Source organism: Cupriavidus sp. CuC1, from assembly GCF_044627735.1.
GTDB classification, from domain to species: domain Bacteria; phylum Pseudomonadota; class Gammaproteobacteria; order Burkholderiales; family Burkholderiaceae; genus Cupriavidus; species Cupriavidus ulmosensis.
This window is the reverse complement of the sequence record NZ_JBIUHC010000017.1, coordinates 1-57,671: the sequence shown is the minus strand read 5'-3', so window position 1 is coordinate 57,671 and position 57,671 is coordinate 1. Positions and strand designations below refer to the sequence as shown.

Here is a 57,671-nt window from a genome sequence, read left to right as displayed (position 1 = left end):
GCCAGCAAGCAAGCGCACCGGGCAAGCGCCGGGATGCTGCAGTGCGGCATCCGTGAATCTTTTCCGGACGGATGGCAACGATTTGATAAAATGCAGGAATGGCGACGCTGGAAGCCCCAATCAATCTCACCAATCAGTTCCTGATTGCCATGCCCGGCATGGCAGACCCGACTTTTTCGGGTTCCGTTGTCTACTTGTGCGAGCACAACGACCGCGGCGCGCTGGGCCTGGTGATCAATCGGCCTATCGACATCGATATGGCCACCCTGTTCGACAAGATCGACCTCAAGCTGGAGATCCAGCCGGTGGCGCAGCAGCCTGTCTATTTCGGCGGGCCGGTGCAGACCGAGCGCGGTTTCGTGCTGCATGATCCGGTTGGCATCTATGTCTCGTCGCTGGCCGTGCCCGGCGGACTCGAGATGACCACCTCCAAGGACGTGCTGGAGGCCGTGGCCAACGGCAGCGGCCCGCAGCGCTTCCTGCTCACGCTCGGCTATGCCGGCTGGGGCGCGGGGCAGCTTGAGGAAGAACTCAGCCGCAATGGCTGGCTGACCGTCCAGGCCGATCCCGAAATCATCTTCAGCGTGCCTCCCGAGGAACGCTTTGCCGCCGCCATACGCCTGTTGGGCATCGACTTCACCATGCTCTCGGGCGAGGCTGGGCATGCCTGAGGACGGAGCGACGCCAGCGCCGCGCCAGTTGCCCACCGACGGCACCGTCCTGGCCTTCGATTACGGCGAAAAGAAGATCGGCGTTGCGCTTGGCAACTTTGTCACGCGCGAGGCCCGTGCGCTCGTCATCATCCCCAATATCACCGTGGAAGGCCGCTTCGAGGCGGTGACCGCGCTCATCGATGAATGGGCGCCGGTGCAACTGGTGGTGGGCATGCCCACCAATCCGGACGGCACCCAGCAGCCGTCGATGCGGCTCGCACGCCGCTTTGGCAACCAGTTGAACGGCCGCTTCGGCCTGCCGGTGGCCTGGGTGGACGAAAGCTACACGTCGATCGCCGCCGAGATGGCCGGCGCCCGCAAGGGCGCGCTTGACGCCGAGGCCGCCAGCATCATCCTGCAACAGTACTTCGACCAGCATCCGCTATGACCCAGACTTCCTCTCTCGACGCCGAGGCGCTCTACCGTACGCTGCGTGACCAGGTGCAGGCTGCGCTGCCTGAAGCCGAACGCGCGCAATGGTCGGTCGCCGGCATCTATTCCGGCGGCGCCTGGATTGCCGAGCGGCTCGCTGCCGACCTGCAACTTGCGGCGCATGGGGTCATCAACGTTGCTTTCCACCGCGACGACTATGCCAAGAAGGGCCTGCACAGCCAGGCCCAGCCGACCACGCTGCCGTTTGACGTGCAAGACCGCAAGATCCTGCTGATCGACGATGTGCTGGCCACCGGGCGCACCATCCGCGCCGCCGTCAACGAGCTGTTCGACTATGGCCGCCCGGCCCGCGTGGCGCTGGCCGTGCTGGTCGATCGCGGTGGCCGCGAACTGCCGGCGGCTGCCGACATTGCCGCCGCGCACGTGGAGCTGCCGCCCGGCACCACGCTGGTGCTGTCGTTTGAGGGCACCGGCTCCGACATGCGCTTTGCCTTCGCCAACGAGGCCACCGGCAACTAAGCCTGCCCAGCCCAACTGCCAGCGCGCCCACAAGGGCCCGCCGGCCAGCACGATCCAAACCTGCCCAGACCAGTCAACGCCACCGCCCGGCCCTTTCTACCTGCCATGATCAAGACGTTCCGCAACCCGCAACTGACCAAGAACGGCGAGCTCAAGCACCTGCTTTCGATCGAGGGCTTGTCGCGCGAGATGGTCGCGCACATCCTCGACACTGCCAGCCAGTTTGTCTCGCTGTCCGACTCGGACCGCGAAGTGAAGAAGGTGCCGCTGTTGCGCGGCAAAAGCGTGTTCAACCTGTTCTTCGAGAACTCCACGCGCACCCGCACCACCTTCGAGATTGCCGCCAAGCGGCTGTCGGCGGACGTGCTCAACCTGAACATCAACGCCTCGTCCACCAGCAAGGGCGAGTCGCTGCTCGACACCATCAACAACCTGTCGGCGATGTCGGCCGACATGTTCGTGGTGCGCCACGCCAGCTCCGGCGCGCCCTACCTGATCGCCGAGCACGTCGCGCCCCATGTGCATGTCATCAACGCCGGCGACGGCCGCCACGCGCACCCCACCCAGGGGCTGCTCGACATGTACACGATCCGCCACTACAAGAAGGATTTCACCAATCTCACGGTCGCCATCGTGGGTGACATCCTGCACTCCCGCGTGGCGCGCTCCGACATCCACGCGCTGACCACGCTGGGCGTGCCCGAAGTGCGCGCCATCGGCCCGCGCACGTTGCTGCCCTCGGGGCTCGAGCAGATGGGCGTGCGCGTCTTCCACAATATGGAAGAGGGACTCAAGGGCGTGGACGTGGTGATCATGCTGCGCCTGCAGAACGAGCGCATGAGTGGCGCGCTGTTGCCCTCGGCGCAGGAATACTTCAAGGCTTATGGCCTCACGCCCGAGCGCCTGGCGCTGGCCAAGCCCGATGCCATCGTGATGCACCCGGGCCCGATGAACCGCGGCGTGGAGATCGACTCCGCCGTGGCCGACGGGCCGCAGTCCGTGATCCTCAACCAGGTGACCTTCGGCATTGCGGTACGCATGGCCGTGATGGGCATCGTGGCCGGAAATAGCGACTAACTGGGCCTACATACCAAAACGCCCGAGCCAAAACAGCCAAGCGACACGATTTGACTGCTCCACACCCTTTCGGAGGGAATTCCCACTTCACGGAATGCAACCCGACATCATCTCAAAGAGACATGGGACTTACGCTTTCTCCATGGGCTGACACCGCCAGTCCGACGGCCAAAATGTTGCGTGCAGCATTGATGTCACGGTCATGGGCCGTGCCGCATGCAGGGCACACCCAGGTGCGGACGTTTAATGGCATCTTGGCCACCGTATGCCCGCAATCGCTGCATCGCTTGCTAGACGGATACCAGCGGTCGATGCCAATCAACGTGCGCCCATACCACTGCGCTTTGTATTCCAGCTGCCTGACGAACTCCGACCAGCTTGCATCGCTAATTGACTTCGAAAGGGAGCGGTTTTTCTGCATGTTGCTGATGGCAAGACTTTCGATGGCTATCACTTGGTTCTCGTTTATCAACCGAGTCGAAAGTTTGTGCAGGAAGTCTCCGCGGGCATCTGCAATCTTGGCATGCAGTTTTGCGACTTTCAGCTTCGCCTTGGCGCGGCGAGCTGATCCTTTCTGCTTCTTCGCCAGTCTCCGCTGCAACTTGGAGAGTTTGGATTCATTTCTGCGAAATGTGTTCGGCGCAGCTATTTTCTCGCCATTCGAGAGGATGGCGAAGTGGGTCAGCCCCAAGTCGATTCCGAGCTTTGAGGCGCCCTCAGGTTTGGCCGCAATCAGGTCATCGCACAACAGGGAAATGTGGTATCGGCCAGCTGTGTCCTTCGATGCTGTGACCGTTGTGATCTTGGCACCCTTGGGCAGGGTGCGTGACCAGCGTATTGCAAGCGGCTCCCCCATCTTCGCCAACCTTAGCGCACTGCCATTCCACGTGAAGGCGCTGCTCGTGTATTCCGCCGATTGCTTGTCGCGCTTCGATTTGAACGTCGGGTACTTCGCACGCTTGCCGAAAAAGTTGGCGAACGCGGTTTGCAGATGGCGCAGCGCCTGCTGCACCGGCACGGAGCTAACCTCGTTCAGCCAAGCGAACTCGGGCTGTTTTTTCAGCGCGGTCAATGCAGCGGAGGTTTCGTGATATCCGACTCGCTCCTGCCGCTCAAGCCATGCAGCGGTACGCAGCTCAAGCATGTGGTTGTACGCAAATCGCGCGCACCCAAATGTCCGCGCAAGAATTACTCCCTGTTCGGGTGTGGGGTAGAACCGGAATCGGTATGCGCGCTTAACGTTCACGCCTCACACAATACAATGTATATGTGTGAAATCCAATACCGGAATGCAATGCTTGCGCGTTGCGCTCCTTTCATCCCCGCCTGAAGCTCGGGGTTTCTCGGAGTAACTCTGATGAAGATCCACATCAAGGGCGGCCGCCTGATCGACCCGGCCGCGAACGTCGATGCGCAGCAAGACCTCTACATTGCCGCGGGCAAGATCGTCGGCGTGGGCAGCGCGCCGGCGGACTTCCATGCCAACAAGACCATCGACGCGGCCGGGCTGATCGTCTGCCCCGGCCTGGTTGACCTCTCCGCGCGGCTGCGCGAGCCCGGCTACGAGTACAAGGCCACGCTCGAATCCGAAGTGGCGGCAGCCACCGCCGGCGGCGTGACCAGCCTGGTCTGCCCGCCCGACACCGACCCCGTGCTGGACGAGCCCGGCCTGGTCGAGATGCTCAAGTACCGCGCCCGCACGCTCAACCAGACGCACGTCTACCCGCTGGGCGCGCTGACGCTGGGCTTGAAGGGCGAGACGCTGACCGAGATGTCGCAGCTGACCGAGGCCGGCTGCATCGGCTTCTCGCAGGCCGAAGCGCCGATCCGCAACACCCAGGTGCTGCTGCGCGCCCTGCAGTACGCGCAGACCTTCGGCTTCACGGTCTGGCTGCGCCCGGAAGACCCGTACCTCGGTGGCGGCGTGGCCGCCAGCGGCGCCGTGGCTTCGCGCCTGGGGCTGTCCGGGATGTCGGTGATCGCCGAGACGGTGCGCCTGCATACCATTTTCGAGCTGATGCGCAGCTCCGGCGCGCGCGTGCACCTGTGCCGGCTGTCCTCGGCCGCCGGCATCGAGCTGGTACGCCAGGCCAAGCGCGAAGGACTCAAGGTCACCTGCGACGTCAATATCCACCACGTGTCGTTGACCGATATGGACATCGGCTACTTCAACTCGCAGATGCGCTTCTCGCCGCCGCTGCGCAGCGCGCGCGATCGCGACGCCATCGTGGCGGGTCTGGCCGATGGCACCATTGACGCGCTGTGCTCGGACCACACCCCCGTGGACGACGACGAAAAGCTGCTGCCCTTCGCCGAAGCCTCGCCCGGCGCCACTGGGCTGGAACTGCTGCTGCCGCTGACGCTGCGCTGGGCCGAGGAGCACAAGGTGCCGCTGGGGAAGGCGCTCGCCCGCATCACGGCGGAGCCCGCCCGCGTGCTGGGCCTGGCGGCTGGAACGCTGAGCACCGGCAGCGCGGCCGATATTTGCATCTTCCATCCCGAGCAGGAGTGGAAGGTGGAGCGGCGCGCGCTCAAGAGCCAGGGCAAGAACTCGCCGTGGCTAGGCTACGACATGCGTGGCCGCGTGCGCACCACGCTGGTCGGCGGCCACGTCGTCTACGAACTGCACTGAGCACCATGACTTGCCAAGTGGATACGGGCAAGACGACTCGGACGGGCATGCCGGCGAGGTTTGCATGATCTGGCTACGCAAGACCACTCTCGCCCTGCACCTGCTGCGCGGCCTGATCACTTGCGCCCTGCTGTTTCCGTGGCTGGGTGTCGAGTCGCGCCAATGGCATATCCGGCGCTGGTCTCGCCGGCTGCTGGGGATCTGCGGCGTAACGGTCGAGGTGCAGGGACTGGAGCCCGGGCAGCAGCCCCCGCATGGCGCCATGGTGGTGTCCAACCACATCTCCTGGCTGGACATCTACGTCATCAACTGCTGGCAGCCCGTGCGCTTCGTGGCCAAGTCGGAGATTCGCGACTGGCCTGTGATCGGCTGGCTGTGCGGGCAGACGGGCACCATCTTTATCGAACGGGCGCGCAAGCGGGATGCGCACCGGGTGCTGCATGCCATTACCGATGTGATGCTGCAGGGTGATCTTGTTTGCGTGTTTCCTGAGGGGACCACCACGGACGGCAGCAGCGTGCTGCCGTTCCACGCCAACCTGATGCAGGCGCCGATTTCGGGCGGGCTGCCGGTGCAGCCGGTTGGGTTGACGTATCTGGATGCGGCTACGGGGCAGTCGACCACGGCGCCGGCGTATATCGGGGATCTGACCCTGCTGCAGACGCTCGATGCCGTCCTGCGTGCGCCGCCGATCACGGCGCGGCTGGCGTTTGGGCCTGTGTTACATGCCTCGTCCGCCAGCCGCCGTGAGCTGGCTGAATCGGCGCGGGAGGTGGTGATGCACCTTTGCCGGGGAGAGTATGAGGGGGCGACAACGCTGGCGCGCCAGGCGAATCGCGTGAGCCCGCTACCCGAGTATGGTGTTGGCAGTCCGACACCGGTCGACCCATTGGATGTTCCCGCGTCATCAGGTTCGGCAGCGGTACGCTAGCGGCGGTCCTTTGTGCCAGCACGCTGGCCTGCACAAGCACGAACCCGTTTTTTACGCAGACTTGAGTGTTTGCTTGTCGTGATCAGGGTCGGCAACCGGCGTCGCCTTTTGCGCGTGGCGCTGCACAATACGCTTGCCGAACCGAATTCCGGGCTTTTCGACCCATTGATAGGTCGCCGCAGCGACGAGGACGAGCACCAGGACCAGTAGCAGGACGACCAGCCAGTACTGCTGGGCGCCCCGCAAGGCAAGTTGCCCCAGGGTTCTCGGCGAGAACAGCGCCTGCAGCACCAGTCCTTGCAGCAGATAGGTACCGTAGCTGATATTCCCCAAGCGAATGGCACCGCGCGATGCCAGCAGGCCAAAGAATGTGGTTCCACTGCTGACCAGCAGAAAGAACGCCCCAAGAAGCGCAATCGGGCCCCAGGCGTATGCGGTCTTGCTGCTGGCGAAGAGAGCAATAAGCAGGGAGATGCCGACCAGGGACTTCACACTGTTGTCTCCACAGAGCTGCGGATACCGTCGCACCATGCTTGCGGCAAACATCCCGCAAGCAAACAGAGCGACGAAATACCGCTCCATGTCGGAGAACACCGTGGGCGAGTACACGTAGAGCCAGGCGATGGCGGGAATGAAAGACAGTACAGATCGCCGCAACGCGGCGATCGCCAGGAACGGTAGCGAGATATAGAACAGCCACTCGTAGTAAAGGGTCCACGCTACTCCCGCGAGGATCAGCGATGGGGTACCGTAGCCATTGATGGGTGAGGGCGATTTCGTAAGGCCTGGCAAAATCCAATGAAATACCTGACCGGACAATTCCCCGAACGAGACGGCCAATCGAAACTGTGTTCGATAGGCTACGATCGCGAACATGAACCCCACGGCCACTAGATAAAGTGGCGCGATCCGGAAAAAGCGGTTGCCGTATAGAGCAAGCCAATTGATGCGCGGACCCTCGTCCAGCAGGCGCCCCCAGAACAGAACCGCGGTAATCATGAAGAACAGCGAAACGCCGACTTGTCCAAGGAGAGCGTAGTAGGAGGAAGGCGGCAGCTGCCACACGCCGGTCTGTATGAAGCCGTAGGTAATCGACGCATGGTGCAGCACCACCGCAAGCGCCAGGAATCCGCGCAATCCATCGAGGGAAACATTGCGCGACCCTGCCTGACTTTGCGGGCTATCGAGGAAGCGCCACGGCCAGTCGGGTGTCACGAACACAAGGGCGAGCGCGAATATGGCGAGTGAGGGCCATATTGAAAGGGGGGTCACGTGCAACGGTCCTAAGCTGGTGCAGTTAGCTGGAACAGTCGCGCATGATGCCACAGGCCCATCCGCCAATGGAAGAACGTCGCATCCGGGCTAGGAATGCGGATCGCAGTACTGCGGGCATTCCACCTGGACGAGTGAGCGCTCCGTCGGATCCGTTGCCAGCCGTGCCGCCGTCAGCTTGCCCCCCCAGACACACCCGGTATCCAGCGCCATGAGGTTGGGGCGCATCACCAGCCCAAGTGTCGACCAGTGTCCGCAGACGACGGTAGTGTCCTCGGTACGCCGGCCCGGGACGTCGAACCAGGGCATGTAGCCGGCAGGCGTGTAGCCGGGGCCGTCCTTCGTCTTCAGATCCATCACGCCGTGAGCGTTGCAGAACCGCAGGCGGGTAAGGGCGTTGACGATTACCTTGTGACGCTCGATGCCGCGCAGGTTGGGGACCCAGCGGTCTGCCGCATTGCCGAAGATGCCGCCCAGGAATGCCTTCCAGTGGGGCCCTTGCAACTCGCGCTCCACTTCCCTGGCCAGTTCCATGGTCTGCTCGGCCGTCCACTGCGGGAGCACGCCGGCGTGTACGAGCAGGAAGCCGTTCTCATGGATGGCCATGGGCCGGTGCCTGAGCCATGTGATTAGTTCGTTGCAGTCAGCGGCGTCGAGGATATCGTCCAGGGTGTCGCCGCGCCCCGGCTTGCGCACGCCGGCGGCCACGGCCAGCAAATGGATATCGTGATTGCCAAGCACGGATTCGGCGCGGTCGCCGAGCTGGCGGACGGTCCGCAGCGCGCGTGCCGAAGCCGGGCCGCGGTTGACCAGGTCACCGACGAAGCGCACATGGCTGTCCACCGGCAGGCGCTGGGTGAGGAGTTCTTCGAATGAAGCCGCGCAGCCTTGAAGGTCGCCAATAGCATAATGATAATTATAAGTCACAAATATATGCTGCCTGATTGAATCCGAAAAAATTGGTTCTGAATTTCCGATATTGTGAGGACAATTTGGGCGGGACGTTACAACAGGCTACAAAAATATGGCAGTTCCGGGTAAGGCCTCGTCCCCCGTCGGATAGAATACCGCCACTTCTGCAGGTACTTAAGATCCCGCCGTCCCCACAACGGACCCAGGCGGGCGCTCGGCATTTGTCGGGTTCTCGAAACATATCGATAGGCAGGGAGCACAGCTTTTGTCTCATATTCTCGTTACAGGCGGTGCGGGGTTCATTGGCGCCAACTTCGTTCTGAACTGGCTCGGCAAGGAAGACGCCGACAGGATTGTCAATGTCGACAAGCTGACCTATGCCGGTAACCGCAAGACGCTGGCCTCGCTCGAGGGCGACAGCCGCCATGTCTTCTCGCAGACGGATATCTGCGACCGCGCCGCGCTGGACCAACTGCTGGCGACCCACAAGCCGCGCGCCGTGGTCCACTTTGCCGCGGAGAGCCATGTTGACCGCTCCATCCACGGCCCGGCCGAGTTCATCCAGACCAATATCGTTGGCACGTTCACGCTGCTCGAGGCGGTGCGCGCCTACTGGAGCGCGCTGGATGACGAAGCCAAGGCAGCCTTCCGTTTCCTGCACGTCTCGACTGACGAAGTCTTCGGCTCGCTCGAAGCCGACGATCCGCAGTTCTCCGAGACCACGCCCTACGCCCCCAACAGCCCGTATTCGGCGTCGAAGGCCGCATCGGACCACCTCGTGCGCGCCTATCACCACACCTATGGCTTGCCGGTTCTCACCACGAACTGCTCCAACAACTACGGCCCGTATCACTTCCCCGAGAAGCTGATTCCGCTGATCATCGCCAACGCGCTGGGCGGCAAGCCCTTGCCCGTCTACGGCGATGGCCTGAACGTACGCGACTGGCTGTATGTTGGCGATCACTGCGCCGCCATCCGCGAAGTGCTGGCGCGTGGCCGCCTGGGCGAGACTTACAATGTGGGCGGCTGGAACGAGAAGACCAATCTTGACGTGGTCCATACCCTTTGCGACCTGCTCGACGAGCTGCGTCCCAAGGCAGCGGGCTCCTACCGGGACCAGATCACCTTCGTCAAGGACCGTCCTGGCCACGACCGTCGCTATGCCATCGATGCGCGCAAGCTGGAACGCGAGCTTGGCTGGAAGCCCGCTGAGACGTTCGAGAGCGGCATGCGCAAGACCGTCCAGTGGTATTTGGACAATCAAGCCTGGGTACAGGATGTGATGTCGGGCGAATACCGGAACTGGATGGCAAAGCAATATGCAGCATAAGATGCCTACTGTTCCTACCCTTCTTGTAACAGGAAGCAACGGCCAGGTTGGATTTGAACTGCGCCGCAGCCTGGCGCCGCTGGGCCATGTGGTCGCGCTTGACCGGGCCGGCTGCGATCTGTCGAATGTGGAGGCGCTGCGTCAGGTGGTTCGCCAGTACCGCCCGGATGTGATCGTCAATCCGGCCGCCTACACGGCGGTGGACAAGGCTGAGACCGACGCCGAGACCGCGTTTGCGGTCAACGGCACGGCGGCTGGCGTGCTGGCGGAAGAGGCTAAGGCGCTTGGTAGCCTGTTGGTGCACTACTCGACCGACTACGTCTTCGACGGCAGCAAGGCTGGGGCTTATGTGGAAACCGATCCGGTCAATCCACGCTCGGTCTACGGCGCAAGCAAACTGGCTGGCGAGCAGGCGATCGAGGCGGTTGGTGGCCACTCACTGATCCTGCGCACGTGCTGGGTGGCCGGCGCGCATGGCGGGAACTTCACCAAGACGATGCTCAAGTTAGGTCGCGAGCGCGACAGCCTGCGCGTGATCGCCGATCAATTCGGCGCACCGACCACGGCTGCGCTGATCGCGGATGTGACCGCCCAGATCATTGGGCGCTTCTGGTTCGCTGGCGAACAGAGCGCATTCCCTTCCGGCATTTATCATCTGGCCGCTGCGGGGGAAACAAGCTGGCACGGCTACGCCACTGAAGTGTTGCGTTATGCCGCTGCGCAAGGGATCGAACTGAAGGTGGATCCGGCCAGCGTCGAAGCGATTCCGGCCACAGCCTACCCACTGCCCGCGCCACGTCCGGCGAACTCGCGCCTGGACACAGCCAAGCTTCGCCAAGCCTTCGAGATTCATCTGCCGCACTGGCAGCCGGGCATCCATTATCTGCTTGACCAGATTTTTTCCTGAAGCGGCTCATCATGCGTAAAGGCATCATCCTCGCCGGCGGTTCCGGCACTCGTCTGCATCCCGCCACGCTTGCCATCAGCAAGCAGCTGCTGCCGGTGTACGACAAGCCAATGATCTATTACCCGCTGTCCACACTGATGCTGGGTGGCATGCGCGACGTGCTGATCATCAGCACGCCGCAGGACACCCCCCGTTTCCAGCAACTGCTGGGCGACGGTAGCCAATGGGGCATGAACCTGCAATACGCGGTCCAGCCCAGCCCGGACGGGCTCGCGCAAGCATTCATCATCGGTGATAAGTTCCTGGGGGCCTCGCCCAGCGCGCTGGTGCTGGGCGACAACATCTTCTATGGCCATGACTTCCAGGGCCTGCTAACGCAAGCCGACCAGCAAACCAGCGGCGCGACGGTCTTTGCCTACCATGTGCAAGACCCCGAGCGCTATGGCGTGGTGGACTTTGACAAGATGGGGAAGGCCAGCAGCATCGAAGAGAAGCCCAAGGTGCCGAAGAGCAACTTCGCGGTCACCGGTCTCTATTTTTACGACAACCAGGTCGTGGATATCGCCAAGGCAGTCAAGCCCAGTGCCCGTGGCGAACTGGAAATCACGACGGTCAACCAGGCGTACCTGGAGAGCGGGCAATTGAATGTTCAGATCATGCAGCGCGGCTACGCATGGCTGGATACCGGCACGCACGAGAGTTTGCTCGAGGCTGGCCAGTTTATTGCCACGCTGGAGCATCGCCAAGGGCTCAAGATTGCTTGCCCGGAAGAAATTGCGTGGCGCCATGGCTTCATCAATACCGAACAGTTTGAAAAGCTGGCTCAGCCGCTGGCCAAGAACGGCTACGGACAGTACATGTTGCGCCTGCTGAAGGAAGAGAGAGAAACATGAAAGTTACGGCTACTGCTATTCCTGAAGTGCTCATCATCGAGCCCAAGGTGTTTGGTGACGCGCGCGGATTCTTCTATGAGAGCTTCAATCAAAAGTCCTTTAATGAGGCTACAGGCCTGAACCTGACTTTCGTGCAGGACAATCACAGCCGAAGCAGCAAAGGGGTGTTGCGCGGCTTGCATTATCAAGTGCAGCAGGCGCAAGGCAAACTGGTTCGCGTAGTCCGCGGTGCGGTGTATGACGTGGCGGTGGACATCCGCAGGGAATCTCCCACATTTGGCAAGTGGGTCGGAATCGAACTGACCGAAGACAATCACAAACAATTCTGGGTGCCGGCGGGCTTTGCTCATGGCTTCCTAGTACTCAGTGATAGCGCCGATTTCCTCTATAAAACCACTGATTACTACGCGCCAGAGCACGAACGTTGTATCGCGTGGAATGATCCGCAGATAGGGATCGAGTGGCCTTTGGCCCAATTTTCCATCGAGGCCCCCCAGCTATCCTCAAAGGATCTGCAGGGCAAGGGCTTGAGCGAAGCCTGAGTCGGATTATGTCTCTTAGACGAAATACGCTATGGAACTTGGCGGGAACCGGGTTGCCGTTCTTGCTAGGGGCGCTTACCATCCCATACCTGCTTAAAAAGATTGGTGTCGAAGCGTTTGGAGTCTTGACTCTTGTTTGGGCTCTGGTTGGCTATTTCAGCCTATTTGACTTTGGTTTGGGGCGGGCGCTTACACAGCAAGTGGCGTCCGCGCGCTCAACTGGCCTTCTCTCGGATTTGCCGAGTCTGGTCAAGACTGGCCTGTGGTTCACGGCCGGTACGGGCGTGATCGGTGGGCTTGCTCTTGCTGCATTGTCAAACTTACTGGCGCAGCGTTGGCTAAATGTAAGCGTTGCGCTCCAGCCGAGCACGGTGCAGGCGCTTTTGATTGCCGCACTGGGCATTCCGCTAACCACGGTAACGACCGGGCTGCGAGGGATTCTGGAAGCCTATGAGGACTTCAGAATAGTTAATCTACTGCGCATTGTACTAGGTACCGCGAACTTCGGCTTGCCGGCGCTTAGTGCCATGTTTATCGGTGATTCCCTTGCCTGGATGGTCGCAGGCCTGATTGCGGTGCGAGTGCTTGTATTGTTTGGTCACGCCTGGTCTGTCCACAGGAAACTGCCTGCCGGATGGATATCGGCCGGTTTCAGCCCGCAGAAAATGAGAGGGCTCCTTTCCTTTGGCGCCTGGATGACCGTGTCGAATATCATTGGTCCGCTGATGGTTACGGCCGACCGATTCGTCATTTCAGCGGTTCTAGGCGCGAGTTTTGTCGCGTATTACACGGTTCCCTCTGAGATGCTGACTCGTGTATTGATTTTGCCCGGAGCGGTGACTGCCGCATTGTTTCCCCGGTTGGCCTCGATTCTGACCAGTGATCCTGACGGCGCAAATGCTCTGTATCGAAGGTGTATAGCGCTGGTTTCATCGGTGATGGCGCCGCTATGTCTTCTGATCGCTGCATGCTCGTATTGGGGATTGACACTTTGGTTAGGAAGAGATTTTGCTGATCACTCGTGGAGCATTGTGGTTGTCATGGCGGTTGGAATATTGCTGAATGGGGTCGCCTTTGTCCCATTCGCAGCCATACAGGCTGCTGGCCACGCACATATGACGGCAAAAATCCATGCCGTTGAATTGATGATCTATCTCCCACTGCTAGTGTTTAGCTTGCACCAGATCGGTCTGCTCGGAGCGGCTATGGTCTGGACTGCCCGGGTCGGCGCTGATCTCATCGCGCTCCTTATTTTTGCACGGCGGTACGGTTTTGACGCTGCATACACAGTTCCGAATGCAGGAACTTCACGCGCTAGATGACTGATATGCCTTCCCCCAGTCCGGATCAGCCTCCGCGGATAGCATCCCCAATGGGGGGCTCCGATGGTGAGCTGGTTGGAGGGGCAATTTTTAATCGCATCTTCCTTGTTGTTCCTGGTGCCCTGTTAATCACAGATCTCGCCTTGCTCGGTTCCGGGCAGTGGAGCGATATCCTGGGTTTTTCCGTGCGAAAGCTGCTGCTCCTGATATTGGCGGGATATTCAACGCTCTTGTGGGTGCGATCGTCCTCTCCGCTGCCGCACACATTTAGCGGTGTGGCGGCGCTTGCCCTCTTTGTTACGGGCTGGAGTGTGATGATTCCTTTGCTCCACAACACGCCGCTATCGAGTGCGTTGGCTGATAGCCAGTTATTTCTTGGACTCCTGTTCGCGCCTGCGCTGGCCCTGGCCATCGCCCGGGCCAACTGTTGGTCAGGTGCTTTGCGTCTGATTGAGCGCCTTATTTGGATACTTGCGCTGCTTCATATCGCAATTTTTTGGTATGAGAAATTCTCCGGTGATGGGGCGACAGGGCTCGTCACGGCTATGCGTTCAGTCCTCGAACCTGGTCGATCCGAAGATGAGACCAGCGTGTTCATTGGACCTATTGCCGAAGGGTTTCGGGTTTTTTGGGGTAGTTCGGTTTTCCTACTGCTGGGTCTCTATCTTTCGATACGCAATTTTGCTAGACGTCGGTTTCTGATTGGTATCTTGATTATTATTCTTATTTCATATGCGATTCAACTTACTCTAACGCGAGCAATGCTGCTGTCCGTCCCGATTTTTCTTGTTTTGTCGTGGCTGTTCGATCGTTCATTGAATCTTCTGCGCTTGGGGCCGGTGCTTTATTTGCTTGTTGGAGTCGTGTTGCTGATGCTGACATTGCCCGTTGTGTTGATGGCCGACCCGCATTTGTTGACCGCCATCGGTTTGGGGCGCGAAATCAGCGATGATCTCCGATATCAGCAGGTGATGGCGCTTGGCAATGCCATCATGGCAAATCCTTGGTTTGGCAGCGGTCTTGGAGCTCACGTCGATCTAATCCGGTCGGAGGGAGCGCCGTGGAGCTACGAATTAAGCATGCTTGCGCTATACATGAAGACGGGATTTTTTGGGGTGCTTCTATTGTTATGGGTTTTTATAGTATTCGTGCATTCGGTAGCCATTGAGATCCCCAGCTATGAATCGTTGTCTGAGTCTGCCCGGCGGGCAATACCGCGGATTGCAGCTCTGCTCTTTTGCATCATTTTTTGCAGCAATACAAATCCCTATCTGTTCAGCATGCTCGGCTGGGGGCTACTAATGTTTGTTTATATTGAGTTTTTTGTAACTATGCAAAAGCAGCCTTTCGTGGGAGCACCGGTATGATTTTGAGCGTATGGGCCGTTGTGGTGTGCTATAGCCCTGGTCGAGCGGAGCTAACGCGGCTGCTTGACGCGCTGAATGGTCAGGTAGCCAACACATTGGTTATGAATAATGGCGGTATCTCCCCTGAATTGTTGGCTGAACTGAGCGGGCTGCCGAATGTTCAGGTCGTTGACATGGGGGGGAATCTCGGCATAGCAGCGCCTCTCAATCGGGCTTTCGAGATGATGGGAGAAAGGGGCGTGGAGTTTGGCGTAACATTTGATCAGGATAGCCAGCCGTCGATAAATCATGTCAGCGCACTTGTGCGGGCTTGGCACGGCTTGGCATCCGCGCCGTCCTCGCACGCATCCGTCGGTGCTATTGGCCCTAGTTTTTACGATTTGCGTGGTGGTCGATTCGACTATCCGTTCTTTCGGGCCAAGGGGCTGCATGTCGAGCGGGTGTTCGAGGATTCAGGAGAGCGGCTTCCATGTGCCGATGCGCTAATTACCTCCGGAATGCTGGTGCCGGTGAAGATGTGGCAGAAATTTCACTTTATCGACGAATTATTTATTGATTATGTCGATACGGAATGGTGTTTCCGCACACGGAAGGCCGGTTATCAGCATTTTGGCTGCTTTGAAGTGAAAATGCAGCATGAACTGTCCGATGGACAGCCGATTGTGTTTGCAGGCATGACTTTATTGCGCTACAGCGCGTTGCGTCGCTATTATTACTTCCGGAATGGTGCCTACCTGGCTACGCGCAATTATGTACCTCTGGTATTTCGCATCCGTCTGGTAATTGGCATGATCGTGCGTGCAATCACCAGTCCGTTTATCGATGCGCATCCGTTGCGCTCGCTGAGTTACATCGCTCGCGGTTTGCGAGATGCCGCCCTCGGGAATTTTGGTAGGATAGATTCGTGAGTTCGACGGCAGATGTTCTTGCGCCACTAGGCAATCCGAAGCGTTCGGGGGAGGAGGGCGTTCAGGTAGCTGTTCTTATGGCTACCTACAATGGGCGCTCGTGGATCGAGGAACAGGTGTGCAGCATACTCAATCAGCGCGGGGTTGTGGTTATGCTGGTTGTTTCCGACGATCTTTCGACAGATGGCACATGGGAGTGGCTGCAAGAATTGGCTGCGCAAGATCAGCGAGTCCGTTTGCTGCCGCATGTCGGACGGTTCGGCGGTGCTGCAAAGAACTTCTTTCGACTTATACGTGACGTAGATTTCTCTTGCTATGACTACATAGCCCTGGCGGACCAGGACGATGTCTGGCATGACGACAAGCTCAAAGTAGCGCATGAATCTATTGTGGAGGGACGGTATGCGGCTTATTCGGGGAATGTGACTGCATTCTGGCCGGATGGGCGGCAGTTGTTGATAAATAAAGCGCAGCCACAGCGGAAGTATGATTTTCTGTTTGAGGCGGCAGGCCCGGGATGCAGTTATGTGCTGAGGGTTTCGGCGGCATTAGGTTTTAAGGAATTTCTACAAAAGAATTGGCTGGCCGTGAACGAAGTTGCTCTGCATGACTGGTTGATCTATGCGTGGTTCAGGGCCAATCGTATGGGCTGGTATATTGACGAGAGGCCCAAGATTCAATACCGCCAGCACGGCGGAAATCAGGTCGGAGCGAACCAAGGACTTCGGGCGATGCGCGGACGTCTGAAAATGATACGATCTGGCTGGTATCGGGTAGAGATCAGTAGGATAGCTAGTTTGTTGGCAGCGCAGTTGTCGGAGTTGCCGGCAAGTATTCCAGCGCGCGGGGAGGTGCCTCGTCTATTTTTGTTAAGGCATATTACTGAGGTGAGGCGGCGAGTACGCGACCGTTTGGTTTTCTTGTTTGCAATCATGCTTGGTTTTTACTGATCTCACTCAGCAAAATTATGAGAAGCATTCTATTGACTGGTGCTACCGGCTTTGTGGGAGGGGCTTTACTACGACGAATTGCGAAGGATGAAATCGCAATCACGGTGGCTGCCAGACGTGAGTTCGACGGATTTCCCAGTCGGGCAAGAGTCAGCAGGATCTCGGATATAGGCCGCGATACTGATTGGGGTGCGGCTCTTCGCGGCCAGGACGTGGTGGTGCACTGCGCTGCCCGCGTGCATGTCATGAAGGATCGTTCGGCCGATCCGCTGGCTGCCTTCCGAGCCGTGAATGTGGTGGGTACTTTGAATCTGGCTCGTCAGGCCGCGATTGCCGGCGTGAGGCGATTCATATTTTTGAGTTCGATAAAAGTCAATGGAGAGATTACCACCCTGGGCCATCCGTTTACGGCCGATGATTTGCCGATGCCCCAAGACCCTTATGGGATTAGCAAGCACGAAGCGGAGCAAGGATTGCGGGATATCGCTGCCGAAACGGGCCTTGAAGTGGTGATTATCCGACCACCATTGGTTTATGGTCCCGGTGTACAGGCTAATTTTGCGGCGCTCTTACGCGCGGTGGCGCATGGCATACCACTGCCGTTGGGCGCCATAAATAACCGACGCAGTCTGGTTGCACTGGACAATCTGGTTGATTTAATTGTGACTAGCATCGCGCACCCAGCAGCCGCCAATCATACGTTTCTTGTATCCGACGGTGAAGACCTGTCGACGACGCAATTGCTGCAACGTATGGGGCAGGCTTTGGGCAGGTCGGCGCGTCTAATTCCGGTTCCCTCCAAACTGATCGAATTGGGGGCGACTCTTGTCGGCAAGCCAACCCTTGCTCATCGCTTGTGTGGATCTCTGCAAGTGGATATAGCAAAGACAAGGCAGATCCTAGGATGGCAGCCGCCGCTGTCGGTGGATGACGGGTTGAAGAAGGCAGCGGAGGGATATCGACGTGAAGCGTCTGTTTGATTTGATTCTGGCCCTGTGCGCGGCGGTGATCTTGCTGCTGCCGGTAGCGCTGGTGGCCCTTGCCGTGCGCTTGACTTCGAAAGGGCCGGCCCTGTACTGGTCCGACAGGGTAGGGCGCGGGAACAAGATCTTCAAGATGCCGAAGTTCCGCAGTATGCGTGTGGGCACGCCTGCCGTGGCAACGCATCTGCTGTCGGATCCCAAGGTCTATCTGACCCCGATCGGATCGTTCTTGCGCAAGAGCAGCCTGGATGAGTTGCCACAACTGTGGAGCATCCTGGCAGGCGACATGAGTTTCGTGGGTCCGCGCCCGGCGCTGTTCAATCAGGACGACCTCATTACGTTGCGTACCCAATACGGCGTGCATGATCTGGTGCCTGGCTTGACCGGATGGGCCCAGGTGAATGGCCGGGATGAGTTGCCTATTCCAGACAAGGTCAAGTTGGATGTGGAGTACCTGCAGCGGCAATCTCTCTGGTTTGACGTGCGCATTCTCTGGATGACCTTCGTCAAAGTGCTGCACCGCGATGGAGTCTCTCACTGATGAAAAGATTGCTGATTGTGGGTGGCGGTGGGCATGGCCGTTCAGTGGCGGAGGCTTTGCTTGCCGCTGACCAATACAGGCTGGCGGGATTCGTGGATGACGCGTTCCCGGTGGTGCCCCATATCTGGGAGTGGCCTGTGCTCGGCGCCACGCCGGATCTGGCCAAGTGTCGCGATCATGCTGAGGTGGCGATTGTTGCCATTGGGAACAATCGGGTCCGGGAGAACTTGCATCGGGCGCTTCGCGCCGCGGGATTCGATCTGGCGACCGTGGTGCATCCCAAGGCCATCGTATCCGCGCGAGCAGTCATTGGCGCGGGAGTTGCTGTTATGGCTGGAGCCATCGTCGGGACGGAGGCACGGCTGGGGGAGGGGGTAATCGTTAATTGCGGAGCCGTAGTGGATCACCATTGCCGGGTAGACGATTTTGGTCATTTGGGCGCGAATGCGGGGATGGCGGGTGGTTCTGTGCTGGGACGGGGAGCCTGGATGCAGGCGGGATCTGTTCTCGGCTATGGCGTGGAAGTGGCTGCAGAGGCCGTACTGCAACCCGGCCAAGCCGTGAGCAAAAAATAAAATAGTGAAGGCCTTCGAGATGCTATTTCAAAAATCTGTAGCTCCCTTGCTGGCTCTACCGCGTCCGGCCAAGCGTCTGGTGGTTGTTGCACTGGATCTGGTGCTGGCCGTGGTTTCCGTTTGGGTCGCGTTTTATCTGCGCATAGACCAGACTGGCCTGCCACAGCAGCAGCAGCAGTTTGTCTACCTGCTCGCGCCGTTGCTGGCGTTTCCCATATTCGTTCGCCTTGGTCTATATCGGGCCATTTTCCGGTATACGGGCATGGCTGCCCTGGCGAGCACGGCCAAGGCCGTGGGAATCTATGGGGCTCTTTTTTTTGTTGCCCTGCTCCTGTTCAAGTGGGATGGCGTGCCGCGCAGCCTGGGACTGATCCAACCGATGCTGTTCCTGTTGATGGTCGGCGCCAGCCGGGCGATGGCCCGTTTCTGGCTGGCAGGGTGGTCCCGCAAGTCGCGCTATTCCGAGGGTCGTCTATTGATCTATGGGGCCGGGGAAGCGGGGGTACAAACGGCGTCAGCCCTGGGCGTGGCGCACGAGTTTGTGCTGCTGGGCTTTATCGATGACGACACCGCCAAGGTGGGGCGCAGCATCAATGGCGTGGATATTATGGGGTCAGACGAGGTGGCCGATGCTGTCGATCGAATGGGGGTAACCGACATCTTGCTGGCGATTCCCTCCTTGGACCGCGCGCACCGCAATGCCATCATTGCTCGCCTGAGGGACTTGCCGGTTCACGTGCGCACGCTTCCAGGCATGGTCGACCTGGCCTCCGGACGAGTGACGGTACATGATTTCCAGGAACTGGATGTGGAGGATCTTCTCGGGCGCGCACCTGTGCCTCCGGACGCCGCCTTGCTTGCGCGGAACCTCGCAGGAAAAATAGTGTTGGTTACCGGTGCCGGCGGCAGTATCGGCAGCGAGTTGTGCCGCCAGATCATCCTGGAGCGGCCGCAGCAGCTTGTGCTTGTGGAGCACAGCGAATTCGGGCTCTACACCATTCATCGAGAACTGGAAAGCCTCTGTACCGAGCATGCGCTACGGGTGCAGATTGTTCCGCTGCTGGCAAGCGTCGGAAATTTCGGGCGCCTGAAGGAAATCTGCCATCTCTATCGGCCTGCTACGGTCTATCACGCGGCGGCCTACAAGCATGTGCCCCTGGTGGAGAGCAATCCGTCCGAGGGGGTCCTGAACAATGTATTCGGAACACTCAACATGGCGCGCGCCGCTATGGAGAGCGGGGTTGCGCATTTCGTTCTGGTCTCAACCGATAAGGCTGTGCGACCTACTAATGTCATGGGGGCGACGAAACGGATGGCAGAGCTTGTACTGCAGGCACTGGCCGCCAGCGAAAACGTTCGATTCCTCATGCCGGACGGTACCCAGAGCCAGGAAATCAGGAATGGCACGGTGTTTGCCATGGTGCGTTTTGGTAACGTGCTGGGTAGCAGCGGAAGCGTGGTGCCGCTATTCCGCAAACAATTGCGTGAGGGCGGCCCCGTTACTGTGACGCATGAAGAGGTGACGCGTTACTTCATGACTATCCCTGAGGCTGCCCAACTGGTCCTGCAGGCAGGCGCGATGGCCCACGGCGGCGATGTGTTTGTGCTGGACATGGGCTCGCCCGTGAAGATCATGGATCTGGCGCGGCGCATGGTGAAATTGTCCGGGCTGACGGTACGGGATGAAGACAATCCAAGCGGCGACATCGAGATCAAGGTAACCGGCATGCGCCCTGGAGAAAAACTATATGAGGAATTGCTGATTGGCGACAATCCAGAGGGTACTGCCCACGAGCGGATCATGAAGGCGAGGGAGGATTTCGTGGCCTGGTCCCAGCTGGCACCAGTGCTTGTCGCAATGCGACATGCTGCCGTTGAGAACGATGAGGTAACAATAAAGGCCATCCTGAGACAATTGGTGCATGGATATAATCCGCAGCCTGCCTGCGCCGAGGGAAATGTGGTCGAGGCTTGAGTGCCGCCTGCCGATGCGTACCGCGTCGCTCGGTGTTTCGGAGTTAATATGCGAAGAAAAGTAATAGTAGTTTTGTTGGCTGCGTTGGCAGGTGCGGGTATTGGGGCTGCGCTGGGCTATGGCCCGTTGCTGCGCTACAAGTCCGAGGGCGTACTCAGTGTCGAGATGGGCACCGCGGAGTACAGGCGAATATCCGAGTTGGCGAACGACTCCAGTACCGCACGGCGGTTCGCAAAGCTCGTGCCGCCTAAAGGTCTGGACGCGGGTGAGATTGATCGTCTTGTCAGGGAGGTGGCGCAAGGTGATTGGCAGAAGCCAGTGCCAAGGATTAGCAAGGCCGATGCAAGGGAGCTCCCAGACCTTCTGCTCCAGCTGGAACAAGAGCGTGAGAAGGCGGAGCGTGACAGGGCCCAGGATGACCCGGACCGCAGACCACCGGCAAACGTGTATCTGGGCGTTCGCCTGACGGCCATCGCCCCCACGCCAGTCGAAGCCGCCAATGTGGCCACTTGGCTAGGCGCCTATTTCAAGGACATGGCCACCTTATCCGCGGTTCGCCAGCAGGTATCGGCGTGGACCGCGGAAAACAGGCAATTTTCTGACCGTGCCTCGGAACGCCGGCTCAAGTATCAGTTTGATATTGAGCAGGCACAAGTCCGCGCGACGGCGCTGAAGAAGGTCATTGCCGCCTATCCAGATTCCGCGCGACGCGAAGCGTCACAAGTTGTTGATGTACGCAAGGACAATGAAAAATTCATGTCGCCAATGGCGCAGCTGGTTGCCGCTGAATCGGAGGTGATCACCATTCGGGAGAAGATTCAAAAGCTTGATCGGGAACTTCAGCAGCAGAGCTTCATGAAGGCGTTGACCGTTGAAGCGGCAAGCGCGCTGGCGCAAGTGCATAGCGGAAGCGATAGCGTGGTTAGGATCTCCGCTGTGATCTCGGAATTTAACAAGAAGATCAAGACGGATGCCGAGCGGGAAAAACTGTCGACGCTAACCGCGGACATCTCCGTCATCACGGCGCGGTTCCTGTCGCAGCCTCAATTTGTAGCCGAGCCTTCCGTGCCGGATCGGCCCGAGCGTCCGCGCCCCTTGATGGCGATAGTGCTGATGGCAGTTCTTGCAGCACTACTAAGTGCTATGTTCCTATGGCGCGATACGCTGTTGAAAGCGCTGCTGATACAAGGCAAGAATAAGGCCTAAGTGCCTGGGTCGTCTCGGAGATGTCGCCTCCCGCCTGGTTTATCGCAGCGCTCAACCAGGCGGCAGTGCGGCAACGTGAAAGGCGCGGCGCGCGGCAGACGTTAGCCAGCCTTTCGAGCGAAATCGCAGGTGACTCAAGTCGATGGAGGCTGCCCCATCAGGCCCTGCCACTGCTCCACAATCCGCTCTTGCGAAAACCGGAGCGCTTTCTGCCGCGCACCGTCGCCCAGCCGCGTGGTGTCGTTCCGATCGCGTATGAGGCCCAGTAGCGCCCGGGCAAGTGCCTCGCTGTCGTCTACCGGCACCAGCAGCGCATCATGATCCGGTGCAAGCAGTTCGCGCGGACCTGTCTCGCAATTCGTGGAAACAATGGGAAGACCGAACGCCATGGCTTCGACCAGCACCAGGCCGAAGCCTTCATAGCGTGAGCTAAGGCAGAATATCGACGCTTGCTCGTAGGCGAGCGTCACATCGGAATATGCCCCCGGAAGCCGGACCGAGGCGCCCAGGCCCAGTTGCTCACGCAAGGCTTCCAGCGCCGCACGCTCCTCGCCTTCGCCCACGATCATCAGCTCCCATTCCGGCGCCTGCGCGGCGACCAGCGACCAGGCGCGCAGCAGCGTATCGAAGCCCTTGGCCGGCACCAGGCGCCCCACCGCGAGCACGGTCGTACCTGTCCGCGGGGCGGCATGCGCGGGCATCGGGAAGGGTAGCGGGTTGGGGATGCAGACGACCGGGCAGCGCGGGCGCAGCGCTTCGATCCATCGCTTGCGGTCGCGCTCGGTCAGTACCACGATTTGTTCCGCAAAGCGCGCGGCAAGCCGGCGCGCAAACCGGCGGGCGGGCTTGCCGAGGTCTTCGTCGAAGTGACAGTGCTCCCACGCGGTATGCCGTACATTCAGCCCGAGCGTTGCGGGCTGGGTGAACAGGGTAAGCATGGTATCCACCTCAATCAACTCGCGAATCGCAAGGCGCTTGATGAGGCGACGGATGCCAAGCACGGTCGAGAGGTAGGCGCGCTTGAACGAAGGCCGCTCTGCATGCACCGTGACGTGGGTGACGGCAGGATGCAGTGCGAAGACGCTGTGCTCGTCCCAGAGGCTGATGACGTAGACCGGATATCCCTTTTCTGCCAGCGCATTGGCGATGACAGCCGTCATGCGTTCCGCTCCCGCGAACGCGTTCAACGTGCCGGTAAGGAAACCGATGGCGGGTAATCGATTCATGTCGCCACGGCCCGCATTGGCTGGTTGCTGCGCACCCAGAGGCAGATGCCGAAGACGACAGCCACGGCGTTGGACAGCGCATAGCCGACGAGAGCCCCCCATACGCCGTATCTCGGGACCGCCAACATGTCGAAGGTAACCGTCACGGCCAGCACCAGTGCCCACTTCAACGCTATCCATACCGGACGGCGATGATAAACCTGCAGCAAGGTCAGCCCCACGTCGATGAACAGCAAGGTGGAGGCAAGCGCCGCGAACTCCAGCAGGCTGGCGGACGAGGCGAACGCGTTGCCATAGAGCAGATGGATGATCCAGGGCGCGCCGAGGGCGATCACGGCGCCGCCACACAAGCCGATCAGGCCCATGCCCATCGCAATGCGCGCAACGTTGCGCCGCGCCGCGGCAGGTTCGGTCTTGCCATAGACATAGAGTGGCGCGATGCCGGCGGCGAGAATGGTGGCCAGCATCGTGTAGTTGTCCACGATTTGCATGGTGGCAGCATAGGCGCCGAAGTCGGCCAAGGTGACCGAAGGCTGCAGGATTAGCTGATCCGCGCGGCGCGCGCCCATCATCAGCATAAAACTCATCCAGAACAAGGCGCCACCGGCGAAAAGCTCTTTGATGAGCGGCGCCTCCAGTCGAATGCGGTGGAACTTCACCCGCAGGAAATAGTAGGACCCCAGCAGCAAGGCGGCGATGCTCGCCTCAAGCATGAAGGCGCCGGCAAAATAGGGCGCCGCGTGCAGTCCCGCACCGAAGAGAAGTGCAACCAACCCTGCTTTCGCGGATAGCGTGATCAGGTTGAAGAGCGTACTGGGACGATTGTTGGTGTGGGCTTGCATCCAGGCTACAACCACGCCGGAAGGTTCCTTGAGCAGGATTGCGACGCCGAGAATCAATGCAGTGATCCATGTCTCCGCCGGCGGCCGCGTGATCAGCAGGAATGCGCACATGAGCAGATAGCCCAGCAGGCCGCCAGCGGTGCGCAGCGCGAAGGCGTGCGCCAGCAGTCGGTGCTGTCCTTGGGGCGAGGGCGTTGCCACCAGGCGCGGCACCACCACTTCGCCGCCGCAGATCAAGGCTACCGATGCCGCGATCAACACCACCGCCTGCGCATACTGGAAATGCGCAAAACCTTCTGGCCCGAGCGCGCGAGCCAGCATGGCGACGATGCCGATCCCCGCGGCCACTTGCATGCCGCGTTCGACAAGCATCCACAGCAGATTGCTGGCGACCCGGCGCCGCATCAGACCGGCTCCGCGCTGGCCACAGTGGCCGGCGCCAGCAATCTCGCATAGCACGCCAGCCATCGCCCGGCCACTGACTGCAGGCCGAAGCGCGAGACGATACGCTGGCGGCGCGCAGCTTGCTGCGCCGGGGTGCCTGGCCCTGCTTCCAGGGCGCGGCGCATCGCTGACGCAAGAGCCTGCACGTTGCCGCGTGGCACGATCTCGCCGCACTCACCCAGCAGATCCGCCACCCCCGCGGCGTCGGTCGAAACTACGGGGCAGGCGCATGCCAGTGCTTCGCCCAGCGCGAGCGGCATGCCTTCGATGTCGGAGGAGAGCACGAACAAATCGGCTGCATTGAGCAAGGCGGTGATGTCCCGCCTGACCCCGGGCAGCATGACGCGTCCTTCCAGCCCGTGCCGGCGGATGGCTTGCGCAAGGGCGTCCCGCTCGCTGCCGTTCCCGGCAATCATTAGCCGGGTGCGGGAATCCGCATCGAGGGATGCAAATGCCTCGATCAGCAGCGCTTGCGATTTTTCCGGCGCCAGCCTTCCTACGTTGAGGATCAGACGGTCGTCCTGGCCAAGGCCCAAGTCCTTGCGGCAGGTTTCCCCGGCCACGGCATCCGGGCAGAATTGCGCCGTGTCGATGCCGTTCGGCATCACGACGATCCTTGCTGCGGAAACTGCACGGGCGTGAATCATGGCCTCGCGGCCCTGCGCGCTCACATGCGTATTGAGGCGGCTCCAGCGATCGGTCAGCCTGTAGGCGAGCATCAGCAGCCGGCCACCTTCGCGAACACTGTGCGCTGTGCAGAGGATTGGTGGCGCCGGGAACAGCGCCCCATAGACGCGGGCAAACAAATTGGCATGCACCATGTGGGCGTGAATGATATCCGGGCGCCACTCGCGCGAAAATGAACGGAAGCGCAACAGCGCGCTCGCCATCGAATAGGGCGTCTTGCGCATGTCGAGCATCACCGTGGCGATCGAAGGCGGCAGATGGACTTCGTGGCCAGGCCTCAGGCAGACGACGGCCACTGCATGCCCGAGTTCGGCGAATTGCCGCGCCAGTGCAGCGACCTGTTGTTCTGCGCCGCCGACCTTCAACCCCGTGGTGACCAAGAGGATGCGCATCGGCTTCGTGGATGGGGAAGGGTGAATTTGCTCGCTCACCGCGCCCCATACCCCGTCAACAACGTCCGCAACGTCTTCACCCCGATCAGCAAATCCAGCGCGAACGAACAATGCTTGACGTAATACAAGTCGTAGCTGAGCTTGGTCACGGTTTCTTCATGCGTGCCCACGTAGCCCTGCTGGACCTGCGCCCATCCCGACAAGCCGGGGCGCACTAGGTGCCGGTACGGGTAATACGGAATCGTATGGGCGAATTCGTCCACCATCGGCACCTGCTCGGGTCGCGGGCCGATCAGGCTCATATCGCCCACCAGCACGTTCCACAACTGCGGAATCTCGTCGAGCCTGTATTTGCGGATGACGCGGCCCACGCGGGTCACGCGCGGATCGCGGCGGGCGGCGAACTGCGCCGGCGCGCCGGCGTCGAACGCCATGCTGCGGAACTTGAACATCGTGAAGGGCTTGCCGAACAGGCCAACCCGCCCCTGGCGGAACAAGGCGGGGCCGGTGGATTCGAGGCGGATCGCTGCCGCCACGGCCAAGCCCACCGGCAGCGCGAGGGGGGCCATGCAGAGTACCGCGGCGAGGTCGATCAGGCGTTTGGCGAAGCTGTAGAAATAGTGTGCGGCGTAGTCGTCGAGGAAGTTCTCGTCGATGTGCGCGAGGCCGACGCGCCCGGTCAGCATCTCGCCGATCCGCTCGACCGAATACATGCGCACGTGGCTGAGCTTGAACTGGGCGAGCACGCGGGTGCGCTCGGGGTCGGCGGTGGCGTTGCGGTCCAGCATCAGGCCGTCGCAATGCACGGCTTCGTCCAGCGAGCTGATGGCCTGGAAGCGGGTGGGGCTGGCCGGCGCGGCGCCAGGCATGGCGAGGATCTGTTCGAGCTGCGCCAGCGTGGCGGCGTCGGTATAGCCGAACACGGGCACGTAGTTGCGCACGAAGCGCCGGTAGCCGAACCAGATCCAGCCCAGCGTGGTGAGGTAGCTGAGGAGCAGCGCGCCGCGTGAATATTCGAGGTGGAAGGCGGCGAAGACGAAGAGCAGCGCGGCAAAGGGCAGGGTGGCGGCCAGGCCGACCAGGCTGTTGCCTTCCATGGCGGGCAGGTGCAGGGAGCGGTGCAGCAGCACGAAGGCGAACAGATAGGGCAGCACCGACCACAGCAGGGTACGGGTGAAGACGTAAGTCACCAGGTCGGCGTGATGGGCGAACTCGGCCAGCACGATATTGAGACCGAAGAGCAGCAGACCCAGCAGCGCCCAGGCCAGCATGCGGCTGGCGCGGCGGATGGTTTCCGAGCCCTGGGGGCGGGTTAGCTGCGCCGGGCGCGCGACGCCATGGCTCTTGTTCATTGTCCGCCTGCTCCAGTGCCGGCAGCCGCGCGGGCGGCGCCAGGCTTGCCCGCCAGCGCTTGCTGGTAGACCGTCCAGGTGGCTTCGGCCATTGGCGCCAGGCCAAACTCCCTGGCCCAGCGTGTCCGGGCATTGCGTCCCAGGGATTCGCGCAGGGCGGGATCGCCTGCCAGCCGTGCAAGCGCGGCCGCCCAGGCAGGTTCGTCATCGCCGGCGACCAGCAGGCCGCTGGCGCCGCCATCCAGTTGCTCGCGGATGCCGGGGAGGTCGCTGGCGACGACCGGCAGGCCGGCGCGCATGGCCTCGAGCACAGAGAGCGGGAAGCCTTCATGGTCGGATGCCAGCGCGAAGGCCTGGGCCGAAGCCAGCAGGGCGGGGACGTCGGTGACCGGGCCGGCAAATTGCACGTGCCCAGGTGCCAGGGCGTCGGCCAGTGCCTGCAGGGCAGCCATTTGCGGACCCTCGCCTGCCAGTACCATCTCGCAATCGGGCAGGGCGGCGCGGGCAAAGGCGCGGATCAGCAGGTCGGCGCGCTTGGGAGCGGCCAGGCGCGCCACCATGACAATGCGCCGCAGCGGCGCGCCGGGCGTGGCCAGCGCGCCGCTGTCGGCGATGCCGTTGCGGATCACGCTGACCCGCGCGGCGGGGATCGGCAGCGACGCGGCCAGCGCGCGTTCGCCCTGCGCCACGCAGATCAGGCGGGTGGTGAACGGTGCCAGCAGCCACTCCATCACGCGCGAGACCAGGCGCTGGCGGGCCGGGGCGGCGGCCTTGAAGGCGAAGCCATGCACCGTATAGACAACCGGCACACCCAGCAGCCAGCCGGCCATCCGGCCCAGCGCGCCGGCCTTCGCGCTGTGCGCATGGATCAGGTCGGGTTCCGCGGCGCGCAGCGCCTTCAGCAGTTGCCTGAACGCGGCCAGCGCGCGCAACGGCGATAGGGCATTGTCCAACAGCGGCAGGCGTACGGTGCGGGCGCCGGCGGCCCGCGCGGTGGCCAGCAGGGGGCCGTCGCCTCCGGCCAGCAGGATGGGTTCGATCCTGTCGCGCAGGGCGTGCAGCAAATCGGCGACGTGCGTCTGCGCTCCGCCGATCTCGGAGTTCGTGATCAGGTAGGCGATGCGCGGGCGGTGCGGGTGGTGGCTGGGCAGGGGCGAAGGCACTGGGCAGATCGCAAGGGCGGGCTGGAGGAACAGAGCCGGGGCCGATCGGCAGGGCCGACGATCCGGCAAAACGTTCAAACCGGCACCTGGGCAGAAAAATGGGCAAAAAAACCAAAAAAAGCACTTAACCTTGGCTGGGCGGCTCTGGCCGCCGAACGCAGGCGGGAGGCGCGAACCCGACATCCGGGTCTGCCGGGCCCATCCGGCGCAATTTTCGGCAGCTTCGGCAGGCCGCGGCGGCGGCGTTCGTGCCGCCATGCGGGCTGGCTCGCTGCGCCATTTTCGAGCATAGCCGAACGATTATAACTGGCGTGCCTCTCGCAATCCGGCAAAATACCACCTTTGACGCATTTGCCCGCTGCGCCGGCTTCGGCCGGAACTGGCGGCCGGCAATGTCAACCGGTTCAACCGTCAACATTCAGGATGACCCATGCAAGCTGATTCTTCCATTTTCAAGGCCTACGATATCCGTGGCATCGTCGACAAGACCCTGACGCGTGACGTGGCGCGCGCGATCGGCCTGTCCTTCGGCTCCGCCGCCGCCGAGCAGGGCGAGCGCGCCGTGGTGGTAGGCCGCGACGGGCGCCTTTCCGGGCCGGACCTGCTGGGTGGCCTGGTCGAAGGCCTGCGCGCCGCGGGCATGGATGTGATCGATCTCGGCATGGTCGCCACGCCGATGGTCTATTTCGGCACCAATGTGGAGCTGGCGGGGCGTCGCGCCACCTCCGGCATCATGGTGACCGGCAGTCACAATCCACCCGACTACAACGGCTTCAAGATGGTGCTGGCCGGCAAGGCGATCTACGGCGAGCAGATCCAGTCGCTGCGCCAGCGCATCGACGCCGGCAAGTTCGCGAGCGGCGCCGGGGGCTACCAGCAGGTCGACGTCCGCAAGCAGTACCTGGACCGTATCGTCGGCGACATCAAGCTGGCGCGCCCGATGAAGATCGCGCTCGATGCCGGCAATGGCGTGGCGGGCGCCTTCGTCGGCGACCTGTTCCGCGCCCTCGGCTGCGAGGTCACGGAGCTGTTCTGCGAGGTGGACGGCAACTTCCCCAACCACCATCCCGATCCAGCCCATGTGGAAAACCTGCAGGACCTGATGCAGTGCCTGCGCGACACTGACTGCGAGCTGGGCCTGGCCTTCGACGGCGATGGCGACCGCCTGGGCGTGGTGACCAAGGACGGCGAGGTGATCTTCCCCGACCGCCAGCTGATGCTGTTTGCCGAGGAGATCCTGTCGCGCAATCCTGGCCAGCAGATCATCTACGACGTCAAGTGCACCGGCAAGCTGGCGCCGTGGATTCGCCAGCACGGCGGCGAGCCACTGATGTGGAAGACCGGCCATTCGCTGGTCAAGGCCAAGCTCAAGGAAACCGGCGCGCCGCTGGCCGGCGAGATGAGCGGCCACGTGTTTTTCAAGGATCGCTGGTACGGGTTCGACGATGGCCTGTACACCGGCGCGCGCCTGCTGGAGATCCTGTCGAAGCATGCCGATCCGAGCGCGGTGCTGAACGCCTTGCCCAATTCCAACTGCACACCCGAGTTGCAGCTGAAATGCGCCGAGGGCGAAGCCTTCACGCTGCTGGACAAGATCCGCGCCAATGCGAAGTTCGACGGCGCGCGCGAGGTCATCACCATCGACGGCGTGCGTGTCGAGTACGCCGACGGTTTTGGCCTGGCGCGCCCGTCCAACACCACGCCGGTGGTGGTGATGCGTTTCGAGGCCGACAACGACGCCGCGCTGGCGCGCATCCAGGCGGAATTCAAACGCGTGATCCTGGCGGAAAAGCCGGACGCGCAACTGCCGTTCTAAGCGGATGCCGTTGACCGCGCCCCTGGCGGGAAAATCGGACAAATCCTCGACGCGGCATGCGCTTTCCGCGCGGCCGCGCATCCTGGTGGTCAAGGTCTCGTCGCTGGGCGACGTGGTGCATAACATGCCGCTGGTGCACGACCTGCGCGCGCGCTGGCCGGATTGCGAGATCGACTGGGTGGTCGAGGAAGGCTACGTCGATCTCGTGCGCCTGCTGCCTGAAGTGCGGCGGGTGATTCCCTTCGCCTTGCGGCGCTGGCGCAAGCGCTTCTACCAGGCTGCTACCTGGCGGGAGATCGGCGCGTTAAGGCAGGCCCTGCGCGAGGAGGCCTACGACGCCGTGATCGAGACGCAGGGCTTGCTCAAGACCGCCGTGGTGGCCCGCGTGGCTGACCGCCGCGCCGGTGCGCCGGTGATCGGGCTGGCCAATGCCACCCAGGGCTCCGGCTATGAGCCGGCTGCGCGGCTCTTCTATACCGAGCGGGTGGCCGTGCCGCGCCAGACTCATTCGGTGCGGCGTTCGCGCCTGCTGGGCGCGGCGCTCACGGGGCTTGCGCCGCCGGAGCCGCCGCAGTTCTTTGGCCCCGGCGCGCACACGCTGTATGTCGACGATTCGCTTTGGGCGAGCCTGCCAACGCGCTACGCGGTGTGTTTCCATGCCACGGCGGGCGCGAAGAAGAAGTGGCCGCTGGCCAGCTGGCATGATCTCGGCCGCCGCCTGGCGGAGGAAGGCGTGACCATGCTGCTGCCGTGGGGCAACGAAGGGGAGCGGCGCGCGGCTGAAGAGATCGCCGCCGGCGTGCCGCAGGCGCGGGTGCTGCCGCGCTTCACGGTCATGCAGGGCTTCGGCCTGATCAACCGCGCGGAAGTGGTGATCGGCGTCGATACGGGCCTGGTCCATATCGCCGCGGCGCTGTGCCGGCCCACGGTGGAGATCTATACGGCCACCTGGCGCTGGAAGACCGAGGGCTACTGGTCCGATGGCATCGCCAATGTCGGCGACGACGGCGTGGTGCCGCCGGTCGACGAAGTCTACGCCGCCGCGCGGCGCGTGCGCGGGTTGGAGCTCTGATGCTGCGCGCCTTGTATAACCTGCTCTGGCTGCTGGCGCTGCCCATTGCGCTGTTGCGCTTGGTGTGGCGAGCGCGCAAGGAGCCCGGCTATGTCCAGCATATCGGCGAGCGTCTCGGCGCCTACGGCAAGCTGCCGTCCGCGGGGCCATGGCTGTGGGTCCACGCCGTGTCGGTCGGCGAGACCCGCGCCGCCCAGCCGCTGATCGACGCGCTGCTCGCACACTATCCGGCACATCGCATCTTGCTCACGCATATGACGCCCACCGGGCGCCAGACGGGTGCTCAGCTGTACGGTGCCGAGCCGCGCTTGATGCAATCCTATCTGCCCTATGACCTGCCATGGCTGGTGCAACGCTTCCTGCGTTATTTCCGCCCAACCGCGGGCATGCTGATGGAGACCGAGGTGTGGCCCAACCTCGTGCGCGGTGCCCGCGTGGCGGGCGTGCCGCTGCTGCTGGTCAACGCCAGGCTGTCGCCGCGCAGCTTCCGCCGCACCGCGCGCTTTGGCCAGGCCGCGACGGCGATGTATCGCGACTTCACCGCGGTGCTGGCGCAGACCCAGGGCGATGCAGAACGCTTTCGCGCGCTGGGATTGCCCGCGGTGCAGGTGACCGGCAACCTCAAGTTCGATATGCAGCCGTCCGAGGACGGCCTGCGGCGTGGCCGCGTGCTGCGCCAGGGATTCGGCGCGCGCGCCGTGTTCGCCGCCACCAGCACGCGCGAAGGCGAGGAATCGCTGTTGCTGGAGGCGTTCGCGCGCTGGCAGGCGCTGAGCGCCGGCGTGCCCGGCGCCGTGCCGCGCCCGGCCTTGCTTCTGGTGCCGCGCCATCCGCAGCGTTTCGACGAAGTGGCAGCCCTGGTTACGCGTGCAGGCTTCACGGTGCAGCGCCGTAGCGCACTAGGCGATTCCGCCGGGTGGGAGCAGCCGGGCTTGCCGGAGCCGGTTACGGCGGATGTGCTGCTAGGCGATTCGATGGGCGAGATGGCGATGTACTTCGCTGCCTCGGATATTGCTTTTATCGGGGGCAGCCTGCTGCCACTGGGCGGCCAGAATCTAATCGAGGCATGCGCTGCCGGTACGCCCGTTTTGATTGGGCCGCACACGTTCAATTTTGCGCAGGCGACCGAGGATGCCATCGCTGCCGGTGCATGTCTGCGCGTGGACGATGCCGATAGCGTGATGAGCAGCGCTGGCACGTTGCTAGCTGATCCAGTGCGCCTTGCGTCAATGCAGGAGCAAGCACTGGCGTTTGCTAGCCTGCACCGGGGCGCCACCGCCCGCACGCTTGCTGCTCTGCATACTCTACCAGGCGGCGCTGGCCGAACTGGCGCTGCGCACCGGCTATGAGGTGCGGCTCAAGGCTGCAGTGGTGGCCTGTCAGTAGGACTGGGCTGCTTACCCTTGACGAGCGCGAGTACACTCGCCTACGATACGCACCGTTGCTGAGCGTTCCGGCTGTCAGTGGCAGTTCGCTCATTAAGGTGACACGCCGGCGTGTCCGCACGCGCTGGCATCTATTTCTTGGCATCGGCCGGCTTGAGCGCCGGTTCCGCTCCCATCTTTCCCGCCGGATACAGCGTGAAGAAGCTCCGCGCTACCCCCGGATCCCGGCAGTGAATCAGTCATCCCGCTCGGCGCGCGGCGTACGAGCTGAGGCTAGAGGCGGCAGTGGCGTCGTGTCAGTAGGTCAAACAAACCTGAGAGTGCACCCTGAACCGGTCTTGATCGATTCGGCCGGCGATACGGTGGGGGATCTTCTGCAATTCGCCCCGGATCTATAGCGTCAAGCGGGGGGCGTTTCGGGATCGGGTCAGCGGGCTGATAGACGCGATGACAGCTACCAATAGCTAGTAGTAGGGCAGTTTTGTACTGTGTTATTCTTGTCACAGATTGTGCTGGGATATGCTTGGTGGCGCCAGTGCCAATGATTCCTGTATGGAGCAAGAATGACCTCGGTTTCTGTGATCGATCAACCATGGCCGCAGCTACAGTTGGAAACTGTAGGCGCTTGCCCATACTGTGGCGGTACCCAGCGTGAGCGTGCCTACGAGGACGTTCAGGACTGGGCTTTTTATTGCGCTCCCGGGAAATGGACCTACTGGAATTGCAACGACTGCCAGGCGCTATACCTTGACCCAAGACCGGACAAACAGAGCATTGGCAACGCCTATACAAGATACTACACGCATGCTTTAGCCCCGCTTCGTCGGCTGGCAGAAGCATTGAAAAATCTGGTCAGGAACGAGTGTTATGTGCACTGGTTCGGCATGCGCCTAAGCCCTCGTCTTCATTTGCCCCGGCGGGCGGGCGCGCTGACCAACATGCTCAAGGGGAAGTTTGTCATTCCTTTTGGGGTGCCTGAGCTTGCGCAAATGCCACCAGGCAGTCTGCTGGACATCGGATGTGGTAGCGGCGGATTTCTGCTGTTGGCCAAACAAGCGGGCTGGCAGACGCTTGGCATTGATCTTGATAGCAAAGCATGCGAAGCCGCGCAGAGCAAAGGTCTACGGGTCGTCAACGCAAGCATCGAAGATGTCGCCAAGCTGGATGAAAAATTCGACTGCCTGTTCTGTTCCCACATCCTTGAGCACACTTATGATCCGAATGGTGCGCTATGCTCCATGAGATCAGTGCTTAAGCCGGGTGGCACACTGCTGCTATCCTTGCCAAATTCGCAAAGCACATTCCGTAAATTCTTCGGCAAAGACTGGCGCGGCCTGGAAGCGCCACGCCATATTGCCATTCCTTCTGCCGAGAGCCTGAAGGCTCAACTTGAGCAGCTAGGATTCCACGTGAGCGCAGTTCTACAGCCGACGACGTTCAATAGTGCTGAGTCGTTCAGGATCCGCAGGCGGTCCGATGTCCTGCTAGAAGAGGACATTCAGAAGGCACATGAGTTGAGCACGCAACTGTCGCCTATGGACTATCGAGAGGCGGATTTCGTCAACTTTGTCTGCAAGCTGCCCCTTCTTCCGCGGGCCGGAGAATGATCGCTTTTCGCCGACTGTCTCCGACCTAGCATTCATCGTATCGGAGGGGCGGACGCCCTCCGGGATATGCGACTGCGGGATCAGGCCGCAGGTGGCCAGGACGCTGTCGCGCCGGCCGTCGCCGTCCGCGCGCACGATCGGCGCTGCATAGTCCGGTCAGGTCTCAGTCTTTCAGTCCGCCAGCGGCGGCTCCACGCGGTAAACATCGCGCAGCAACTGGCGCTGCACCGGTGCGTAGTTATTGCACATCCGCTTCTCCTGGGAACGGGGTCAGAGGCAATTCCCGGCGCGCCTTGGTTACCACGCGCCGACGCTTGTCCTGCCCATATTGCCATGTTGCCGAGGCGAAAACCCTATCAATGCCGGCGCCGACCAAGTGTGTCAGGAAGACCGGCTCGGCGTCGTCCCGCAGGTTGGTCCACGGGCAGAAACACGTCCAGACGCGGGCATTTTGCTCAATCAGGTCGGTGCGTAAGACCCAGCGACGGCATCGCCCGGCGAGAAACGCATCCTGGATGAACGGAGGTGTACTGGCAGCTTGGGTGTACGGTCTGCTCTCTCATCCAAGGCGACAAATCCCAGTTCGCGGTACAGCGCTGCCGCTCGCGTATTGCTGCGCAGCACGTCAAGGAAAAGTGTCTGTCCCGCCCTCGCGGGCAACAACCGCGCGCGCATCGTGTGGGCAAAGAGGGCCCGGAAAACCCCCTGGCCACGCATATCGCTACGGGTAGCGCAATGCGCCAGCAGCGTCTGCCGGCGCTTCGGAGCCGGGATTTCCCGTTCCAGGACCAGGCCACGGCAAATGATCCCGCCGCTTCGCCAGGCGCCGAAGGCGCGCAGGAAATCCAGCGCAATGCGTGGATCGTCGAGCAGGTTGGCCCGGCCGTCCTGGATCGCCAGCACCGCGACCGGCTCGTTGCCGAGCGCTGCCACGCGGTGGCGGCGCCAGGAGAACCGTCCGCCATCGGATGCGATCGCCTGCCGCAGGAAGGCCTCGCGTTCCGCCTGCGTGCCGCCAAGCAGATAGGCAAACTCAAGCTCGCCCGAGGCCAGCACCAGCGGTGCCAGCGCCGCGGCATCGCGCGCCGTGGCCTGGCGGAACACCAGCTTCGCTTGCCGATGCATCGCCGCCGGAGACGATTCGCGCGTCACGCCAATCTGGCTCATCGACGCGACAGGCGGGCGACGACGTCGACGGCGGTGCGAATCTGCTCGGGCGTGTGCGTCGAGCAGATAAAGAAGCGCAGCCGGGCGGCCTTTTCCTCCACCGCCGGATAAAAGATCGGCTGGGTGTTAATGCCCTCGTCGAACAGCGCGTTCGCCCATTGCGCCGCCTTCAGCGAACTCCCCGTGATGACCGGGATCACCGAATACCCCGCACTGGTGCCGGTGTTCAGCCCGGCCTTGCGCGCCAGTTCCAGGAAGAGATGGCCGCGCTCGCGCAGCGTGGCGATCCGCTCCGGCTCCGCCAGCATGCGTTCCAGCGCGGTCAGCGACGCCGCCGCCAGCATCGGCGCAATGCCCACGCTGTACAGGAAGCCGGGCGCCAGGTGCCGCAGGATATCCGTCAGCGCCTGCTCGCCGGCAATAAAGCCGCCGCACCCGGCCAGCGTCTTGCTGAAGGTGCCCATCCAGATGTCCACGTCGCGTCCCGCCACGCCGTAGTGCTCGCGGATGCCCTTGCCCTGGGCGCCGAGCACGCCCAGCGAGTGCGCTTCGTCCACCATCAGGAACGCCGCGTGGCGGCGTTTGATGTCGATGAACCGCTCCAACTCCGGCAGGTCGCCGTCCATGCTGTAGAGGCCTTCGATGGCGATCAGCACGCGCCGGTACTGGCGGCGCACGCGTGTCAGCATTTCATCCAGCGCCTGCCAGTCGTTGTGCGGAAAGCTCAGGCGCTTGGCGCCGCTCAGCTGTGCGCCCTGCACGATACTGTTGTGCGCGAGCGCGTCATGCACGATCAGGTCGTTCGGCCCGAACAGCGAGCCGATGACCGTGACATTGGTGGCATGGCCGCTGACGAACGCCACGCAGTCGTCCACCTCGTACAGGTCGGCCAGCGCATGCTCCAGCTCGCGCTGCACGGGACGCTCGCCGGCCACCATGCGGCTGGCGGAAGCCGAGGTGCCGTAGCGGTCGATGGCGGCCTTGGCGCTGGCCGACACCTGCGCATCGCCGGCGAGCCCAAGGTAGTTGTAGTTGGCGAAGTTGATATAGCTCTTGCCGCCGATCTGCGTGGTGGCGCCGGCCACGCCTTCGTGCACCCGGAAGAAGGGCGATGCGATGCGCAGCTGCTCGCTCATCTGGCGGCCGATCGCCACCTGCTGGTAGGCCGGCAGCGTATCGAAGCGGCACAGCTGCGCCAGTTCGGACGGCGCGGCCGGCCGCGCCATGGCAGCCGGTGCGGCCTCGATCTCGTTGGTCACCCGTTCAAGCTGGCGCTGCAGCGCCTTGGCGGCGAGCTGTTGCCTCAGGTGGTCGCCCAATCCCATTACGTCTTCCTTGTTCAGTCAGGTGGCCGGTCCGGTCCACTCCCACGCATCGGGTTGCGCGAGCAGTGCGGAGCACAGGCGATAGTTCATTTCATGGCTGGGGCGCAAGGCCGTCACCCGGGCCAGCAGCGGCGCGCCCAGCAAGGCCAGGTCGCCGATCAGGTCCAGCGCGCGGTGGCGCACGAATTCCTCGGGCAGGCGCATGCCGCCGAGCACACTACCACCGACGATGGTCGCCGTGCACGATGGCCGCGCGCCGCGCAGGATGGGCTTGCCGCGCAGGTAGCCGAACGCGATCGTCGGGATCGCCCATTTCAGGCGGCCATACGAGCGCGACGGCGCGATCTCGCTGGCGAAGCGTTCCGGGTTGATCTCGCCCTGCCAAGACAGCACGCCAAAACCCTTGAGGTCGTTGGTGACCTGCAGTTCATAGCGCGCGGCCGGCTCGATCACCAGCTCGCGCATCTCGCCGTCGGCCACCGTCAGGCGGCGCAGCACGCGCAGGAAGCGTTTGGGTTCCGGCAGCGCGGTGCGGCCGCAGGCTTGTATCGCCTGGATCCAGGGTAGGGCGCTACCGTCGAGGATCGGGACTTCTTCCGCGTCGAGTTCCACCGTGGCGTGGTCGATCTCGCAGGCCAGCAGCGCGGCCAGGAGATGTTCCACGGTGCGTACGCGCAGGCCGTTGCCGGCCTGCAGCGCGGTGCACAGCGGCTGCGCCAGGCGCAGACCGGGCGCGGCGGGCAGCTCGGCCAGGATCTGGCCGTCGCGCACGCGCCGGAACACGATGCCGTGGCCGGTGCCGGCGGGCCGGATCCGCACGTTGACGCGCCGGCCGGTGTGCAGGCCGTGGCCCGCGATCACCAGATCGCGCGCCAGCGTGCCCTGGCTTGCCTGCCAGCCGGTCACGCCAGTCATGGCAGCGCCGGCGCGGCGGCGGCGCCGGGTTCGACCTTGTCGGCCAGCACGCGGATGTCGTTGGCATCCATATCCAGCGCGTGGCGTGCCACCAGCGCCTCGATCTGCTGCTGTGCCTCGGACGGCGCATCTTCCGCGCCGCCCATATCGCTCGCACCGCCCGTGCGGATCGAATCGACGATCTTCTGCGCCAGCGAGCGCACCGTGGCGCCATCCGCCAGCAGCATCACCGACAGCTTGACCTTGAAGGACTCCTCCACGGCCATGCCAAGTTCCATCCCCATCAGCGAGTCCATGCCGAGATCGACCACCGAGCGGTCGATGTCGACTTTCTTGGCCGACAGATGCAGGATGCGCGCGATCTGCGCCTGCATGGTCTCGATGACCAGCTGCAGCGCTTGCTGCGGCGGCAGCGCGCGTACCTCGCCATCCAGGCTGGCGCCGGTGGAGCGCTGCGCGTCCTGGCCGTCGCTGCCCTGCATTTCCACATAGCGCAGCGAGCGTGCGGCGGGCATGACCCGCGCTACCGCCTGCCAGTCGAGCCACAGCACGGCCTCGCCGGCGCGGTCCGCCAGCAGCGCATGTTCCAGCGCCGCCATGGCTTCGACGGAGGTGATGGAACGCCCGCCGATGCGCACCTGCAGCGCCTCGCGCGTCTGCGCGTTGCGCGCCAGGAAGCCCACATCCTCCAGCGGCCCCCAGGCCATGAAGCAGCCCACCAGCCCGCTGGCGCGGCGCTGGTAGACCAGCGACTCCAGGAAGGCATTGGCGGCCACGTAGCTGGACTGGCCCGGGCTGCCGAGGAAGGTCGTGGCCGACGAATACACCACGAAGAAGTCCAGCGCGCACCCGCTGGTGGCGCGATGCAGGTTCCAAGCGCCGGCCACCTTCGGCGCCAGCACACTGCCAAAGCGCTCGTCATCCAGGTTGGCGATGAGGCCGTCGGCGATGGTCATGGCCGAATGCACCACGCCCTTGAGCGGCATGCCGGCACGTTCGATCCGCGCCACCAGCGCCTTGACGGCGGCTTTGTCCGTCAGGTCGCACGAAGCCACCGTGACGGTGACGCCGAGGGTCTCATGCCATTGCCGCGCCTGCGCGGCGAGGTCCTCGGACAAGGCGCCGCCGCGGCTGGCCAGCACCACGTGCCGGGCGCCCTTGTCCACCAGCCAGCGCGCCGTGGCAAAGCCCAGGCCGCCCGTGCCGCCCACCACCAGGTAGGCCGCACGCGGGTCCAGCGCGAGCTGCGTGGGCTTGGGCGTCTGCGGCGCCGGGGCGCCGGCCGGGAACGTGATCACGATCTTGCCGATCTGGCGCGCCTGCTGCATGTAGCGGAAGGCCTCTTCCACCCGATGCGCCGGGAACGTGCGGTACGGCAGCGGGTCGAGTACGCCGCTGGCCAGCAGTTCCATGATCTCGGCGAACAGGCGCGTCGTCAGGCCCGGCTGCGCATGCATCAGCTGGTCCGCATCGATGCCGAAGTAGCTGATGTTGTTGCGGAAAGGGCGCAGGCCGATGCGGCTGTTTTCGTAGAAGTCGCGCTTGCCCAGCTCCAGGAAGCGGCCGAACGGGCGCAGCACATCGATGCTGCGCACCATCGCCTCGCCGGCCAGCGAGTTGAGCACGATGTCCACACCCTGGCCGCCGGTGCAACGCAGGATGTCGTCGGCGAACGCCAGGCTGCGCGAATCGAACACATGGTCGGCGCCCAGCAGCCGCACGAATTCGCGCTTCTCGTTGGTGCTCGCCGTGGCGAACACTTCCGCGCCGAGATGGCGGGCCAGCTGGATGGCCGCGATGCCCACGCCGCCTGCCGCGCCGTGCACCAGTACGCGCTCGCCCTTGCGCAGGCGAGCCAGTTCGCACAGCGCATAGAAGGCGGTGAAGAAGGTGGTGGGAATCGTCGCGGCTTCCTCGAAGCTCAGCCGCTCGGGCTTTAGCGCCACCGCGCCGGCGCGAGTGCGCACGCGGCTGGCGAAGCAGGCCGGCGCGAAGCCCAGCACGGCATCGCCCGGCTGGAAGCCTTGCACGTTCTTGCCGACACGCGTGATGCGGCCCGACAGCTCCATGCCGATGGTCGGCCCGGCAAAGCCGTTCTCCACGGCCTCGTCGGACAGCAGGCCCATGGAGTACATCACGTCGCGGAAATTCAGGCCGGTGGCGGCGGGTTCGATCTCCACCTCGTCCGCATCCAGCTCGCAGTCCGCCAGGGCGAACCACTGCAGGTGGCGCAGCGAGCCCGGAGACTCGAAGGCGAGCACACTGTGCTGGTCCTGCTGCCCGGTACCGGCGCCCTGCTCACGCAGCTCGACGGTGGTGGCCGGCAGCATGCGCGGCACAAAGCGGCCGGTGCGCGTGAGCAGCACTTCTTCCTCGCGCTCGTCCGACAGCAGCTCGCGCACCAGCATCGGAGCGGGCCGCTCGCAAGCGGGATCGATATCGATGAGGTGGGTGGCCAGTTCGGCGTACTCGTTCATCAGCACCCGGCCCAGGCCCCACAGCGTGGCCTGCTCAGGACGGAACGCGCACGGCTGCGCCCCGGGCGCGGCCAGCGGCGCGCCGCCACGGCTCACCACCCACAGCCGTACCGGGGCGGCCGCACCGGCCAGCCCGCGTACCAGCTGCGCCAGCGCGATAGAGGTGCTGGCCTGCGCGCGCATCATCTCGTCGCCATCGGTCCCGGCATCCAGGCCGTCGATGTCGGCGGCAAGGAACACCACGTGGCGCGGCACAGTGCCCGCCGCGCCGAGCGACGGATGGGCAAGCAGCGCCTGCACCGAATCCAGCACCGCGACTTGCGCGCCGGCCGCATGGGTTTGCAGTGCGTCGGCCACGGCGGCCATCAGCCGGCCGTGCGCGGCAGGATTCAGCACCAGCCATTGGGCCGCAGCCGCATCCGGGGCGGACGCAGCGACAGGGTCCGCGCTGCGGCGCGCGACCAGGAACGAGGGCGTGCCTTCTAGTTCGAGATCGGCTTCCGTGTGCCGGACCGGCGTTTCGAAACCGTGCTTCTGCAGCAGCGCGGCAATGGTGCCGGCACTCAGCAATTCGTCGCGGCCCAACGTCCACCAGTCGGGCGACAGGCCGAACACGATGTCGGAAAAACGGCTCGACTGGCTTTCCGCCACGATCAGCAGCGCGCCCGGCGTCATCCATGCGCGCGCGGCTTCGATCAGCCGCTCCGGATAGGCTCCCGCGCGCAGCTGGTTGTTGATGATCAGAACATCGTACTGGCCGGGGCGGCCGGGCTCGGCCGCCAGCGACGGCGTTTCGCCCAGTTCGATCTGCACGGTGCGGATCAGCGGATGCTCGGTGGCATCGAACGCGCCCAGCTGCTCCGCACTGCCGGCAATGGCGTAGTCGCAGCGCGATTGCAGGTGCGAGCCAAAGGGTTGGAACAGGTTGGTGCCGGGCGCGATCACTTCGAGCACGCGCAAGGGGCGCGGAGCGTCCCACGCCTCGACCGCGGCGTCCAGGCAAGCGCTGGCCAGCGCGTTGACGTGCGTCCAGGTCGGCGAGGCCTCGTAGAGGTGGTCCACCAGGCTGCTGCGGCCGTTCGGCAGCACGGCCTGCGGGCTGAGCCTGCCGTCCAGCACGGCGGGCAGCGCCGCGCCGCAATGCGCCAGCAGCGTGAGTTCGGCCACGTGGCCCGGCGATGTGGAAAGCAGGCTACGCCAGAGTTCGTCGATGGCCGGCAAAGTGTCGTCGCCGCGTACCAGCTGGCCGTCGCGCCGGGCCAGCACGCGATCTTCCAGCAACATACCGATCAGCCGCTCCAGCAGCGCCGGGTTGGCGCTGGCGGGCAACCGCGGTTGGCCGAGCACATCCAGCGCCTCGACCGCGCGCAGGGCATAGGCCGCCGCCAGCACGTCGAGCAGCGGCATGACTTCGGTCAGGTGGGTGCGGCGGTGGGCCGCGTCTTCCTGCGCCAGCAGCATGGTGGCGGCCGACGCGATCAGCGTGGCCGGCGCGGGCAGGGCGGCCGCGCTGATGTCGGCGGCATAGGGCCGGGCCTCGGTGACGAAGGCAAAGCGGCTTGGCGCGGCCTGGCGCCGGGCCTGCAGGTCGACCCGCCGGAAGCGGCAGGCGCCCACGCACATGATCACCTGGCCGGCCTGGTCCAGGTAGGTGAACGAAGCCACCAGCGAATGCGGGCTGCGCCGCTCGATGCGCGCGACCACGCGGCGCACGGCGTCGCCGCGGCCGTAGTAGTCGATGCGGCCCATCTGCACCGGCACGTAGGCGGCTGCGCCGGCGGCTACCTCTTCTTCGTCCGCCGCTGCGCCCATCAGGGCCAGCAGCGGGTGGAAGCCACCGTCGATCGCCGCCGGATGCATCGCGTACGGCGCCAGCGCGTCCTGCAGCACGGCAGGCGGCGCCAGCTCCGCGATGGCGGTGTCGCCGGCAACGCGCACGGATTTCACCCACTTGAAGGCCGGCCCGAACTGCAGCCCGATCTCGGCGGCCTCGCCGTACAGGCGCTCGCCGTCGATATCGGCGGCGGCCTCCAGGGCCGCCAGTTCCGCTGCGCCGATGGTCTCGACGGGCGCCGCGGCCGGGCCACCGGGCAGCAGCCGGCCGGCCACGCCGATCGTCCACGGATCCGAGCTCATGCGCGGGCGCATCTCGATGACGAAGCCGTTGGTGCGCGGGTCCACGGTAAAGCGGAACAACCGGCCCTGTTGCGGTTGGAATACCACCGGCGAACGGATTTCCAGGTTCTCCACCGCGCAGGACTCGGTACCAAAATGCAGGCGTGCAGCGGCCAGCGCCATTTCAGCGTAGCCCGCGCCGGGGAAGATCACCGCGCCGTCCACCACGTGGTCGGCCAGCAGCGGCAGCTTGACCGGGTCGACCTGGTTTTCCCAGGCCACGGCGCTGTCTTTCAGGCGATAGCCCAGCAGCGGGTGCTCGCGGTGCCGGTTGACCAGGTCATAGCCCTCGCTGGTGGGGGCCAGCCAGTGGCGGCTGCGCTGCCACGGATAGGTCGGCAGCACCAGCTCCGGATCGGCCGGCGGGTAGGCTACGTCCGCGTCGAGGCTGGCGCCTTGCGCCAGTGCTGCGCAGAACGCCTGCTGCAGTTGCGCGGCGCTGTCGTGATGACGCTTGAGCGTGGGCAGGGCGCAGCCGCTGGCCTTGGCATGCTCCAGCGTCTGCGCGACATAGCTGCGCAGGATCGAGTGCGGGCCGATTTCAAGGAACACGCGCACGCCGGCGTCCACCAGGTGGCGCGCGGCCGCTTCGAATTGAACCGGTTCCCGGATATTGCGCCACCAATATTGCGCGTCGAGCGCAGTGCCGGGCAGTTGTGCACCCGTGACGGTCGAGATGAACGGTGTGTGCGCATCCTGCGGCTGCAGGTCGGCCAGCCTCGTCAGCACCAAATCGCGGATCGGATCCATGCGCTTGCTATGGAACGCGTAGTCAAGATTTAGCGCCTGGAAGAACTTCCCACTCTCGGCCAACTGCTCCAGTACGGTGGCGATGGCCTGGGGGGAGCCGGCCAGGGTGACGGCTTCGGGGCTGTTGACGCCCGCCACCTCAAGATCTGCGCCAAGTCCGAGACGGTCGATGAGTTGCTGCGCAGCCTCCACGCTAACGCCGGCGGCGGCCATCTTGCCGGTACCGGCCGTCGTGGCCTGCGCGCGGCTGCGCTCCTTGATCACATGCACCGCCTGCGCCAGCGTCAGCGCACCCGCCGCCCAGGCCGCAGCCACTTCGCCTACGCTATGGCCGAAGCATGCATCGTAGCGCAGGCCGCGTGCCTGCAGCGAGCGCACCACGCCAACCTGCAGCGCGAACAACAGCGGCTGCGCGTTCTCGGTGCCCTCGAGCCAGGCGGCGGTGGCGCCATCGCGCATCACCGCTGCCAGCGACGCGCTGCCATCCGCCTGCCACAGCGCATCGATCTCCTCGATTGTTTCGGTGAACACGGCATCTTCCACCAGCAAGCGCTGACCCATGCCCGCCCATTGCGACCCATTACCGGAGAAGACCAGCGCCAGCTTGTTATCCGCGCCCAACGGTGCTTCCCCGATGGTGACGCCTGGGGCGCTCTCCCCGCGTGCCAGCAAGTCAAGCGATGCCACGCCGTCTTCCGGGCTGGCCGGCTGGGTCACCGCGCGGTGGTGCAGCCACTGGCGCTTGCGCGCGGCCGCGCTGGCCAGCGCCTCCCACGACGCGCCAGCCTGCAAGCGCGCGTGATACTGGCTCGCCAGTGCGCGCACGGCATCGGGGCTGCGCGCACTCAGTACCAGGGCCGAGGGCGCCGCAGCCGGCGCCGCCTTGGTCACGGCGCCGCTCCGGGCATCCGCCTCGCCAAGCAGCACGTGGGCGTTGGTGCCGCCGAAGCCGAAGGAGTTCACGCCCAGCAGCAGCGGCTTGCCGCCCGTGTCGAGCGGCTGGTACCGATCGACCACGCGCAAGCCGCCCGCGGCAAAGTCGATATTCGGGTTGGGATTCTTGAAGTGGACCGTCGCCGGCACAGCCTTGTGCTTCAGGCACAGCACTGCCTTCAGCAGCCCCGCCATGCCGGAGGCCGTCTCCAGGTGGCCCACGTTGGTCTTTGCCGAGCCGATCAGCAGCGGCTGGCCGGGCGCGCGGCCCTTGCCCAGCACGTCCGTCAGGGCGCGCGCCTCGATCGGGTCGCCCACCGCGGTACCGGTGCCGTGCGCCTCCACATAGGCGATATCCAGCGGATCCACGCCAGCGCGGGCGTAGACATCAGTGAGCAGTGCGGCCTGCGTGGCCGCGCCCGGCACGTTGATGCCGCCTTGCGAATGCCCGTCCGAGTTCACGCCGGACGAGACGATGACCGCATGGATGGTATCGCCGTCGGCCAGTGCCTTGTCGAGTGGCTTGAGCAGCACCAGGGCACCGCCCTCGGAGCGCACATAGCCATCGCCGGCGGCATCGAACGCCCGGCAACGCCCGGTAGGCGACAACATCGACGCCTTGGCGAAACTGACGAAGGGGAACGGGTGCAGCAGCAGGTTGACGCCGCCGGCCAGCGCCGTATCGGCCTCGCCCGCATGAATGGCATTGCAGGCCTGGTGCAGGGCGACCAGCGACGACGAGCACGCCGTATCGATCGACATGCTGGGGCCGCGCAGGTCGAACAAGTATGAAATCCGGTTTGACGCGATGCTCAGCGTATTGCCGGTCGCCGAGTAAGCGTCGGCCACGCCCAGGTCATCCACCCCGCGATCGCCGTAATCCTGGCTGGCAACGCCGATAAAGACGGCGCAATTGCTGCCCGCCATCTCTGCAGGCAACTGGCCGGCGTTCTCGAAGGCTTCCCAGGCAAGCTCCAGCAGCAGGCGCTGCTGCGGGTCCATCTGCCGGGCCTCGCGTGGCGAAACGCCAAAGAAATCGGCATCGAAGCCCGCGATGTCGTCAAGTACGCCGGCAGAGAATGTATAGCTCTTGCCCGGCTCGCGCTTGGCCGGGTGCAGATAGAACTCGGTGCCAAAGCGATCGGCGGGGACTTCCGTGACCGCGTCGGTTTCATTGACCAGCAGGTTCCAGAAGTCTTCCGGATTGCGAACACCCCCGGGAAACCTGCACGACATTCCCACAATTGCGATTGCTTTTTTCATCTTCTTCTGACTCGGCCCTGCTAAATCTTGATTTCTCTGAACTTCAGCTTCTGTGTTCTTCATGTAGGCACACCGGCCTGCACTGGCTGCCCGATCGTGTGAAGCAATTCCCGTCCCAACCCTGACACATCCAACGTCTTGCGTAGCGATTCCGCCTCACCGTAGTTGCGCCAGATAAAGTAGTCGCTACGGTTTTGCATGGCCCCCAAACTCCCATAGACCTTCGGCAGGGCGGGCACATGGTCGCCGTAGAAACACAAGATGGCCTTGCGTTGACGGTTAGCCAGGTAATCTGTCAGCCGACCGATCATGACGTCGGCATTGGCCAGGTGGCGCAAATAGGCGGTCAGGTCATCCCACGGCGCGCCATCGCCCAGCGAATGATAGCGGGCGCCTTCGCCAGGCTCCACCCGCTCAAGGTGCAGCGGCCCGTGGTTCTCCATCGTCATTGCCATGACAAACGCCGGCTCATCGCCGGCGGCTTCCAGTTCCGCAATGATAGCGTCCGCCACCGCGGCGTCCGCCACATAAGGTCCGGCGCGCTGGGCGCCGTCGAAATGCCGGATATCCAGGAATCGCTCGAAATGCATCAGCGGGAATACGCGGTCGCGGCCAAAGAAATCGGCGAAATAAGGGTGAATCGCAGACGTGCGGTAGGCCGCGCGCCGGAACCAGCCGGCCAGCGAGGCGCACGGGCGGCGGATAAACGTATAAGGATAGAAGCGCGCATAGCCCAGTTCCGCCTCGGGCACGCCCGACAGCATGGCGAACTCCGTGCGCATCGTATTGGCGCCCCAAGCTGGCACCCGCAACTCGCCGTACTGGCAGGCAACTTGGCAAGCGGCGTCAAAGTTGGCGAGGATGGCCGGGCTCACTGCCGTTCCCAGGCGGCGGGCGTCGAAGAACGACTCGCTCTGAATCACGATCACGTCTGGCCGCACTGCCGGCGCCGCGGTCCGGGAGAACGGCCCCGCCGTCAAGGCCGCCCGCAGCTCGCGTGCGGTGCGGGGCCGCAAGCCGTTGAGCAGATAAGCCACGAACACCGTAATAAAACCATGGTGGAGCTGGTCCTCGCCCGGCGCCAGCGTGAGCGGCAGGCGGGCGGCGAGCGCAACGGCGATGGTCAGGGCACCCAGGCCGAAAGCCGCCAGCGTCCCGTACGGCACGGCCTCGAGCCGCGCGGAGGCCAGGAATGCCCCCGCAAACAGCGCAGCCCCGACTGCAATGGCCAGTATCTGCACAACACTAAGGAAAGGCAGGTACAGGCGTGGGTGACGGAACAACTGGCCAAAAAGGCTCAGGTCAGTGAAAACGAAGGGCTCGCGCAATGAAGCATATTTAGCATTGTTGACAATTGCCATCAATGCCGCCAGCGAGAACGCCATCAGCCCGGCAAATGCCGGGCGAGCGGAGATCGCTAGCGTCAGCGTGAACGTCACGACCGAAGCCATCGCATGAATGGCCAGCGCCGCAGCAGGGCGCCGCCACGGCGCACGCGGGCGGGGGAGGGCGATCGCGTCCGGCAGGAAGGAAGCGGCAAGCGCGGCAAGAAACCAGGGCAACATCGTCATGCCGGGCTAGTGCTCCTCCCGGGGCAAATAAGACAGGCGATCCAGGATCGCATCGGCAAGCCGCGCCGGCAGCAGCGGTAGCAAGCCCATGCCAAAGGCGAGCAGGCCGGGAAAAGCAATTTCCGCCTTGTTCGCCGCCAGCCGCGCACAGATATAGCGCGCCGCCTTCTCCGCAGACCACAGGAACAGCTTGTCGCCCGGGAAGACATCGCTCATCGCGGTCTTGACGAAGCCCGGGAACACGAGCGACAGATTGACGCCATCGCGTGCCAGCAGGGGGCGAACCGACTCGCCATAAGCCTTGATCGCAGACTTGCTCGCGCAATAGGCCGGAGAGATCGCCATGCCGCGGATCGCTGCAAGGGAACTGATCAGGGCCACTTGGCCGCGGCGGCGTGTACGCATGCGGTCGATTATCGGTAAGACGGTGTGGATGGCACCGTAAAAGTTTGTGTCAAAGACCTCGCGGGTGCGGGCCAGGTCTTCCCAGTCTCGGGATGAGGAGAGGGTGCTGGCTACGCCGGCGTTGGCGATTAGGAGGTCGATGGGGTGCTGGTCGTCGAAGGCTTGGAGCCAATGCGCCATGGCAGTGGCATCGCGCACGTCGAGTTCGGCGGTCAACACCGTGGCCCCCGCCGCGCGGCATTGCTCGGCGCCGGCGGCAAGGCGGCTCGCATTGCGGCCTACCAGGCCAAGCGTAATGCCCGGGCCGGCATAGGTACGCGCCATGGCGAGGCCGATGCCTGCGCTGGCACCAGTGATGACGATATGGCGCGACATTGCTCTAGTCATGCGCGATAGCCTCCAGCCGCTTCACCACGCCAGCGGTCGCCATTGCGATGCCGGTGCGGGTGTAGAAGTCGCCGTTGATCTGCGTGTGGTGCAGCAGGTAATCCAGGAATGCCTGGTACAAGCTCATGTCCGGGCCTTCGGCCTCCAGCCAGAAATTGTCCAGTTCGCCCTGCCAGGTCATGCCTGCCATGTCATAGATGGCCGTGCCGAGGGTCATTAGCGGCCGGCGATGGTGCAAGGCAGACAGCCCCACCGTGCTATTGACCACCACCACGCCGCGGGCATGGTCGAGCAGCGTGGGGAGGTGGCCCGCATCGATGAAATCAAAGCGGTCCGCCATGTCCAGCGACCGTGCGAGTTCGCGGGAGAACTTTCTATAGTCGATTAGCCCGGTGTCCAGCGGGTGGTTCTTGATTACCAACCTGGCATCCGCTGGTGCATGGGAGGCGAACGAAGTCATGACCCGTTCAATGGCTTGCCTCACGCCCTCAAATGGCGAGTGCACCTGGATTTGCGAGTCCGAGTTGAGTTGCAGCGGGAAGACGTAGTACGGCTGCTTCGAAGCCAGAAGGCGCTCGATCACCTTGTCAGCTTCGACCTTATGCCGGCGCTGCAGCAGCAGGCGGCTGGCCAGCCCCGCATACTCGCTGAAGCCATTGTGCGGACGGTGGCTGCGGTAGTGCGGAAAATGTCTTGCGTGCACCACATTGGCCGCCCGATAGCGGATATCGTGAAATGCGCGCTCATATAGGTTGTAGCCCGTGCTCTGGCCGGGAAGGCTGGGAGGAGTCACGCTGCGATGCCTACGATACCAATCCGGATCGCGCGAGAGCAAGGAGCGCCCGTTGACCCCATGTCGCTCAAGTGTGAGCCAATGCGGTCGAACGTAACCCTCTTCAAAGACATGGACGCGTAAGCCGAGTAGATTTGCTGGTTGATATACAGCCTGGTGAATCTCGCGACAATCCCCAAAAAGTAGGATATCGGTAAAGTTGCCAGATTTGAGAGTGTTGAAATACCACTCCGGCAGCGCCTGCAGAGTGTCGGCGAAATTGTACACGCCCTCGATGCCGGCATATGCCAGGTCACCACCGCAGAAGTTTACCCGTTGCACACCATGGCCGCGCGCATGCAGGGTCGCCAAAAGTTGGCGAAAGAAGGGGGATGCCGTGCCTTGCAGGGCGAGAAACGAGCGTCGCATCAATGGCGTGGGGCAGCAGGGTAGGTTGGCGAGTTACTGAGAAACAGCGCAACCGGATCAGTCAAATGTGACGAGATCCATGCGTCAATGTCCAAAGGAGGCGATTCCGCGACGAGGGGCGAAGGATACCGTAGGAAAAAGGCATTTGTAAGAAAATGCTTACTGGAGTGTTGCAAACCGTATGCACTTGAAGCCCTCGATGGCTTCGTGACAAAGCAATCGCTATAATCAGCAGCCTTAAACCGTCGGCACCTAGTCAGTCAATCGGTGCTATCACGCTGTGTTGATCGAACACAGGGTAAAAACGCCCTCACTTCTCCGGATTGCCCGGCATTGAGGGTCTCTCTCGGGCCTGGAATGCGCAAGTTAGCGATGCAGTGCCGGCCCGCATTGCTTTGGAAGATACGTTGGATACGGTACTAAAGAACGACACGGCGCAGCAGGCGACCGGAAGCACGAGCGGACTCTGGGAGCGCTTGAGGCGCGTAAACCGGCTCTTCCTCGGCACTGTGGTGGTACCGACCATCGTAGCGACGCTCTATTTTGGTGTGATCGCCTCGGATGTCTACGTGTCTGAGGCGCGCTTCGTGGTGCGCAGCTCGCAGCGACAGAACCAGACAAGCGCACTTGGCGCGTTGCTACAAGGCAGCGGATTGACGCGCGCGCAGGACGACACCTATGCGGTCATTGACTACATACAGTCGAGGGACGCCTTGGCTGAGCTCAATCGAGGCAACTACATTCTCGAAGCCTACGGCAGCCACGGGGATTTCCTGAGCCGCTTTGCCAAAGCACTCGACGATAGCTTTGAGGCCTTGTGGAAGTACTACACCAAGCACGTGATAACAGTCGACTTCGATTCCACATCGGCCATCACCTCGGTTCAGATCCGTGCGTTTGCGGCAACGGATGCGCACAAGATCAATGAATCGCTGCTGGAAATGAGCGAGCGTCTGATCAACCGGATGAACGAACGCGCTGCGGCGGACACGGTTCGTTTTGCTCGGAGTGAGGTGGATGCGGCGACGACAAAGGCGAAAGATGCGGCCGCGGCGCTGGCCGCCTACCGCAAGTCCTATGCCGTGTTCGATCCCGATAGGCAGTCGGCTTTACAGCTCCAGCAGGTAACGTTGCTGCAGACGCAACTCTTTAATGCACAAGCGCAACTGGCCCAGCTCCAGGCGATAGCGCCCCTGAATCCGCAGATATCCACGCTGAAGACAAATATCGCGGAGCTGGAAAAGCAAGTCCAGGCGGCGACGGGCGGTGTAACCGGCGGCAAAGGATCCTTGTCGGACAAGGCGGCGATCTACACGCGCCTGCAATTGGATGCTCAGTTTGCCGATAAGCAGCTCGCTTCTGCGATGACCGCGTTGGAAGGCGCGCGCGCCGAGGCTCAACGCAAGCAGCTCTACCTTGAGCGTCTGGTTCAACCAAATGAGCCGGATGCGGCGGTCGAGCCGCACCGGCTGCGCTCGATCCTTGCTACTTTGTTGTTGGGGATGATTACCTGGGGGGTGCTGACAATCCTGATTGCTGGGGTTAAAGAGCACAGGGACTGAGTGATTCCTTCCATGGAAATGCATACCCCATTCCGTAGAGCCCTGCAGATTCAGCTGAGGGTTATCGGTGCGCTGCTTATGCGGGAGATTCTTACCCGCTACGGTCGACATAACATCGGCTTCATGTGGCTGTTTGTCGAGCCTATGACATTTACCTTAGGAATTACGGCACTTTGGTCGATGGTTAAGGTAACGCACGGCACGTCTCTTCCGATTACCGAATTTGCTCTAACCGGTTACTCTACTGTATTGCTTTGGCGCAATGCGGTCAATCGCTGTAACTTGGCGATTGCCCCAAATCTAGGCTTGCTATTCCATCGCAATGTACGGGTTATTGATCTCTTTGCTGCCCGATTGCTATTGGAGTTTACCGGCGCGACCATCTCCTTTATTGTTCTGTCCTTAGTTTTTATCGCCATTGGTTGGGCCATTCCCCCCAAAGATATTATTAAGATATTTGAGGCGTGGGGGCTGCTCATGTGGTATGCCGTTGGTTTGGGTTTGATTGTCGGCTCATTGTCAGAGCGGTCTGAGACGGTTGATCGCGTATGGCATACCATAACCTATCTTATATTTCCCCTATCCGGTGCTGCCTTTATGGTGGACTGGCTGCCGAAATCAGCGCAAACACTGGTATTGCTATTGCCGATGGTGCATGGTGTGGAGATGCTAAGAGAGGGCTATTTTGGCGGTACCTTTCGTTTTCACTATAACGTTGCATATTTTGCAACGATTAATCTTGTGCTCTTGTTTGTCGGCTTGGCGCTTGCCCGGGAAGCTGGAAGGAGGGTGGAGCCAGAATGATAGTCTTGAGGAATGTTAATAAAGTCTATTTCACAAGAAATGGCCCGCGCACGGTGCTCAAAGATGTCAATCTTACGATCAATAGGGGAGAGAAGGTTGGCATCTTGGGGCGGAACGGTGCGGGCAAGTCCACACTGATCCGTCTGATCAGTGGCGCAGAGCTGCCAACTGAAGGAAATGTTCATAGGGGTATGAGTATTTCCTGGCCTCTGGCCTTTAGTGGTGCCTTTCAGGGAAGTCTAACCGGTCTCGATAATCTACGCTTTGTGTGTAGAGTCTACGGTGTGCCGATTGAGCCCGCGATCCCGTTCGTAGAGGAGTTTTCCGAACTTGGGGTTTATTTGAAAGAGCCCGTAAAAAAATATTCCTCTGGGATGCGCGCGCGTTTGGCATTTGCGATATCTATGGCGGTTGATTTTGATTGCTTTTTGATCGATGAAATAGTAGCTGTTGGTGACAGTCGGTTTCATGAAAAATGCCATCAAGAGTTATTTGAGAAAAGAAAGGATCGGTCAATGATTATCGTCTCTCATGATCCGGGGTATATCAGAGCGCATTGTGATAAGGCTGCGGTATTGATTGCGGGAAAATTCCAATTGTTCGATGACGTTGAGCAAGCCTACGCACATTATCAATCGCACTAGTAAGTCCATGACTACAGACAATGCTCGAACTGCGATTAAAAATGTGCGGGAAAAACTCCTGCCGCTGACTCCTTTTGTTGGATTTCTTGAGCGACTCTTGATGCTTTTGCCCAGGAGACTCTTGCACGCGGATCTACATCCGGTGGGGGATGTTCATGCGGTCAAAGGCAAACAGGGATACTTCGAGGCTATTGGCCCAAATCCGTGCTTTGAATTGCGCACTGAAGAAAGTGTTGACGACGGATGGTACTACCTCGAGGCTGCCCTAACAAGGCACAGTGGCAATCGAAACGCAAAGATTTATCTCGATACTGGACGTGGATACAGCGAGTCCGACGTGATCTTTGTGCCGTCGAATCTGCGCGGTTCGATTCGGGAAGTTTTGCAGTTGCCTAAAGGAGTGAAAGGCTTACGTTGGGTCCCCATGAATGCGCAGGGACTTTTCTTTCAAAGTGATCTGCTCATTCATAAAATATCTGCCTTTGAAGGCTATTGTAGACGGGCATGGCGCGTGTATGAAGATTTGGGGCGCCTCAAGGCGAAGCCTTCCGATGTCAGCGAAAGAGCCTCTTGGTGGAGTTTGCCGTTTAACATAGATGCGGCATACAAGTGGAGCGCTGGGTTGCGTCTCAAAAAATCGTCGGCAATGAATTATTGCACATTCATCGAAAAGAACGATACTCTCAGTCATGCGGATTTCGATGTAATTCGAAGGCATATTGGCGTATTGGCGCAGTGCCCTCTGATTTCCATCTTGATGCCCATATTTAATCCTCCCGTTGAGTTTTTTCGGGCGGCACTCGAATCCGTTCTCGCTCAATTGTATGAGAACTGGGAGTTGTGTCTGGCCGACGATGCGTCTACCAATCCGGAGATAAGGGCAATCATAGAGGAGTTCAAAAAGAAGACTCCTCGGATTAAAGTAGTTTACCGCCCTGTTAATGGTCATATATCGAGTGCATCAAATAGTGCCCTGGGAATCGCTACTGGTGACTTCGTTGCACTAATGGATCACGATGATCTTATTCCACGCCACGCGTTGTACCATGTGGTAATAGAGATCAATCGATATCCAAATGTGGACCTCATATATTCCGACGAGGATAAAATTGATGAGGTGGGGCAGCGTCTAGATCCATATTTCAAGCCAGACTGGAATCCGGATCTTTTCTATTCCCAAAATATGTTCAGCCATCTCGGTGTCTATCGTACCGTCTTGGTGCGCGAGGTGGGTGGGTTTCGTGTAGGTTATGAGGGCTCGCAAGATTACGATCTCGCCTTGCGTTGCTCAAAAAAAACAAGTCCGGACCGTATTCGACATATTCCGCGAGTCCTATACCACTGGCGTATTCATACTGGTTCAACGGCACTGGCAACAAGTGAGAAAAGTTATGCACAGAGTGCGGGGGTTCTCGCACTAAGAGGTCATTTTGTCGATGCGGAGGTGGACGTGTGTGACGGGCTTTATTCTGGCTCGTACCGCGTCAGGTATCCGCTTCCGCAGGATACTCCACTGGTAAGTTTGATTATTCCTACAAGGGATCAGGTTTTTGTTCTAAAGAAGTGCATAGATGGCATCCTTCATCGGACAGATTATCAGAATTTTGAGATATTGGTGGTGGATAATCAATCTGAAGAGAGGGAAACCAGGATCTTCCTTCGGAAGTTAAGGGAAGACAGGCGGGTGCGTATTCTGAATTATGGTGGCGAATTTAATTATTCGGCAATTAATAATTACGCCGCAAAACAGGCGAAGGGGAGTGTCCTATGCTTGATGAACAACGATGTCGAGGTCATCGATTCGGCATGGCTCTCCGAAATGGTAAGTCATGCAATTCGTGACGATATCGGGGCTGTCGGCGCTAAGCTCTTGTATCCGGACAATCGAGTTCAACATGCGGGCGTTATTATTGGACTTGGTGGCGTTGCAAATCATGCTCATACACTGCTGTCAAAAGACTCCCAGGGCTACTTTGGCCGCGCCAGTGTTATTCAGAATTTTTCGGCCGTAACGGCAGCTTGTTTGGTCGTGCAGAAGGAGAAATTCTTCAAAGCTAACATGCTTGATGACGAAAACCTGACGGTCGCATTCAATGATGTGGACCTTTGCTTGAAGTTGCAAAGTATAGGATATCGGAATCTGTATACTCCGTTTGCGCTTCTATATCACCATGAGTCATTGAGTCGTGGCAGTGAAGATACTCCGGAAAAGCGCATGAGATTTGCATCCGAGGAGAGTTTCATGATTAAAAAATGGAGTATCGATGGTTTTATTGATCGCTACTACAACCCAAATCTGACAAATGCACTGGTTGATTTTTCATTAGGAACTCATAAGGTGCGTTCCATGCATCATGGGTATCCACTGAAAGTGGATTGAATATTGGCGCAGGTACTATTTGAATATCAAAAGCTACGGGATCCCTCTCTACGTGTAGCACAGTAACTATGTTGCGACTGCCGAGAATGGCGTGATCAGCGGAGGTTCATTAGGTTGCCTCGCGATATTGTTTTGTTTTTGGCCGCTATGCGAAGACGGCTTGCGGTGCTGGGTGGAGGCCATTCGCGCTGAATTCCGCGGCAACAATGGCCAAGGTCTGCGATGCCCTTCGCGTCGTACTGAAGCGCACGCGGTTCGGGTTTTTGCTCGCAAACTTATGCGAGTTCGGGTTTTGATGAAAAATATCTTAGAAGCAAGGAATAGGAAAAGATATGTCTTCAACTAAAGATAATGCAACCGTCACTCTAGCTGAGTTGCTGTATTATCATGACGAGCGCTTTATTCAGGGCGCCTATCAGGCAATTCTGGGCCGCGCTCCGGATATGGAAGGCATGCACTATTACTTGGCACGAATTCGATCCGGCATTGGCAAAATCGAAATACTTTCTCAACTATACAATAGCGAAGAAGGTAGGGCGCGCAAGCCGAAAATTCCCGGGCTGAGGAAGGCATTCGTGCGTCATAATCGATTGAGAACTCCCATTATTGGTTCTCTTTACCGATTCGCAGGATTTGACCAAATTGGCGAGAGTGATCGGCGGAGCTTGCGCGCAGCCAACAATAAACTTGACGTGATCGAAGCGCAGAGCAGGCAGCGGTTCTTGAACATCGATATTGCCCTCGGCGATATTCATCGAGAAATGCGTGCGTTGAGTGAAAGGCTAAGCGCGGAACCCTTGAACTCGCCGAATAATACTGCATCGAATCGGGGCGATGTGGCGACGGCGACCCGCGTCACTGAGATAGCTCTCGATAATACCCATGGTGAAGGGCAGGTATTGGGTGCGGAAAATAATAATAGAAGCTCAACTGTTCCCGCCGGTCAAGTTGATCTCATTCGCTATGCCGGAAAGAGGGTCGCTTCTTTTCAGATGGAGAGTTATTATGTGTCGCCAGAGGATGGCAAGGAATATGATCTTCGCTACGAGCGAATAAGACATGCGGAATACCTGAAGCTGATCTCGGATTCCGGTCTGTTTGATCGAGTGTTTTATACTTCAAGTTACTCGATTGATCCGATATTCCACGATGAACCGGTGCTGCATTATGTGTTGATTGGTGAATCCAAGGGCTTGCAGCCCAATCCGGATTTTTGGCCTGGCGCATATCTGCAAATTAACATGGACGTCGCTGCGGCTGGATTGGATCCCTTTAAGCATTTCCTGCAGGTTGGTCGATGGGAGGGCCGTCGGAGCCGACCATTGCCTCCAATTGAGGGTGGAATTAACACGACGCCGTTGCCAATTGTCAGGGGGCGTGGATTTCCTAATCCAAAGAAGATTGCAGTGTGCCTGCATATTTATTATGTCGATCTTTGGAAGCAGTTGCGGGAAACCATTGCGCGGCTTGAGGAGGATTTCGACTTATTCGTAAGTCTTGTCGATCGCGGGAGTCCACTAGATTCGGTCAGGGGTGAGATTTTGTCGGCCTATCCTAATGCTCGGGTTTTTGTGTTTCCGAATCACGGTCGAGATATCTTTCCGTTCGTCTATATGGCGACGGCAGGATTGTTTGATCCTTATGACGCGATATGTAAAATTCATACGAAGAAGAGTCCTCATCGAGAGGATGGTGATTTTTGGCGAACCCATCTCATAAATGGGATCGTGCCTGAGTGCGATGCTGGTGACTTGCTGAATGGCTTTTTGGCGAATGAGAAGCTGGGTATTTGGGTTGCCGATGGGCAAATTTACGAGGGTGATAAATGGTGGGGGGCAAACAATAAGGGTCGTGTTGCGGAGTTACTGCATCGAATCGAAATACGGCACCCACTAGATAGGTTGACTTTCCCGGCTGGTTCGATTTATTGGCTGAAGCGTCCTATTATTAATCTCATTCGAGGTATGCAGTTGACTGAGGTGGACTTCGAAGCTGAGGACAGTCAGGTTGACGGTACTAGCGCACATGCGTTCGAGCGAATCTTGGGGTATCTGGCTGAGGCGGCAAATGTTGATCTTGTTCAGACTTCGGAGGTCCAGAGTAGAAATCTCAAACGTCGTGGGGAATCTGGTGCTGCTAAATTGAAGCCGTTTGTTTCGTGCTTTTATCTGCCTCAATTTCATTCCATACCAGAAAATGATGCGTGGTGGGGTGAGGGTTATACGGAATGGATTGGGGCTGCAAAGGCAAAGCCTCAGTTTGGGGGGCATTATCAACCGGTGGTTCCCGTTGGCACTGGTTTTTATGATCTGCGAGACCCAGAGGTCATTGGGCGACAGTATAAGCTAGCGAAATCGCATGGTATATCTGCGTTTTGCATGTATTATTATTCGTTTGATCATGGGCGCAGATTGTTGGAAGCTCCTCTTGAGAATCTTCTCGTTCGTAAGGATATTGATGCCTGCTTCTATCTTTGTTGGGCGAACGAGTCTTGGACTCGAAATTGGGATGGCCTGAGTGGTGAGGTACTGATGCCGCAGTCATATCTTCCGGGTTGCGAAGATGAGATTGCAAGTGATAGCGCTAGATTCTTCTCGGATCCTCGATACTATCGCCTGAATGGGGTGGAGCCGAGATTCGTCATATATCGTCCGGAAGATATTCCGAACGTAGGTGATTTTGTTGAACGGTTGCGCAGTGCGTGGCGAAAGCTGGGTTTCCCGCGCGTGAATTTGGGTGCGGTATTGTTTCACTTAAATGACGATCCCGATGAGGATCTTGTGTCGACGTTTGACTTCTTCATTGAAATGCCACCGCACGGACTGGTTGGGTCAGGAGATTATATTGTTGGCGGTGATAATCCTGATGTAAGTTTTCCGGTGGACGCGAACTTCAAGGGCTTGGTTTATTCTTATAATAAGGTTATCGAAAATAGCATAGCGCGAGAATTTCCCGCTAATTTGGGCGGGAAGGTGATTCGTGGCGTAATGCCATCGTGGGATAACACTGCCCGACGCGGAAATCGTGCCCATATTAGTTTTGGCGCCAATCCGGCGAGATTTGGGTCCTGGGTGGATGGTCTTCTGGAAAAAGGTCTCGCATCCGGCGAATTGATGATCAACGCATGGAACGAATGGGGCGAAAAAGCCGTAATGGAACCTAACTGCCAATATGGGAAAGGCTATCTCGAAGCTTTGAAATATTCCTTGCATAAAGTGTCGAATAAGTGAGATAGTCCGCTCGGCATAATGCCTTGGGCGGAGAATTGAGCGGCAGCGAGACCGGCACACCCCAAGGAGGAGTGGTTGAGTGCTGCTGGCTAGCTCTCTTGTAAGGGCCCTCGACGATGGTCATTGCCCGTCGTCGGGCAGTTGTCCCGGTGCGATACAACGATATTGCGAATTCCCGCCATAGGTTGACACTCTGCTGTACGTAATTTGGCCGTCCAAATTGCTGGAAGAGACGCCCGATGAGCCTCATCGGGCGTTTTGCATTTTAGCGATCGATACGGTCACGCGCGGTTGTCGATTTGGATCAACTGTCGGCCATGCGAGCGGCCTGGTTTCCGCGGTTGAAGAACTCCCGAGTTCGACAGTTTGAGCCCGATTTTCGCCATTTCTGACCGTCGCCCCTAGCACTGGCGCGGCTTCCAGGGTCGTCAGCGCTAAACTCTTGTAGTGGCACGTTTGTAACAGCGAAGGCTATATTTGACAAGGCGTTCAATGCCTGTAAAGTAACGGCATGTTCGTCAAAGTTACCTCCTCCGGTTCTCGCCGTT

The 57,671-nt window shown here is 61.2% G+C and carries 43 protein-coding genes; 28 read left to right on the top strand and 15 right to left on the bottom strand.

Annotation, left to right across the window (positions count from 1 at the left end):
• Nucleotides 1–98: 98 nt before the first annotated feature.
• From ACGLHR_RS10155 to ACGLHR_RS10140, 4 genes are all read left to right on the top strand, one after another.
• Nucleotides 99–671, top strand: a complete 573-nt coding sequence (locus ACGLHR_RS10155; protein WP_043348720.1) for a YqgE/AlgH family protein — start codon at nt 99–101, stop codon at nt 669–671.
• Entirely contained in the window at nt 664–1,101 is a 438-nt protein-coding gene (ruvX, locus tag ACGLHR_RS10150) for a Holliday junction resolvase RuvX (RefSeq protein WP_267604071.1), read from the top strand. The genes ACGLHR_RS10155 and ruvX overlap by 8 nt, the downstream gene beginning before the upstream one ends.
• Nucleotides 1,098–1,625, top strand: a complete 528-nt coding sequence (gene pyrR / locus ACGLHR_RS10145; protein WP_267604070.1) for a bifunctional pyr operon transcriptional regulator/uracil phosphoribosyltransferase PyrR — start codon at nt 1,098–1,100, stop codon at nt 1,623–1,625. Before ruvX ends, pyrR begins: the two co-directional genes overlap by 4 nt.
• 105 nt (nt 1,626–1,730) lie before the next feature.
• Nucleotides 1,731–2,702, top strand: coding sequence for an aspartate carbamoyltransferase catalytic subunit (locus tag ACGLHR_RS10140; RefSeq protein WP_400093612.1), 972 nt, complete (start codon nt 1,731–1,733; stop codon nt 2,700–2,702).
• 112 nt (nt 2,703–2,814) lie between these two features.
• Here ACGLHR_RS10140 and ACGLHR_RS10135 read toward each other — a convergent pair whose 3' ends face one another.
• On the bottom strand, nt 2,815–3,948 hold the full coding sequence (locus ACGLHR_RS10135) for an RNA-guided endonuclease InsQ/TnpB family protein (RefSeq protein WP_400093611.1): 1,134 nt from the start codon (nt 3,946–3,948) through the stop codon (nt 2,815–2,817).
• A gap of 111 nt (nt 3,949–4,059) precedes the next feature.
• On the opposite strand from ACGLHR_RS10135, the gene ACGLHR_RS10130 reads away from it, so the two are divergent.
• Together ACGLHR_RS10130 and ACGLHR_RS10125 are read left to right on the top strand one after the other, a co-directional pair.
• A complete protein-coding gene (locus tag ACGLHR_RS10130; RefSeq protein WP_400093610.1) occupies nt 4,060–5,334 on the top strand; it encodes a dihydroorotase in 1,275 nt (424 codons plus the stop codon).
• Nucleotides 5,335–5,398: 64 nt separating this feature from the next.
• On the top strand, nt 5,399–6,265 hold the full coding sequence (locus ACGLHR_RS10125) for a lysophospholipid acyltransferase family protein (RefSeq protein WP_400093608.1): 867 nt from the start codon (nt 5,399–5,401) through the stop codon (nt 6,263–6,265).
• Between the two features lie 51 nt (nt 6,266–6,316).
• On the opposite strand, the gene ACGLHR_RS10120 is transcribed toward ACGLHR_RS10125, so the two are convergent.
• Nucleotides 6,317–7,537: an acyltransferase family protein gene (locus ACGLHR_RS10120; protein WP_400093607.1), complete on the bottom strand. Its 1,221-nt coding sequence runs from the start codon at nt 7,535–7,537 to the stop codon at nt 6,317–6,319.
• Nucleotides 7,538–7,627: 90 nt separating this feature from the next.
• Nucleotides 7,628–8,464 (bottom strand): symmetrical bis(5'-nucleosyl)-tetraphosphatase, encoded by an 837-nt coding sequence (locus ACGLHR_RS10115; RefSeq protein ID WP_400093605.1) that lies wholly within the window; start codon nt 8,462–8,464, stop codon nt 7,628–7,630.
• Nucleotides 8,465–8,714: 250 nt separating this feature from the next.
• Between ACGLHR_RS10115 and rfbB the strand changes: the two genes are divergently transcribed.
• Genes rfbB through ACGLHR_RS10050 form a run of 13 tightly spaced genes read left to right on the top strand, consistent with a single transcriptional unit; the run spans nt 8,715 to nt 21,948 of the window.
• Nucleotides 8,715–9,779, top strand: a complete 1,065-nt coding sequence (rfbB, locus tag ACGLHR_RS10110) for a dTDP-glucose 4,6-dehydratase (protein ID WP_400093603.1) — start codon at nt 8,715–8,717, stop codon at nt 9,777–9,779.
• Nucleotides 9,769–10,686, top strand: a complete 918-nt coding sequence (gene rfbD, locus ACGLHR_RS10105; protein ID WP_400093601.1) for a dTDP-4-dehydrorhamnose reductase — start codon at nt 9,769–9,771, stop codon at nt 10,684–10,686. The genes rfbB and rfbD overlap by 11 nt, the downstream gene beginning before the upstream one ends.
• 11 nt (nt 10,687–10,697) lie before the next feature.
• Nucleotides 10,698–11,579, top strand: coding sequence for a glucose-1-phosphate thymidylyltransferase RfbA (gene rfbA / locus ACGLHR_RS10100; protein WP_400093599.1), 882 nt, complete (start codon nt 10,698–10,700; stop codon nt 11,577–11,579).
• Nucleotides 11,576–12,121 (top strand): dTDP-4-dehydrorhamnose 3,5-epimerase, encoded by a 546-nt coding sequence (rfbC, locus tag ACGLHR_RS10095; protein ID WP_400093598.1) that lies wholly within the window; start codon nt 11,576–11,578, stop codon nt 12,119–12,121. Before rfbA ends, rfbC begins: the two co-directional genes overlap by 4 nt.
• Nucleotides 12,122–12,129: 8 nt before the next feature.
• Entirely contained in the window at nt 12,130–13,443 is a 1,314-nt protein-coding gene (locus tag ACGLHR_RS10090) for a flippase (RefSeq protein ID WP_400093596.1), read from the top strand.
• 50 nt (nt 13,444–13,493) lie between these two features.
• The gene (locus ACGLHR_RS10085) at nt 13,494–14,810 is read left to right on the top strand and encodes a hypothetical protein (RefSeq protein WP_400093595.1); all 1,317 of its coding nucleotides are present in this window, start codon (nt 13,494–13,496) and stop codon (nt 14,808–14,810) included.
• Nucleotides 14,807–15,718, top strand: coding sequence for a glycosyltransferase family 2 protein (locus ACGLHR_RS10080; protein ID WP_400093593.1), 912 nt, complete (start codon nt 14,807–14,809; stop codon nt 15,716–15,718). The genes ACGLHR_RS10085 and ACGLHR_RS10080 overlap by 4 nt, the downstream gene beginning before the upstream one ends.
• Nucleotides 15,715–16,668 carry a glycosyltransferase gene (locus ACGLHR_RS10075; RefSeq protein ID WP_400093591.1) on the top strand — a complete coding sequence of 318 codons (954 nt, stop codon included), beginning with the start codon at nt 15,715–15,717 and terminating at the stop codon, nt 16,666–16,668. The genes ACGLHR_RS10080 and ACGLHR_RS10075 overlap by 4 nt, the downstream gene beginning before the upstream one ends.
• Before the next feature lie 17 nt (nt 16,669–16,685).
• A complete protein-coding gene (locus tag ACGLHR_RS10070) occupies nt 16,686–17,648 on the top strand; it encodes a UDP-glucose 4-epimerase family protein (protein WP_400093590.1) in 963 nt (320 codons plus the stop codon).
• Nucleotides 17,632–18,192 carry a sugar transferase gene (locus ACGLHR_RS10065; protein ID WP_400093589.1) on the top strand — a complete coding sequence of 187 codons (561 nt, stop codon included), beginning with the start codon at nt 17,632–17,634 and terminating at the stop codon, nt 18,190–18,192. The genes ACGLHR_RS10070 and ACGLHR_RS10065 overlap by 17 nt, the downstream gene beginning before the upstream one ends.
• Nucleotides 18,192–18,767 (top strand): acetyltransferase, encoded by a 576-nt coding sequence (locus ACGLHR_RS10060; RefSeq protein ID WP_400093588.1) that lies wholly within the window; start codon nt 18,192–18,194, stop codon nt 18,765–18,767. Before ACGLHR_RS10065 ends, ACGLHR_RS10060 begins: the two co-directional genes overlap by 1 nt.
• A 19-nt stretch (nt 18,768–18,786) precedes the next feature.
• Complete coding sequence (locus ACGLHR_RS10055) at nt 18,787–20,742, top strand: polysaccharide biosynthesis protein (protein WP_400093640.1); 1,956 nt, start codon at nt 18,787–18,789, stop codon at nt 20,740–20,742.
• 48 nt (nt 20,743–20,790) lie between these two features.
• Nucleotides 20,791–21,948, top strand: coding sequence for a hypothetical protein (locus ACGLHR_RS10050; RefSeq protein ID WP_400093587.1), 1,158 nt, complete (start codon nt 20,791–20,793; stop codon nt 21,946–21,948).
• A gap of 134 nt (nt 21,949–22,082) precedes the next feature.
• Here ACGLHR_RS10050 and ACGLHR_RS10045 read toward each other — a convergent pair whose 3' ends face one another.
• The 5 genes from ACGLHR_RS10045 to ACGLHR_RS10025 are packed head-to-tail and all read right to left on the bottom strand — an operon-like array spanning nt 22,083 to nt 28,054.
• On the bottom strand, nt 22,083–23,174 hold the full coding sequence (locus ACGLHR_RS10045) for a glycosyltransferase family 4 protein (protein WP_400093586.1): 1,092 nt from the start codon (nt 23,172–23,174) through the stop codon (nt 22,083–22,085).
• The gene (locus ACGLHR_RS10040) at nt 23,171–24,421 is read right to left on the bottom strand and encodes a lipopolysaccharide biosynthesis protein (RefSeq protein ID WP_400093584.1); all 1,251 of its coding nucleotides are present in this window, start codon (nt 24,419–24,421) and stop codon (nt 23,171–23,173) included. The genes ACGLHR_RS10045 and ACGLHR_RS10040 overlap by 4 nt, the downstream gene beginning before the upstream one ends.
• Nucleotides 24,421–25,539: a glycosyltransferase gene (locus ACGLHR_RS10035; protein ID WP_400093583.1), complete on the bottom strand. Its 1,119-nt coding sequence runs from the start codon at nt 25,537–25,539 to the stop codon at nt 24,421–24,423. The genes ACGLHR_RS10040 and ACGLHR_RS10035 overlap by 1 nt, the downstream gene beginning before the upstream one ends.
• Nucleotides 25,540–25,574: 35 nt before the next feature.
• The gene (locus ACGLHR_RS10030) at nt 25,575–26,891 is read right to left on the bottom strand and encodes a sugar transferase (protein ID WP_400093581.1); all 1,317 of its coding nucleotides are present in this window, start codon (nt 26,889–26,891) and stop codon (nt 25,575–25,577) included.
• Complete coding sequence (locus tag ACGLHR_RS10025; protein WP_400093579.1) at nt 26,888–28,054, bottom strand: glycosyltransferase family 4 protein; 1,167 nt, start codon at nt 28,052–28,054, stop codon at nt 26,888–26,890. The genes ACGLHR_RS10030 and ACGLHR_RS10025 overlap by 4 nt, the downstream gene beginning before the upstream one ends.
• A gap of 430 nt (nt 28,055–28,484) precedes the next feature.
• Here ACGLHR_RS10025 and ACGLHR_RS10020 point away from each other — a divergent pair, with 430 nt between their 5' ends.
• The 4 genes from ACGLHR_RS10020 (at nt 28,485) to ACGLHR_RS10005 (ending at nt 33,934) form a co-directional block, all read left to right on the top strand.
• Complete coding sequence (locus ACGLHR_RS10020) at nt 28,485–29,870, top strand: phosphomannomutase/phosphoglucomutase (RefSeq protein WP_400093577.1); 1,386 nt, start codon at nt 28,485–28,487, stop codon at nt 29,868–29,870.
• Nucleotides 29,871–29,880: 10 nt separating this feature from the next.
• Nucleotides 29,881–30,942, top strand: a complete 1,062-nt coding sequence (gene waaC, locus ACGLHR_RS10015) for a lipopolysaccharide heptosyltransferase I (RefSeq protein ID WP_400093576.1) — start codon at nt 29,881–29,883, stop codon at nt 30,940–30,942.
• Nucleotides 30,942–32,291 carry a lipid IV(A) 3-deoxy-D-manno-octulosonic acid transferase gene (gene waaA / locus ACGLHR_RS10010; protein WP_400093575.1) on the top strand — a complete coding sequence of 450 codons (1,350 nt, stop codon included), beginning with the start codon at nt 30,942–30,944 and terminating at the stop codon, nt 32,289–32,291. Before waaC ends, waaA begins: the two co-directional genes overlap by 1 nt.
• Nucleotides 32,292–32,890: 599 nt before the next feature.
• Nucleotides 32,891–33,934 (top strand): class I SAM-dependent methyltransferase, encoded by a 1,044-nt coding sequence (locus tag ACGLHR_RS10005; RefSeq protein ID WP_400093574.1) that lies wholly within the window; start codon nt 32,891–32,893, stop codon nt 33,932–33,934.
• Between the two features lie 459 nt (nt 33,935–34,393).
• Here ACGLHR_RS10005 and ACGLHR_RS10000 read toward each other — a convergent pair whose 3' ends face one another.
• Genes ACGLHR_RS10000 through ACGLHR_RS09970 form a run of 7 tightly spaced genes read right to left on the bottom strand, consistent with a single transcriptional unit; the run spans nt 34,394 to nt 48,503 of the window.
• Nucleotides 34,394–35,101 (bottom strand): GNAT family N-acetyltransferase, encoded by a 708-nt coding sequence (locus ACGLHR_RS10000; RefSeq protein WP_400093572.1) that lies wholly within the window; start codon nt 35,099–35,101, stop codon nt 34,394–34,396.
• Nucleotides 35,098–36,426 carry an aminotransferase class I/II-fold pyridoxal phosphate-dependent enzyme gene (locus ACGLHR_RS09995; RefSeq protein ID WP_400093571.1) on the bottom strand — a complete coding sequence of 443 codons (1,329 nt, stop codon included), beginning with the start codon at nt 36,424–36,426 and terminating at the stop codon, nt 35,098–35,100. Before ACGLHR_RS09995 ends, ACGLHR_RS10000 begins: the two co-directional genes overlap by 4 nt.
• Nucleotides 36,427–36,444: 18 nt before the next feature.
• Entirely contained in the window at nt 36,445–37,341 is an 897-nt protein-coding gene (locus tag ACGLHR_RS09990) for a UDP-3-O-acyl N-acetylglycosamine deacetylase (RefSeq protein WP_400093569.1), read from the bottom strand.
• Nucleotides 37,338–44,939, bottom strand: coding sequence for an SDR family NAD(P)-dependent oxidoreductase (locus tag ACGLHR_RS09985; RefSeq protein WP_400093568.1), 7,602 nt, complete (start codon nt 44,937–44,939; stop codon nt 37,338–37,340). Before ACGLHR_RS09985 ends, ACGLHR_RS09990 begins: the two co-directional genes overlap by 4 nt.
• Before the next feature lie 59 nt (nt 44,940–44,998).
• A complete protein-coding gene (locus tag ACGLHR_RS09980) occupies nt 44,999–46,510 on the bottom strand; it encodes an LTA synthase family protein (protein WP_400093566.1) in 1,512 nt (503 codons plus the stop codon).
• A gap of 6 nt (nt 46,511–46,516) precedes the next feature.
• Nucleotides 46,517–47,302: an SDR family NAD(P)-dependent oxidoreductase gene (locus ACGLHR_RS09975; protein WP_400093564.1), complete on the bottom strand. Its 786-nt coding sequence runs from the start codon at nt 47,300–47,302 to the stop codon at nt 46,517–46,519.
• Complete coding sequence (locus ACGLHR_RS09970; protein ID WP_400093562.1) at nt 47,295–48,503, bottom strand: capsule biosynthesis protein; 1,209 nt, start codon at nt 48,501–48,503, stop codon at nt 47,295–47,297. The genes ACGLHR_RS09975 and ACGLHR_RS09970 overlap by 8 nt, the downstream gene beginning before the upstream one ends.
• A gap of 407 nt (nt 48,504–48,910) precedes the next feature.
• Here ACGLHR_RS09970 and ACGLHR_RS09965 point away from each other — a divergent pair, with 407 nt between their 5' ends.
• The 5 genes from ACGLHR_RS09965 (at nt 48,911) to ACGLHR_RS09945 (ending at nt 57,123) form a co-directional block, all read left to right on the top strand.
• Entirely contained in the window at nt 48,911–50,065 is a 1,155-nt protein-coding gene (locus ACGLHR_RS09965) for a hypothetical protein (protein WP_400093560.1), read from the top strand.
• Between the two features lie 12 nt (nt 50,066–50,077).
• Entirely contained in the window at nt 50,078–50,869 is a 792-nt protein-coding gene (locus tag ACGLHR_RS09960; protein WP_400093559.1) for an ABC transporter permease, read from the top strand.
• Nucleotides 50,866–51,513, top strand: coding sequence for an ABC transporter ATP-binding protein (locus ACGLHR_RS09955; protein WP_400093557.1), 648 nt, complete (start codon nt 50,866–50,868; stop codon nt 51,511–51,513). Before ACGLHR_RS09960 ends, ACGLHR_RS09955 begins: the two co-directional genes overlap by 4 nt.
• A gap of 7 nt (nt 51,514–51,520) precedes the next feature.
• Nucleotides 51,521–53,893, top strand: coding sequence for a glycosyltransferase (locus ACGLHR_RS09950; RefSeq protein ID WP_400093556.1), 2,373 nt, complete (start codon nt 51,521–51,523; stop codon nt 53,891–53,893).
• Nucleotides 53,894–54,225: 332 nt separating this feature from the next.
• On the top strand, nt 54,226–57,123 hold the full coding sequence (locus tag ACGLHR_RS09945) for a glycoside hydrolase family 99-like domain-containing protein (protein WP_400093554.1): 2,898 nt from the start codon (nt 54,226–54,228) through the stop codon (nt 57,121–57,123).
• Nucleotides 57,124–57,671: the final 548 nt, after the last annotated feature.

What these genes read in the sequence shown, in the direction of transcription:
- waaA (WP_400093575.1), top strand. Translation starts at nt 30,942, where the DNA reads ATGCTGCGCGCCTTGTATAACCTGCTCTGGCTGCTGGCGCTGCCCATT.
- ACGLHR_RS09960 (WP_400093559.1), top strand. Translation starts at nt 50,078, where the DNA reads ATGGAAATGCATACCCCATTCCGTAGAGCCCTGCAGATTCAGCTGAGG.
- ACGLHR_RS10080 (WP_400093593.1), top strand. Translation starts at nt 14,807, where the DNA reads ATGATTTTGAGCGTATGGGCCGTTGTGGTGTGCTATAGCCCTGGTCGA.
- ACGLHR_RS09945 (WP_400093554.1), top strand. Translation starts at nt 54,226, where the DNA reads ATGTCTTCAACTAAAGATAATGCAACCGTCACTCTAGCTGAGTTGCTG.
- rfbA (WP_400093599.1), top strand. Translation starts at nt 10,698, where the DNA reads ATGCGTAAAGGCATCATCCTCGCCGGCGGTTCCGGCACTCGTCTGCAT.
- ACGLHR_RS10040 (WP_400093584.1), bottom strand. Translation starts at nt 24,421, where the DNA reads ATGCGGCGCCGGGTCGCCAGCAATCTGCTGTGGATGCTTGTCGAACGC.
- ACGLHR_RS09955 (WP_400093557.1), top strand. Translation starts at nt 50,866, where the DNA reads ATGATAGTCTTGAGGAATGTTAATAAAGTCTATTTCACAAGAAATGGC.
- ACGLHR_RS10050 (WP_400093587.1), top strand. Translation starts at nt 20,791, where the DNA reads ATGCGAAGAAAAGTAATAGTAGTTTTGTTGGCTGCGTTGGCAGGTGCG.
- ACGLHR_RS09970 (WP_400093562.1), bottom strand. Translation starts at nt 48,503, where the DNA reads ATGCGACGCTCGTTTCTCGCCCTGCAAGGCACGGCATCCCCCTTCTTT.
- ACGLHR_RS09985 (WP_400093568.1), bottom strand. Translation starts at nt 44,939, where the DNA reads ATGAAAAAAGCAATCGCAATTGTGGGAATGTCGTGCAGGTTTCCCGGG.
- ACGLHR_RS09995 (WP_400093571.1), bottom strand. Translation starts at nt 36,426, where the DNA reads ATGGGATTGGGCGACCACCTGAGGCAACAGCTCGCCGCCAAGGCGCTG.
- rfbC (WP_400093598.1), top strand. Translation starts at nt 11,576, where the DNA reads ATGAAAGTTACGGCTACTGCTATTCCTGAAGTGCTCATCATCGAGCCC.
- ACGLHR_RS10030 (WP_400093581.1), bottom strand. Translation starts at nt 26,891, where the DNA reads ATGAACAAGAGCCATGGCGTCGCGCGCCCGGCGCAGCTAACCCGCCCC.
- ACGLHR_RS10020 (WP_400093577.1), top strand. Translation starts at nt 28,485, where the DNA reads ATGCAAGCTGATTCTTCCATTTTCAAGGCCTACGATATCCGTGGCATC.
- ACGLHR_RS10060 (WP_400093588.1), top strand. Translation starts at nt 18,192, where the DNA reads ATGAAAAGATTGCTGATTGTGGGTGGCGGTGGGCATGGCCGTTCAGTG.
- ACGLHR_RS09975 (WP_400093564.1), bottom strand. Translation starts at nt 47,302, where the DNA reads ATGACTAGAGCAATGTCGCGCCATATCGTCATCACTGGTGCCAGCGCA.
- ACGLHR_RS10125 (WP_400093608.1), top strand. Translation starts at nt 5,399, where the DNA reads ATGATCTGGCTACGCAAGACCACTCTCGCCCTGCACCTGCTGCGCGGC.
- ACGLHR_RS10055 (WP_400093640.1), top strand. Translation starts at nt 18,787, where the DNA reads ATGCTATTTCAAAAATCTGTAGCTCCCTTGCTGGCTCTACCGCGTCCG.
- ACGLHR_RS09980 (WP_400093566.1), bottom strand. Translation starts at nt 46,510, where the DNA reads ATGACGATGTTGCCCTGGTTTCTTGCCGCGCTTGCCGCTTCCTTCCTG.
- pyrR (WP_267604070.1), top strand. Translation starts at nt 1,098, where the DNA reads ATGACCCAGACTTCCTCTCTCGACGCCGAGGCGCTCTACCGTACGCTG.
- ACGLHR_RS10005 (WP_400093574.1), top strand. Translation starts at nt 32,891, where the DNA reads ATGACCTCGGTTTCTGTGATCGATCAACCATGGCCGCAGCTACAGTTG.
- ACGLHR_RS10140 (WP_400093612.1), top strand. Translation starts at nt 1,731, where the DNA reads ATGATCAAGACGTTCCGCAACCCGCAACTGACCAAGAACGGCGAGCTC.
- ACGLHR_RS10070 (WP_400093590.1), top strand. Translation starts at nt 16,686, where the DNA reads ATGAGAAGCATTCTATTGACTGGTGCTACCGGCTTTGTGGGAGGGGCT.
- ACGLHR_RS09950 (WP_400093556.1), top strand. Translation starts at nt 51,521, where the DNA reads ATGACTACAGACAATGCTCGAACTGCGATTAAAAATGTGCGGGAAAAA.
- ACGLHR_RS10090 (WP_400093596.1), top strand. Translation starts at nt 12,130, where the DNA reads ATGTCTCTTAGACGAAATACGCTATGGAACTTGGCGGGAACCGGGTTG.
- ACGLHR_RS10085 (WP_400093595.1), top strand. Translation starts at nt 13,494, where the DNA reads ATGGGGGGCTCCGATGGTGAGCTGGTTGGAGGGGCAATTTTTAATCGC.
- ACGLHR_RS09990 (WP_400093569.1), bottom strand. Translation starts at nt 37,341, where the DNA reads ATGACTGGCGTGACCGGCTGGCAGGCAAGCCAGGGCACGCTGGCGCGC.
- ACGLHR_RS10000 (WP_400093572.1), bottom strand. Translation starts at nt 35,101, where the DNA reads ATGAGCCAGATTGGCGTGACGCGCGAATCGTCTCCGGCGGCGATGCAT.
- rfbD (WP_400093601.1), top strand. Translation starts at nt 9,769, where the DNA reads ATGCAGCATAAGATGCCTACTGTTCCTACCCTTCTTGTAACAGGAAGC.
- ruvX (WP_267604071.1), top strand. Translation starts at nt 664, where the DNA reads ATGCCTGAGGACGGAGCGACGCCAGCGCCGCGCCAGTTGCCCACCGAC.
- ACGLHR_RS10035 (WP_400093583.1), bottom strand. Translation starts at nt 25,539, where the DNA reads ATGCGCATCCTCTTGGTCACCACGGGGTTGAAGGTCGGCGGCGCAGAA.
- ACGLHR_RS10045 (WP_400093586.1), bottom strand. Translation starts at nt 23,174, where the DNA reads ATGAATCGATTACCCGCCATCGGTTTCCTTACCGGCACGTTGAACGCG.
- ACGLHR_RS10155 (WP_043348720.1), top strand. Translation starts at nt 99, where the DNA reads ATGGCGACGCTGGAAGCCCCAATCAATCTCACCAATCAGTTCCTGATT.
- ACGLHR_RS10130 (WP_400093610.1), top strand. Translation starts at nt 4,060, where the DNA reads ATGAAGATCCACATCAAGGGCGGCCGCCTGATCGACCCGGCCGCGAAC.